Here is a 41,399-nt window from a genome sequence, read left to right as displayed (position 1 = left end):
CACGAACAATCCCGCCGTTTTGTGTGCGGTGTGCCGGGTTGTCAGTTTCATAGTGTTTCGGTGGTCATAGCGTGAGGGAAACGCCCGGTTACATTTCGAACCCGGAAGCTAAGCCTCACAGCGCCGATGGTACTGCAGGGGGGACCCTGTGGGAGAGTAGGACGCCGCCGAACAAATTTTGAGAAATCCCCTGTGCCATTCGGCACGGGGGCTTTTTGCGTTCAGGAACTTGCATTCAGTGGGCGGTCCTCCGAGGAGGACCCACTCACCCTTCGTCCCTACCTCAGAGACGGCCCGCTGCCTTCAAGGCCAGATACGCATCCGCCAGAGCCGGCGCCAGGTCCTCCGGTGCCGCGTCCACGACCGTGACACCGTGACGACGCAGTTGTTCCGCCGTGCGGGTGCGTTCCGCCTGGGCCCGTGCCGCCGCGGCGGCCTCGTAGACCGCGTCGACGTCCCCACGAGCTGTCGCCATACGGGCGACGTGCGGATCGGAGACCGAGGCGAGCAGCACCGTGTGACGCCGGGTGAGGCGGGAGATGACGGGCAGCAGCTCCTCCTCGACGGGTGCCGTGTCGAGGGTGGTCAGCAGGACGACCAAGGAGCGGCGCGAGGCCGTGCGGAGCGCGGTGGCCGTCAGCCCTCGGGCGTCCGTCTCGATGAGTTCCGGTTCCAACGTGGCCATGGCGTTGACCAGCGCCGGCAGGAGTTCACGGGCGGCGCGGCTCTGGATCAGGGCGCGTACCCGGCGGTCGTAGGCGAGCAGGTCCACCCGGTCACCGGCCCGGGAGGCCAGAGCGGCCAGCAGCAGCGCGGCGTCCATGGAGGCGTCCAGGCGTGGTGCGTCACCGACGCGGCCGGCGGAAGTCCGGCCGGTGTCCAGGACCAGGAGGATGTGGCGGTCGCGTTCGGGCCGCCAGGTGCGTACCGCGACGGTGGTCTGACGGGCCGTCGCGCGCCAGTCGATGGAGCGGGTGTCGTCGCCGGGGACGTAGTCGCGCAGGCTGTCGAACTCCGTGCCCTCGCCACGGGTCAACACGCTGGTCCGGCCGTCCAGTTCACGGAGGCGGGCCAGCCGGGAGGGAAGGTGCTTGCGGCTGGCGAAGGGGGGCAGGACTCGCACCGTCCAGGGGACCTTGTGGGTGCCCTGGCGGGAGAAGAGACCGAGGGGGCCGTAGGAGCGGATCGTGACGCGGTCCGCGTGGCGGTCGCCGCGACGGGTCGGCGTGAGACGGGTCGTGATCCGGCGGCGCTCGCCCGGAGGGACCGTCAGACGGTGCCGGGACGCGGCTACTTCGGTGCCCGGCTGCCAGCTGCTGGGCGGCCAGGCGTCGCGGAGGCGGGCGCGCAGCGGCCGGCCGGACGGGTTGGTGACGGTGAGCGTCACGTCGGCCGCCTCGCCCAGGCGGACGGAGGTGTCACCGGACCGGGTCAGACGGAGGCGGCGTACGGGTGCGGCCAGTGCGAAGTCGCATGCGCAGGCCAGGGCGAGTGAGCCGTTGACGGCGAGGACGCCCGTCCAGTCAGGCGCCCAGAAGCCGACCGGGAGGGCGCCGAGTGCCGCGAGGAGCGCGGCTCGTCCGGTGAGCGCCATCAGCGGGGCACGGGGACGTGGGCGAGGATCGCGTTGATGACCGAGTCCGCGGTCACGCCCTCCATCTCCGCCTCGGGGCGGAGTTGGACCCGGTGACGGAGTGTCGGGAGGGCGAGGGCCTTCACATCGTCGGGGATGACGTAGTCACGGCCCGTCAGCCAGGCCCATGCGCGGGCCGTGGCCAGGAGTGCCGTCGCGCCACGGGGTGAGACACCCAGGGTGAGTGACGGGGACTCACGGGTGGCGCGGCAGATGTCCACGACGTAGGCGGTGATCTCGCGGGACACCGTCGTCTTGGCGACGGCGGCGCGCGCCGACTCGAGGTCGGCGGCGCTCGCCACCGGGCGTATGCCGGCGGCGCGCAGGTCGCGCGGGTTGAAACCGGCCGCATGGCGGGCGAGGACGTCGATCTCGTCCTGACGGGACGGGAGAGGGATCGTCAGCTTGAGCAGGAAGCGGTCCAGTTGGGCTTCCGGGAGCGGGTACGTGCCCTCGTACTCGACCGGGTTCTGGGTCGCGGCGACCAGGAACGGCTCGGGGAGCGGGCGCGGGTCGCCGTCGACCGTGACCTGGCGCTCCTCCATGGCCTCGAGGAGGGACGACTGCGTCTTCGGCGGGGTTCGGTTGATCTCGTCCGCGAGGAGCAGGTTGGTGAAGACCGGCCCGGGCTGGAAGGAGAACTCGGCGGTGCGCGCGTCGTAGACGAGGGAGCCGGTGATGTCGCTGGGCATCAGGTCCGGCGTGAACTGGACGCGCTTGGTGTCGAGTTCGAGGGCCGCCGAAAGGGCGCGGACGAGCAGGGTCTTGGCGACCCCGGGGACTCCTTCGAGGAGGACGTGGCCGCGGCACAGAAGGGCGACGACAAGGCCGGTGACTGCGGGGTCCTGGCCGACCACGGCTTTGGCGATCTCGGCGCGCAGGGCCTCCAGGGAGGCCCGGACGGCGCCCGGGTCCCCGGTGTTCCCGGCGTTGTCAGTGGTCGGGTCCATCATGGACGGCGTACCTCTCTTTCGAGGGCGTCGAGTTGGTCGGCGAGTGCGATCAGGGCCGCGTCGTCACCGGGCGGCGGGCCGAAGAGGAGCGGGTGCAGGGGCTGTCCGTCGTCGCGCAGATGGGCGGACAGCGCGGGGAGCAGGGCCTCGGGCGCGTGCGCCTGGGCGAGGGGGACGCCTACGAGGGGGGCGAGGCGGGTGCGGGCGGTGGAGCGCAGAGCGGCGGCCGCGCGGTCGCGGGCGCGCGCCTTGCGGTAGAGGCGGGCGCGGCCTTCGACGGTTTCGGAGGCGCGGATCGCGACGGGGAGTTTCTCGTGGACGAGCGGGCCCAGTCGGCGTGCCCGCCACAGGGCGGCCACGGCCGCGGCGATGAAGAGCTGCAGTGTGCCCCACAGCCAGCCCGAGGGGAGCAGGTCGATGAAGCTTCGTTGGCCCGAGTCGGTCGCCGAGGTGTCGGAGAGCGAGGGGAGGTACCAGACCAAATGGGAGCGGGAACCGAGCAGTTGGAGGGCGAGGGAGGCGTTGCCCTGCTCGTCGAGACGGCTGTTGTAGAGGATGTCGGGCGCGCCGAGGACGACGGTGTCGCCGCTTCCGGATGCGGCCGGGAGTCGCAGCAGGGTGGGCAGGCCGTCGCTGAGGTAGCAGCGGTCGGCGTCGGCGACGGTCGTGAGGTAGCGGAGCCCGCCCATGTCGGCGCTGCCCGCACGCCGGGCGGCGGGCAGTGCGCAGCCGGGGTCCAGCTGCGACTCGAAGCTGGGTGCGGGGTCCGCCGAGACTCCCGGGGCGAGGCCGTCGAGGGAGGTCCGGGGGGCGACCAGGACCGTTCGGCCGCCGGAGTCGCGCGTCGTCTGCTGCAGACGCTCCTGCTGGTGGTGCGTCAGAAGGTCAGGTGCGGCGAGCAGCAGGGTGGTGTCGGGCGCGGTGGCGGCGCGTGCCTCGTCGAGCGTGGTGACGACCCGGGTGGAGACGCCGCGTTCGGCGAGGAGCGTGGCGACGGCGTGGCTGCCGTAGGGGTCGGCCGAGCGCGGGTCGAGTCGGCCGTGATGAGCGCTGGAGCGGACGACGGCGATCACGACGGCGCCGACCAGGAGGAGCACGACGGCGAGCAGGACGCCGCGCGACCGGGTCCACAGCTGGCGGGCGGTGGGCGAGGCGGAGGTGGCGGGGAGCGTGGCCTCGGCGGTCATCCGGCGGCTCCGTGGGCGTCGGGCGCTGTGCCGAGGGTGCTGTCGGCGAGCTGGGGCTTGGTGCGCTCCAGGTCGTCGTCGAGGGAGGCGAGTCGGCGGTATGTTCCTTCGCCCGCGGCCCGGCCGCCGTATGTGACGTCGTCGAAGTCCCGGGCGGCGGTGTGGAGCCGGTCCGCGTGGTCGGGGAGGGCGCGGCCGGCCTCGGTGGCGGCCTCGTCGGCGGTGCGGCCGGGGCGGACGTCGAGCAGCGCGCGTTCCTCCAGGGAGCGGACGACGGCACGCATGCGTTCCTGGACGGCCTGGTTCCAGTGGCCCTGGGCGGCATGCGCCTCGGCGGCCGCGCGGTGTTCGGCGGCGCTCTTGGGGCGGTCCTCGAAGAGGGTGGCGGACGAGGTGGGCAGGCGGCGCGGGGTGCCGAGGCGCCACCACAGGGCTCCGACGAGCGCCAGGACCGCCAGCACGATGACGAGCAGGCCCACGGAGCCGCCCGGCGTCGCGGTGGACGCGGCGTCCAGGAGGCCGCTGACCCAGTCCCAGAACGCGTTCAGGGCGCGCTGCAGCAGGCTGGGGTCGTTCTCGTGGTACATCCGCTTGGCCAGCTCACGCCGGGCCGCCTCCCGCGCCGGATCGCGCGGGATCGTGACCGGTGGCTGGTCGCCCGAGCGCCACAGCACCGGGGCGACCGCCCACACTCCCCCCGTCGGACTCACCCCGTCAGCTCCCCGGGGTGGCGGTGGTGTCGGCGCCGTAGCCCTGGACGCCTGCGGCACGGGCCAGGTCGAGGTCGAGGGCCTCGCGGCGGATGCGCTGGTCGATGTAGAGCAGCACGGTCACACCGGCACTGATCGGGAAGGTGAGCGTGCGCCCGATCACCGAGCCGATGCCGGTGACGATCAGGAACGTCCAGCCGGGACTGGCGCCGGCGCTGCCCATGAGGTTGCTGATGCCGTCACCGCTGAAGACCGCCGCGATGGCGGCGAAGGGGATGACGACGAGCGACCCCACGATGCTCGCGATGATCTGGGCGAGCACCTGGATGCTGGCGACCCGCCACCACGAGCCGCGGATCAGCTTGGCGGAGCGGCTCATCGACGTGCGGATGCTCTGCTTCTCGAGCATCAGCGCGGGCGAGGCGAGCGAGAAACGCATCATGACCCATATGTCGACCACCAGGGCGCCGAGGCCGCCGATGACGGCCAGCGCGACGCCCGCGACGGTCGGACCGGACACCGCGATGAGGATGCCGGGTGCCATGCCGACGGCGAGGATCGCCAGGGCCATGAGCGGCAACAGGAGCGTCAGACCGGACAGCCTCAGCAGCTGCGGGCGGGCGTCGCGCCAGGCCTCCGCGACGGTCACCGGCCTGCCGAGCACCGCCCGGCTGGTGACGGTGGTCAGCAGCGCGGTCGCGATGATGGTGCCGAGCAGCGTCACCAGGAAGACCACGCCGGAGCTCAGCATCACCTCGCCCATGGCGCGGCCCACCTCGCTCGCCGAGGAACTGGGGTCGCGGAGGGTGGCCGTGGTGGCCTGGTCGTCGAGGACGAACTTCTGGAACAGGATGGTGACGATCTCCGTCAGGACGGAGACGCCGAGCGAGATGCCGAGGACCGCGCGCCAGTGGGTGCGCATGGTGGAGACCGCGCCGTCGAGGATCTCGCCGACGCCGAGCGGGCGCAGCGGGATCACACCGGGTTTGGCGGCGGGCGGCGGGCCCCAGGCTCCGCCCCAGCCTCCAGGACCGCGGCCTGGGCCGCCCCAGCCGCCGCCAGGGGCCCCGTAGCCGGGGGGAGGCCCGTAACCGGGACCTGCGGGCGAGCCGCCCCAGCCGGCGCCGGGCGGGGGCGGCGGGGCCTGGCCGGGAATCCGGGGGTGCGGAGCGCTCCACTGTCCCGACGGGGGCTGCTCCTTGGACCACTGCGTCGGCGGCTGCGGCTGATCGCCGCCGCTCTGGTCCGAGGGCTGCTCCGCGGGCGGCGCGCCGGTGGCGTCCGGCTGTTCCCCGTCGGAGGGTGCGGATCCGGGCGATGCCCAGCCCGGAGTGTCATTCATCGTCGCTCCTTCACGGTGCCCGCTCCGCGGACGCGGCGGCGAGTTGGCAGACATCGTGCCACGCTGTGTCCGGCGAGGGACCAGGGGCGGTGTGGGCTGTACACCTTCAATTGTCGGCGGGATACGGGGCAGACTGACCGCATGGCTGATCAGTACGCGCGACCAGGCGAGGACAACCAGTCGACGGACATACCCGTGATCCGCTGGGAGGAGCCGCCCGAAGGGCCTGTACTGGTCCTTCTCGACCAGAGGAGACTGCCGGCCGAGGAGGTCGAGCTCGTCTGCACCGACCCGTCGGCTCTGGTGGACGCGATCCGCACGCTCGCCGTGCGCGGGGCGCCACTGCTCGGGATCGCCGGAGCGTACGGTGTGGCGCTGGCCGCCGCCCGGGGCTTCGACGTGGACGAGGCCGCCGCCGCGCTGGCGGGGGCCCGGCCGACCGCGGTGAACCTCGCCGTCGGTGTGCGCAGGGCCCAGGCCGCGCACCGGGCCGCGTTCGCGGGCGACGGAGACCTGCGGCAGGCCGCGGAGGCGGCGCTGGCCGCGGCGCGCGCCCTGCACCAGGAGGACGCCGAGGCCAGCGCGCGGATGGCGCGGCACGGTCTGGCCCTGCTGGACGAGTTGCTGCCCGGCGGCGGGCACCGGGTGCTCACCCACTGCAACACGGGCGCGCTGGTGTCCGGCGGCCAGGGAACGGCGTTCGCGGTGATGCTCGCGGCGCACCGGGCGGGGCGGTTGCGCAGGCTGTGGGTGGACGAGACGCGTCCGTTGCTGCAAGGTGCTCGTTTGACGGCGTACGAGGCGGCCCGCAACGGGATGGCGTACACCTTGCTCACGGACAACGCGGCAGGTTCCCTGTTCGCGGCGGGCGAGGTGGACGCCGTGCTGGTCGGGGCCGACCGGATCGCCGCCGATGGTTCGGTCGCGAACAAGGTGGGGAGCTATCCGCTCGCCGTTCTCGCCAGGTATCACCATGTGCCGTTCATCGTGGTGGCGCCGGTGACGACGGTCGATCCGGGCACGTCGGACGGGGCGTCCATCGAGGTGGAGCAGCGGCCCGGGCACGAGGTGACGGAGGTCACCGCACCTCGGGTGCCGGTGGCGGGAGCGGAAGCGGGAGGCGGGATACCGGTGGCACCCCTGGGAACCCAGGCGTACAACCCGGCGTTCGATGTGACGCCGCCCGAGCTGGTGACGGCGATCGTCACCGAGAAGGGCGTCGTCTCCCCTGTGACGGCCGATGCACTCGCTGCGCTGTGTGACAGCTCACGCCAGGTAACAATTTAGATAATGGGATGATGTGGTCCATGAAGGGACGAGTCCTTGTCGTCGACGACGACACCGCACTGGCCGAGATGCTCGGCATCGTGCTGCGTGGTGAAGGTTTTGAGCCGTCTTTCGTAGCTGACGGCGACAAGGCGCTGGCCGCTTTCCGTGAGGCCAAGCCCGATCTGGTGCTGCTCGACCTGATGCTGCCCGGACGGGACGGCATCGAGGTGTGCCGCCTGATCAGGGCGGAGTCCGGTGTGCCGATCGTGATGCTCACGGCCAAGAGCGACACCGTGGATGTGGTGGTCGGCCTCGAGTCGGGTGCGGACGACTACATCGTGAAGCCGTTCAAGCCGAAGGAGCTGGTGGCCCGGATCCGGGCGCGGCTGCGGAGGTCCGAGGAGCCGGCGCCCGAGCAGCTCGCGATCGGTGACCTCGTCATCGACGTGGCCGGTCACTCGGTGAAGCGGGACGGGCAGTCGATCGCCCTGACGCCGTTGGAGTTCGACCTGCTGGTGGCGCTGGCGCGCAAGCCGTGGCAGGTGTTCACGCGCGAGGTCCTGCTCGAGCAGGTATGGGGCTACCGCCACGCGGCGGACACCCGTCTCGTCAACGTGCACGTCCAGCGGCTGCGCTCCAAGGTCGAGAAGGACCCGGAGCGGCCGGAGATCGTGGTGACGGTCCGTGGCGTCGGTTACAAGGCGGGTCCGAGCTGAACGTGTCGCGTGACAGTGCCGCTTCGGCCCCCGGCCGCCCGGGGGCCCGCCCGGAGCGGCCTGTCGGACGGCGCACGGCGGGCTCCGGATGGGAACGGTTGATGGAGGGCGGGCTGCTGCAGGGCGGAGTCCAGGGCAGCCCGGTCCTCCGGCTCGTCATGCGCTGGGTGCGCCGTCCGCTGCTGCCCGTGATGCGGCTGTGGCGGCGCAACATCCAGCTCAAGATCGTCGTCACGACGCTGCTGATGTCCCTGGGTGTCGTGCTGCTGCTGGGCTTCGTCGTCATCGGACAGGTGCGCAACGGTCTGCTCGACGCCAAGGTGAAGGCGTCCCAGAGCCAGGCAGTCGGCGGCTTCACGGTCGCCGGGCAGAAGGCCGACAGCGCGGTCAGCGCCAGCGGCGGCGACGACAACTCGGGCACGGGCACCTACCCGGTGCAGAACGTCAGCGGATGGATGAGCGACCTCGTCGAGTCGCTCTCCAGTGGTGGCCAGGGCGCCTTCGACGTGGTCACTCTGAGCACCAGCGCCGTGGACAGCGGCGACAACCGGGGTCTCGGTCCGCGCGCGTCGGGTGACGTGGACCCCAGCCAGAGCGTGCCGGAGGACCTGCGCCGGCGCGTCGGTTCCGGTATGGGCGTGGCCCAGAGCTACACCCGCATCGTCTACACCGACAGCGACCGCGATCCGCAGCCCGCGCTCATCATCGGCAAGCAGATCAACGACCCCAACGGACACCCGTACCAGCTGTACTACCTCTTCCCGCTCACCCAGGAGGAGAAGTCGCTCAGCCTGGTCAAGGGGACCCTGGCGACCGCCGGGCTGTTCGTCGTGGTGCTCCTCGGGGCCATCGCCTGGCTCGTGGTGCGCCAGGTCGTCACCCCTGTGCGGATGGCTGCGGGCATCGCCGAACGGCTGTCCGCCGGGCGGCTGCAGGAACGTATGAAGGTCACCGGCGAGGACGACATCGCGCGCCTGGGCGAGGCCTTCAACAAGATGGCGCAGAACCTCCAGTTGAAGATCCAGCAGCTGGAGGACCTGTCGAGGATGCAGCGCCGGTTCGTGTCGGACGTGTCGCACGAGCTGCGCACGCCGCTGACGACCGTGCGGATGGCGGCCGACGTCATCCATGAGGCGCGGGTCGACTTCGACCCGGTGACCGCGCGGTCGGCGGAGCTGCTCGCGGACCAGCTGGACCGTTTCGAGTCGCTGCTCGCGGACCTGCTGGAGATCAGCCGCTTCGACGCGGGCGCGGCGGCCCTGGAGGCCGAGCCGATCGACCTGCGCGAGGTCGTGCGACGGGTGGTGAGCGGGGCGGAGCCGCTCGCCGAGCGCAAGGGCACGCGGATACGGATCGTCGGCGACCAGCAGCCCGTCGTCGCGGAGGCCGACGCCCGGCGGGTGGAGCGAGTACTGCGCAACCTGGTCGTCAACGCGGTCGAGCACGGCGAGGGCAAGGACGTCGTCGTCAAGCTCGCCGCGGCTGGCGGCGCGGTCGCGATCGCGGTACGGGACTACGGCGTGGGCCTCAAGCCGGGCGAGGCGACCCGGGTGTTCAGCCGGTTCTGGCGGGCGGACCCGGCACGCGCGCGTACCACCGGTGGTACGGGCCTGGGCCTGTCGATCGCCCTGGAGGACGCCCGGCTGCACGGCGGCTGGCTGCAGGCGTGGGGCGAGCCGGGCGGAGGTTCGCAGTTCCGGCTGACGCTGCCGCGGACCGCGGACGAGCCGCTGCGGGGCTCCCCGATACCTCTGGAGCCCATGGACTCGCGGCGCAACCGCGGGCTGAACGAGGCCGGGCAGCCCCAGGGCGGCTCGGGCAAGCTCGCCACGGTGCCCGCACAGTCCACGGGCGAACGGGCCTCGATCGCGCCGAGAATGGCCGCCGTGACGCCTACGGCCGACCCGACCGCGCTGCCGGGCAACGGCGCGCGGGTGGTGCCGCGGCCCACCGGGGCCGTGCGGCACCGGGAGGACAGCACACAGGACCCGTCGCGGGGCGACGGACCGCACGAGTGAGTGAGCAAGGGGAGGCAGTTCGTGGGCGCTGAGGGGGGCAGGCGGTGGCGTGCGCCGCACACCGGCGTGTTCGTCGGCTGTGGTGCCGTACTGCTGGCCGGGTGTGCCTCGATGCCGGACAGCGGGGACCTGCGCGGGGTGGAGTCGACGCCCCGGCAGGACGCCCAGGTACGGGTGTTCGCGATGCCGCCGCGGGAGAACGCCGGGCCCGGTGAGATCGTGCAGGGCTTCCTGGAGGCGCTGACCAGTGACGACCCGCAGTACGAGACGGCCCGCAAATATCTGACCGCGGGTGCCTCGCGCACGTGGCACCCCGACCAGTCCACCACCGTGCTGTCCGACGGGCCGAACCCCGTGTCCGAGCACAGCAGGAACCGCGAGGCGGAGGAGGAGTACTCGTACACGCTGACGGGCAGCAAGTTCGCCGTCGTGGACGCCCAGCACGCGTACGCGCCGGACTCGGGGACCTACAGCCGGACGGTGCACCTCACGCTGCAGAAGAAGACCAACCAGTGGCGCATCGACGCGCTGCCGCAGGGCGTGGTGATGGGCAGGTCCGACTTCCAGCGCAACTATGTGTCGGTCAACAAGTACTACTACGCGGCGAACGTGCCCGCCGCGGAGGGCGGACAACTGAGCACCGTCGCCGACCCGGTGTACGTGCGCAGCAAGGTGGACGCCGTCACCTCGACGGTCCGTGCGCTGCTGAAGGGGCCCACGCGCTGGCTGGACCCGGTCGCGACGTCGAGTTTCCCCCCGGGGACGGCGCTCAGGAAGGACGTCACCTCGCTGTCGCCCGACGACCAGAACAAGCTGACGGTGCCGTTGAACGACAACGCGGACCGGGTCGGGCGGACACAGTGCTCGCGGATGGCGGCGCAGCTGCTGTTCACGCTGCAGGATCTGACGCCGACGGGTGTGAACCAGGTCGAGCTGGAGCGCTCCGACGGCAGAAGGCTGTGCGAGCTGAACGAGAGCCGGGCGGAGACCATCGCCTCGCACGGCACGGCCAAGCAGCCCGAGTACGAGTACTTCATCGACGGCAAGCAGCGGCTGGTCCAGCTGCCGAGCCGCAGCAGTTCCAACCAGTTCGACCCGGTGCCGGGGGCCCTCGGCGAGGGGGAGAGGAAGCTGCGCGCGGCCGCCGTGTCGCGTGACGAGGACCGGGCGGCCGGGGTCTCGGCCGACGGGCATTATCTGTACGTCGGGGCGCTGGAGCCGAGCACCCCGCTCGGGAATCCGGTACTGGCCAGCGAGGGCCTGTCTCAGGACGACCGGCTGACGACGCCGAGCTGGGACGGCGGCGGCGACCTGTGGGTGGCCGACCGCGATCCGAAGCACCCTCGGCTCGTGGTGCTGGTGAAGGGCGTGGGCCAGCCGATCGAGGTCAGCACACCGGAACTCGACGGACGCATCGAGGCGGTGCGGGTCGCGGCCGACGGTGTGCGGATCGCGCTCATCGTGCAGAAGGCCGGCAAGACGTCCCTGCAGATCGGGCGGGTCGAGCGGCAGAGCGGGGCCGACGGCCACAGTGCCGTGTCGATCCTCGGACTGCGGTCCGTCACCCCGCAGTTGGAGGAGGTCACCGCCATGTCCTGGGCCGGGGACAGCCGGCTCGTGGTGGTCGGACGGGAGTCCGGCGGGGTGCAGCAGATGCGCTACGTGCAGGTCGACGGCTCCGTGCCGGCGGGCAACGCGCCGCCCTCGCTGACCGGGGTGAAGCAGATCGCGGCGTCCGAGGACGAGCGACTGCCGCTGGTGGCCTACTCGGAGGACGGCATCGTGCGGCTCTCGGCCGGGGCGCAGTGGCAGAAGGTAGTCAAGTTGGGGGCGGCACCGGTCTATCCGGGCTGAACCGCTGCATCGCCGCCGGTACGGCGGGCCCCGGCCGACCCGGGCCCCGGCCGACCCGGGCCCCGGCCGACCCGGGCCCCGGCCGACCCGGGCCCCGGCCGACCCGGGCCCCGGTTGTCCACAGGGTGTTTTCCACAGACCTGGCAGGCCGCTGCTCGCCTTGGCACAGTGGTGGCCATGCGGGGGTGGTGGCAGGACCTCACCGACCTGGTGCTGCCCGCCGAGTGCGGAGGCTGCGGAAGGCCGCGCACGGTGCTCTGCCCGGAGTGCCGAGCGGCCCTGCACGGGAGCGCACCACGGCGGGTGCGACCGGTGCCGGAGCCGGCGGGGCTGCCCGTGGTGCACGCGGCGGCTGCCTATGAGGGCGCGGTGCGCGCCGTGCTGCTGGCGCACAAGGAGCGCGGCGTCCTGACGCTGGCGAGGCCCCTCGGCAGGGCGCTCGCCGGGTGCGTACGGGCGGGGCTGGGCGAGACCGGGGACCGGGCCGGTCGTGCGCGGCCGACCGTGCTGCTGGTGCCCGTGCCCTCCGCGCGCCGGGCGGTGCGGGCGCGGGGGCACGACCCCATGCGGCGGATCGCGCTGGCTGCCGCGGGGGAGCTGCGCCGGGCGGGGACGGCGGCCCGGGTGGCGGCCGTGCTGCGCCAGCGCCGGGTGGTGGCCGACCAGTCGGGACTCGGTTCCCGGCAGCGGCTGGCCAATCTCGCCGGCGCGCTGGAAGTGGCCGAAGGCGGCGTCGGGCTGCTGACCGGCGGTCCGGTGGTCCTCGTCGACGATCTGATGACCACGGGAGCGTCGCTGGCGGAGGCGGCGCGCGCGGTACGGGCGGCGGTCCGGCACCCTCGAATGAGGGACCCGGAGGTGTATGCGCGCGTGACAGGGGAAGCAAGGGGGGAACGAAGAGCACGGGAGGCGACGGAAGTGCCCGCCCGGGTGCGGTGGTCAGCGGGAAAGACGGCCGCTCACGGTGCCACGGAGGAGATCCACGCGGCCGTGATCGCAGCGCCGCCGGATTCTTTCGAATTCAACCGGAACTGACCGGGGACTTGCGTCGTTGCAGGTAATGAGAAGGTCAATTCACCGGAATGGAGGTACGCGGCAGTAGAGGGTGACGACATCCGTCCGAGCGAGATATGTTCGGTGGTGAGAGAAAGGCGCAGGCCATCCCTCGCTTATCCGAATGTGTGCTGCGGGCTTTCTGCAATCACCCGCAGCCGTGGGATGGAGATCTCGCCCACGGGGGAGGAGGAGGTGGAAGTCACCGAGTCCGCGGCTCCGGAGCTGACCGGAGCCTGGTGCACAAGGGAGATGCTCCGCCAAAAATGCGGAGCGATCCGGGAACGGAGTTCTGCGTGGACATCGTCGTCAAGGGCCGCAAGACCGAGGTGCCCGAGCGGTTCCGGAAGCACGTGGCCGAGAAGCTGAAGCTGGACAAGATCCAGAAGCTGGATGCCAAGGTGATCAGCCTGGACGTCGAGGTGTCCAAGGAGCCCAACCCCCGACAGGCCGACCGTTCCGACCGAGTGGAGATCACCCTCCGCTCCCGCGGTCCGGTGATCAGGGCGGAGGCGGCGGCCAGCGATCCGTACGCGGCACTCGACCTGGCGTCGGAGAAGCTCGAGGCGCGGCTGCGCAAAGAGCACGACAAGCGCCACACCCGCCGCGGAGTCCGCAGGATCACGGCGGCCGAGGTGCCCGACCACGTCCCGGGCGCCGCGACCCTGAACGGCAACGGCACCGTCGTGTCGGAGGAGGACACGGACGGCGTGCCGACCAAGAAGATCGGGTCGCTCGAGGTGAAGGGCGAAGGCCCCCTCATCGTCCGTGAGAAGACACATGTCGCGTCCCCGATGTCACTCGACCAGGCCCTCTACGAGATGGAGCTGGTCGGGCACGACTTCTATCTGTTCGTCGACTCCGAGACCAAGCAACCCAGCGTCGTCTACCGTCGGCACGCCTATGACTACGGCGTCATTCACCTGAGCACCGACCAGATGGTGACTCAGACGCAGGCGGCTGCGGCAGGCGGAGTGGTCGGCGGCTGATTTCCGCCGGGTGACGGCTGTACCGGTGTGCCCCTGGGAGAGCCCGTGCGCCCCCAGGGGCTCCCGTGTGCGGCCATTTCTCGCCGCGCTCTGTCACCTGGCGGCCGCCCGGACATGGAATCATGGCCCGTAACGGCTCAACCGGTGGGTCGTTGCCTTGGGTTGGCGATGGCACAGGACCACAGGCCACAGCCTTCAGGGGGAGGAACGATGGCGGACAGCTTCGGACCGATGCATGAGGAGGATGCCGACGACGGCGTCGTCGGCATGGGCCCGGAGGAGGGCTCAGCCGGTGGCGAGCCCATCCGCGTCCTCGTGGTGGACGACCACGCGCTCTTCCGCCGCGGCCTGGAGATCGTGCTGGCCGCCGAGGAGGACATCCAGGTCGTCGGCGAGGCGGGAGACGGCGCGGAGGCGGTCGACAAGGCGGCCGACCTGCTGCCCGACATCGTGCTCATGGACGTCCGGATGCCCAAGCGGGGCGGGATCGAGGCCTGCACCTCCATCAAGGAGGTGGCGCCCAGCGCCAAGATCATCATGCTGACGATCAGCGATGAGGAAGCCGATCTCTACGACGCGATCAAGGCGGGCGCGACCGGGTACCTGCTCAAGGAGATCTCCACGGACGAGGTGGCCACGGCCATCCGCGCGGTCGCCGACGGACAGTCACAGATCAGCCCCTCCATGGCGTCGAAGCTCCTCACCGAGTTCAAGTCGATGATCCAGCGGACCGACGAGCGCCGGCTGGTGCCGGCGCCACGGCTCACCGACCGTGAGCTGGAGGTCCTCAAGCTCGTCGCCACCGGGATGAACAACCGGGACATCGCCAAGGAACTGTTCATCTCCGAGAACACCGTGAAGAACCACGTGCGCAACATCCTGGAGAAGCTGCAGCTGCACTCCAGGATGGAGGCCGTGGTCTACGCGATGCGGGAGAAGATCCTCGAGATCCGCTGACCGGCGGGCGGGACACCCCCGGCAGCGAGCTGCCGGGGACGCTGCGGCGTGGATCAGTCCAGGGCGCGGGCCAGCTCGCGGATCAGCGGCTCCCGCAGGGCCGGGGCGTCCACCCGCTCCACGCGTACGTTCGTGCAGTCCACCCAGGACGCCGCCTCCAGCAGGGCTTGGGCCACCGACGGGACCGCCCGGGAATCCTCCAGCGTGACCTGCTTGGCGACCAGGGTGCTGCCCTCGCGCGCCGGGTCCACCCGGCCGACCAGCCGGCCGCCGGCGAGCACCGGCATCGCGAAGTAGCCGTAGACCCGCTTCGGCTTGGGGACGTAGGCCTCCAGGCGGTGTGTGAAGCCGAAGATCCGCTCCGTGCGCGCCCGCTCCCAGATCAGGGAGTCGAAGGGCGACAGCAGCGTCGTACGGTGGCGGCCGCGCGGCGGGGTCGCGAGTGCCGCCGGATCCGCCCACGCCGGTTTGCCCCAGCCCTCGACCGTCACCGGGACCAGGCCCGAGTCCGCGATCACCGCGTCGACCTGCTCGCCCTTGAGACGGTGGTAGTCGGCGATGTCCGCGCGGGTGCCGACGCCGAGGGACCGGCCGGCGAGACCCACCAGCCTGCGCAGGCACTCGGTGTCGTCCAGCTCGTCGTGGAGGAGGGCCCCGGGGACGGCGCGCTCGGCGAGGTCGTAGACCCGCTTCCAGCCGCGGCGCTCGACGCACACCACCTCGCCGTACATCAGCGCGCGCTCCACCGCGACCTTCGTGCCGGACCAGTCCCACCACTCGCTGGTCCTCTTGGCACCGCCCAGGTCGGTGGCGGTGAGCGGGCCCTCGGCGCGCAGCTGCTTGATCACCTGGTCGTAGGCACCGTCCGGCAGCGTGTGGTTCCAGTGCGGGCGGGAGCGGTAGGCGCGGCGGCGGAAGGCGAAGTGGGGCCACTCCTCGACGGGGAGGATGCAGGCGGCGTGCGACCAGTACTCGAAGGCGTGGGGGTGGGGCGCGGAGCTGCCGGCCCCCGACGGCCTCCAGTACGCCGCGTCGACCGAGCCGCGCCCTGTCGCGCCGAGACGGGCGTACGCGATGAGCTCGTGGGAGCGGGCGAGGACCGAGATGGTGTCGAGCTGGACCGCTCCGAGGTGCCGCAGGACCCCGCGGACGCCTGCCCTGCGGTCGGGGGCCCCGAGGAAGCCCTGCGCCCGCAGGGCGATGCGGCGGGCTTCGTCGGCGGTCAGTTCGGCGGTGGGACGCGGCAGACTCGGCATGGTCACACCGTAGAGCCCCCCACTGACAACGCCGGGTGGGCCGGGGCCCCGGCCCCTGCCTACGCGCGCCGGGACGGTGCCGGCAGATAGGGCGCCGACGACGGCAGGCCCAGGTCGGAGGGCAGAAGCGAGCCCACCCAGCAGTCCCGCCGGACCCCTTTGTTGTTGATCGCGGAGCGCAGAGTGCCCTCGACGGTGAAGCCCACGCGTTCCGCGACGGCGCGCGAGCCCGCGTTGCCCACCTCGGCACGCCACTCCAGGCGGTCGATCGACACCTGGGTGAAGGCCCAGCGCGCCGCGGCGAGCGTCGCCTCCGTGAGGTAGCCGTTGCCCCGGTGTTCCTTCGCCGTCCAGAAGCCCACCTCGGCGACGCCCAGGGAGCGCATCGTCAGACCGAGCATGCTGACCAGCCCCGCGGAGGGCAGGAAGACACCGAAGGTGAACATCGAGCCGTCGGCCCAGCCGTCGGGAGCTATCTGGCCGACGAACCCCTCCGCGTGCTCACGCAGATACGGCGACGGGATCGTGGTCCAGCGCTGGATGTCGGGGTCCTGGGCGGCCGCGAACACAGCGTCGGCGTCCTGCGGGCCCACGGTGCGCAACAGGAGACGCTCAGTGGTCAGAGTGACGGGGTCCATCGCCCGATTCTGCTCGGGCCCCCGCCCCGCCGCCACGACATTTCGCGCCGCCCCGCCGGACGGGGCGTGTCCGCCACGCCGTCGGGTCTCCTCCCGTGTCATCGGGTCAGGCGACGGTTACTTTTCGTGGCACGGACGCGGCACCTTCCGTCATCCCCGTCCGTTGTCCTAGTGGCTGTCGACGACAGACCTCCCGGCGTGGCGGGGTCCTCGCTTACGATGGCCGTTGCTCAAGCTGTCATACAGAACCGACCGTCCATATCCGACCGTCCCAGGCCCGACCGGCAAGGAGACAAACCCCCGTGTCCGTCCTCTCGAAGATCATGCGTGCAGGCGAAGGCAAGATCCTGCGCAAGCTGCACCGCATCGCGGACCAGGTCAACTCCATCGAAGAGGACTTCGTCGACCTCTCCGACGCCGAGCTGCGGGCCCTCACCGATGAATACAAGCAGCGGTACGCCGACGGCGAGAGCCTCGACGACCTGCTGCCCGAGGCGTTCGCCACCGTGCGTGAGGCCGCCAAGCGCGTCCTCGGCCAGCGGCACTACGACGTGCAGATGATGGGCGGCGCCGCGCTCCACCTCGGCTATGTCGCCGAGATGAAGACCGGTGAGGGCAAGACCCTGGTCGGCACGCTGCCCGCCTATCTGAACGCCATCTCCGGAGACGGCGTCCACATCGTCACGGTCAACGACTACCTGGCCGAGCGCGACTCCGAGATGATGGGCCGCGTCCACCGGTTCCTGGGTCTGACCGTCGGCTGCATCCTGGCGAACATGACTCCGGCCCAGCGCCGCGAGCAGTACGCGTGCGACATCACCTACGGCACGAACAACGAGTTCGGCTTCGACTACCTCCGCGACAACATGGCGTGGTCGCAGGAGGAGCTGGTCCAGCGGGGCCACAACTTCGCCGTCGTCGACGAGGTCGACTCCATCCTCATCGACGAGGCCCGTACGCCGCTGATCATCTCCGGCCCGGCCGACCAGGCCACCAAGTGGTACGGCGACTTCGCCAAGCTGGTCACGCGCCTGAAGCGCGGGGAGGCGGGCAACCCGCTGAAGGGCGTCGAGGAGACCGGCGACTACGACGTCGACGAGAAGAAGCGCACCGTCGCCATCCACGAGTCCGGTGTCACCAAGGTCGAGGACTGGCTGGGCATCGACAACCTCTACGAGTCGGTGAACACCCCGCTGGTGGGCTACCTGAACAACGCCATCAAGGCCAAGGAGCTCTTCAAGCGCGACAAGGACTACGTCGTCATCGACGGCGAGGTCATGATCGTCGACGAGCACACCGGCCGTATCCTCGCCGGCCGCCGCTACAACGAGGGCATGCACCAGGCGATCGAGGCGAAGGAAGGGGTGGACATCAAGGACGAGAACCAGACGCTCGCCACGATCACCCTGCAGAACTTCTTCCGCCTCTACAACAAGCTCTCCGGCATGACCGGTACGGCGATGACCGAGGCCGCCGAGTTCCACCAGATCTACAAGCTCGGCGTGGTCCCGATCCCGACCAACAGGCCGATGGTCCGCAAGGACCAGTCGGACCTGATCTACCGCACCGAGGTCGCGAAGTTCGAGGCGGTCGTCGACGACATCGCCGAGAAGCACGAGAAGGGTCAGCCGATCCTGGTCGGCACCACCTCGGTCGAGAAGTCCGAGTACCTCTCGCAGCAGCTCAGCAAGCGCGGCATCCAGCACGAGGTGCTGAACGCCAAGCACCACGAGCGCGAAGCGGTGATCGTCGCCCAGGCCGGCCGCAAGGGCGCCGTTACCGTGGCCACCAACATGGCCGGCCGTGGTACGGACATCAAGCTCGGCGGCAACCCCGAGGACCTCGCCGAGGCCGAGCTGCGCCAGCGCGGCCTCGACCCCGAGGAGCACATCGAGGAGTGGGCGCAGGCCCTGCCCGCCGCCCTGGAGCGCGCCGAGCACGCGGTCAAGGCCGAGAAGGACGAGGTCGAGGACCTCGGCGGCCTGTATGTGCTGGGCACCGAGCGCCACGAGTCCCGCCGTATCGACAACCAGCTGCGCGGTCGTAGCGGCCGCCAGGGCGACCCGGGCGAGTCCCGGTTCTACCTCTCGCTGGGCGACGACCTGATGCGTCTGTTCAAGGCCCAGATGGTCGAGCGCGTGATGGCGATGGCGAACGTCCCGGACGACGTGCCGATCGAGAACAAGATGGTCACGCGCGCGATCGCGTCCGCCCAGTCGCAGGTCGAGACGCAGAACTTCGAGACCCGGAAGAACGTCCTCAAGTACGACGAGGTCCTCAACCGGCAGCGTGAGGTCATCTACGGCGAGCGGCGCCGCGTCCTGGAGGGCGAGGACCTGCACGAGCAGATCCAGCACTTCATGAACGACACGATCGACGCCTACGTCGGCGCCGAGACCTCCGAGGGCTTCGCCGAGGAGTGGGACCTGGACCGGCTGTGGGGCGCCTTCAAGCAGCTCTACCCGGTGAAGGTCACCATCGAGGAGCTGGAGGAGGCGGCCGGCGACCGTGCCGGGCTGACCGCCGAGTTCATCTCCGAGTCCATCAAGGACGACATCCGCGAGCAGTACGAGCAGCGTGAGGAGCAGCTCGGCTCCGAGATCATGCGTGAGCTGGAGCGCCGGGTCGTGCTGTCGGTCCTGGACCGCAAGTGGCGCGAGCACCTCTACGAGATGGACTACCTCCAGGAGGGCATCGGCCTGCGCGCGATGGCGCAGAAGGACCCGCTGGTCGAGTACCAGCGCGAGGGCTTCGACATGTTCACCGCGATGATGGAGGGCATCAAGGAGGAGTCCGTCGGCTATCTGTTCAACCTGGAGGTCCAGGTCGAGCAGCAGGTCGAGGAGGTACCGGTCGAGGACGCCAAGCCTTCCCTGGAGAAGGAGGAGGCGGTGGCGGCCCAGGCGGCCCGCCCCGAGATCCGTGCCAAGGGCCTGGAGGCCCCGCAGCGCCGCGAGCGGCTGCACTTCTCCGCGCCGACCGTGGACGGTGAGGGCGGCATCGTCGAGGGCGACTTCGCCGGCGACGACGGTGAGACGGTGCGCTCGGAGGCGGACGGCCTCACCCGGGCGGAGCGCCGCAAGCAGGCCAAGGGCGGACGCCGCCGCAAGAAGTGACGCTGCCCCGGCGACGGAGCGGCGGCAGCACGGCTGAGTGAGGGGCCGGGCACCTTGACGGGTGCCCGGCCCCTCGGTCGTCACCGTCAGTCGTCGTCCGCCCGGGGCGGCCGGGGCCCGCCCAATTCCACCGCCGCGCAGCGCCAGCGGTGGTCGGGGCCGCACTCCAGGCGGAACGCCATGGCGCGCAGCTGGTCGCCCGCACCGATCCGGGCGAAGGCCTCGATGGCCCCCGGACGCGGCACGAAGTAGCCGATGTCGCGGACCACGGGACGGGTGCCCCGGGTGCGCAGCGGGCCGCGTGCGGCGAGCCGGGCCAGCTCGTCGTAGGCCCGGCCGACGGTGTGGCCGAGCATGCTGTGCACCGGGCGCTGACCACTGAGCACCGACAGCAGGCGGTCGGCGAAGAGGTCCGTCGGGCGGGGCTGCGGGACGGTCGCCGCCCTGCCGGCAGCGTCGGATGGCGTCGTGACGCCGGTCCTGCCCGGGCCGTGGGCCGTCCGGCGCGGGGTGCCGCCGGGGCGGCGGGTGTCGTGGCGCACCGGTGGGCGTTCGCCCGGCCGGGACGGCGCGGGGCGTGTCGTGCTGTTCCTGGTCATCACCTTGTTCATGCGGGATCCCCGTTTCGCGGGACCGGCGGATACCGGTCGGTAACTTCTCGGTGGGGATCCTGTCCGAGACGGACGGGGCTCGCGAGGAGACGGCGGCGGCGCGGGGGCGGCCGGGAGAATCACCCATCAGGGTGAGGAGGCGGGCGAGAGCCCTTGGCGTGGCCGGGCCGGGCGGGGTGATCCCCGGGTGTCCCGGCTGACGGCGGGGAACGGCGCACGCTGGACCCGAAGGGGGACGCCCGCACGTATCCTGGGGTGACTCGCCGGAGTCGCGGAACGATCTTCGCGGGGCCCCACCAGGGCCCGTCCGGTGCCCCTGACCGACTACGAAAGCGGCTCGTCATGCGCGTCTACGTCCCTCTGACCCTCTCCGGTCTCGCCGAGGCGTACAAGACGGGCGAGCTGGGCGAGGGGCCGGTCGTCGCCTACGCCGTCACGCCCGCCCTGCGCGAGTGGTACCTCTCCGACGACATCGAGGAGCTGGAGTACGCGGCGCTGAGCCGGTCCGCGCTGGCCTCCCTGCGGCTGCTGGCGGCGGACCCGGGGGCGCCGCGGCGCCGGGTCGTCGTGGCGGTCGACGTGCCGGACGGCACGGCGGTGGCCGACCCGGACCGTGGGCTGGACCCGGCCGCGCTCGGCGAGGTGCGGGTCGCGGGACCCGTGCCGCTGGCCAAGGCCGCCGCGGTGCATGTCGACGCGGCCGACGCGGAGGCGGACGTGACCGAGGCGGCCCGCGCGGTTCCGGCGGCGGAGAACGGGGACGACGACGCGCAGTTCGTCGTGGACGGCGCCGAGGACCACGAACTGCTCTGGTACGCGACGCAGGAGATCCCGAATCTCCTGGGGCTCGCCCGCTGAGCCGGCCTCTCGGGCCCCCGCGAGCAGGACGGCGGTGATTGTCAGTGGCACCGGGTACGTTTTCCGGCATGGGGACGCAAGGAAACGCGCACATCGTCTGGGACTGGAACGGGACGCTGTTCCACGACAATGACGCGATCATCGGGGCGACGAACGCGGCCTTCGCGGAGCTGGGTCTGGAGCCCATCACGCTGGAGCGATACCGGGCGCTGTACTGCGTGCCGGTGCCGAAGTTCTACGAGCGGCTGATGGGACGGCTGCCCACCGACACCGAGTGGGAGGTCATGGACGCGATCTTCCACCGCTACTACGCGGAGCACCGGGTCCGGTGCGGGCTCACCGAGGGTGCGACGGAGCTGCTCGCGGGATGGCGTTCGGCCGGTCGCAGCCAGTCCATCCTGAGCATGTATGTGCACGAGGAACTCGTGCCGCTCGTGCGGGGGTTCGGGATCGAGACGCACTTCATCCGGGTGGAGGGGCGGGTCGGGCCCTCCGGGGGCAGCAAGGCCGAGCACATGGTCCGCCATATACGGGCCCTCGGCGGCGTCGACCCCGCGCGCACGGTGGTGATCGGTGACGCGGCCGACGACGCGATCGCCGCCCGGCACGTCGGAGCGCGGGCCGTGCTGTACACCGGGGGCTCGCACGGCCGCGCCAGCCTGGAGGAGGTCGGCGTGCCCGTGGTCGACACGCTGGAGGAAGCGGTCACCGAGGCCGAGCGCCTGGCGGCGTGAGGGGGACGCGGCGCCCGCCGGGGCGTCGCACCGCCGCCCGCCCGACTCAGCTCACCGGCGCCTTCGCCCGCAGCACGGTCAGGAACTCACGCATCCAGCCGGAGTGGTCCGGCCAGGCGCGGGACGACACGAGGGTGCCGTCGACGACCGCCTCGGCGTCCTGGAAGCTGGCACCGGCCGCCTGCATGTCCATCTCCAGCGCCGGATAGGACGTGACGCGCCGGCCGCGCAGGGCGTCGACGGCGGCGGTGAGCAGCGGCCCGTGACAGATCTGGGCGACCGGCTTGTCGGTGTCGAAGAACGACTTGACGATCTTGCGGAGTTCGGGGTCGTTGCGGAGGTACTCCGGGGCGCGTCCCCCGGGGATGACCAGGGCGATGTAGGCACCGGGGTCGACATCGGAGAAGGCGAGGTCGGCGGGCCAGGTGTAGCCGGGCTTCTCGGTGTACGTGTCGAAACCGGGTTCGAAGTCGTGGACGACGAAACGGAGGGTCTTCTGGGTGGGCGCGGCGATGTGGACCTCGTAGCCCTCCTCGCGAAGGCGCTGATAGGGGTAGAGGACCTCGAGTGATTCCGCCGCGTCCCCGGTGACGATCAGGATCTTCTGCGTCATGTCCGCTGTGCTCCCCTCGTTCATGCGGGCGGCCCGTCCAGTGCCTTCGTGCAACGTGCCTCAAGCCGGGGGCGCTGCCAAGGGGGCCCGTACGGTTCGTACCGCCATGCTCGCACCGAAGGCCGCGTATGGCGCGTATCGAAGGCCCTGCACGGCCGCGCCCCCTTCGCTCCTGTGCAGAACGTCAAACTTCGCGCCCCTCTTTTGTACACATACGGCTCATGACGTGCCCCCCGTGAAGAGCGATAGCCTGGTGGCGTGATCAGCGCGATACCTCGCGGGGACGTTGTCGTCCCTGCCTTGCGCCCGGTGAGCACGGACGGTGTCCGTGACCGGGCGGCGGTCGCTGGTCTTCGCAGGCGGGGCCGGTCGAGCAGGGCGCCGAAGGCGCCCGGCGCGGCAGCCGGGGCGCCGAGGACGCGAGGGGCGCGGAACGCGCCGAGAGCAGCGTCACAGTCGCCGAGGGTGCCGGAAATGGCCGATAACCCCCCGCCCATCTCTCCAAGCGGCATAGCGTCGAACCAGACCGGACACCCCGCGTCACGGCGTCATGTCGGAGAAGAGACCGTACTTCCTTCTACGTCACGCAACGGCGCGCGACAGGAGCCAGAGGACAATGCAGACCAAGCTGGACGAAGCCAAGGCCGAGCTGCTCGAGAGGGCCGCCCGGGTAGCTGAGAACAGCCCGGTCGGGGGGCACCTACCGACTGGGACGACGGGCGCGGGAACCCCGGACCGGGACACCGTGCTCGCGTTCCTCCAGCGCTACTACCTGCACACCGCCCCGGAGGACCTGGCCGACCGTGACCCGGTCGACGTCCTGGGAGCCGCGTTCTCGCACTACAGACTGGCCGAAACGCGTCCCCAGGGCACGGCGAACGTGCGGGTGCACACCCCCACCGTCGAGGAGAACGGCTGGACCTGCAGCCACTCCGTGGTGGAGGTCGTGACCGACGACATGCCCTTCCTGGTCGACTCCGTGACCAACGAGCTGTCCCGGCAGGGCCGCGGCATCCACGCCGTGATCCACCCGCAGTTCGTCGTCCGTCGTGATCTGACCGGCAAGCTGCTGGAGGTCCTGCCCGAACAGCCCGGCGCCGAGCTGCCGCACGACGCGCATGTCGAGTCCTGGATCCATGTCGAGATCGACCGGGAGAGCGACCGCTCCGACCTGAAGCAGATCACCGCCGATCTGCTGCGTGTCCTGTCCGACGTCCGCGAGGCCGTCGAGGACTGGGAGAAGATGCGCGAGTGCGCGCTGCGCGTCGCCGAGGGGCTCCAGAAGGAGTCCGTGCCCGGGGACCTGCCCGCCCCCGAGGTCGAGGAGGCCGGCGAGCTGCTGCGCTGGCTGGCCGCCGACCACTTCACCTTCCTCGGCTTCCGCGAGTACGAGCTGCGTGAGGACGACTCGCTGGCCGCCGTGCCCGGCACCGGACTCGGCATACTGCGATCGGACCCGCACCACTCGGGCGAGGAGAGCCACCCGGTCAGCCCGTCCTTCGAGCGGCTGCCCGCCGACGCCCGCGCCAAGGCCCGCGAGCACAAGCTGCTGGTCCTCACCAAGGCCAACAGCCGCGCCACCGTGCACCGGCCGTCGTACCTCGACTACGTCGGGGTGAAGAAGTTCGACGAGAACGGCAACGTCATCGGCGAGCGCCGGTTCCTCGGCCTGTTCTCGTCCGCCGCGTACACCGAGTCCGTGCGCCGTGTGCCGGTCATCCGGCGCAAGGTCGCCCAGGTCCTCAAGGGCGCCGGGTTCTCGCCCAACAGCCACGACGGCCGCGACCTGCTCCAGATCCTGGAGACCTACCCGCGCGACGAGCTGTTCCAGACGCCGGTGGACGAGCTGCGCTCGATCGTCACCTCGGTCCTCTACCTCCAGGAACGCCGCCGGCTGCGGCTCTACCTGCGCCAGGACGAGTACGGGCGCTACTACTCGGCCCTCGTCTACCTGCCGCGCGACCGCTACACCACGGGCGTCCGGCTGCGCATCATCGACATCCTCAAGGAGGAACTGGGCGGCACCAGCGTCGACTTCACGGCCTGGAACACCGAGTCGATCCTCTCCCGGCTGCACTTCGTCGTGCGCGTCCCGCAGGGTACCGAGCTGCCCCAGATGTCCGACGCCGACCGGGAGCGCATCGAGGCGCGCCTCGTGGAGGCCGCCCGCTCCTGGGCCGACGGCTTCGCCGAGGCGCTGAACGCCGAGTGCGGTGAGGAGCGCGCCGCCGAGCTGCTGCGCCGCTACGGAAGCAGCTTCCCCGAGGGCTACAAGGCCGACCACACCCCCCGCGCCGCGGTCGCCGACCTGGTCCACCTGGAGCAGCTCACCGCCGAGGAGGGCGGCCGCAACTTCGCGCTCAGCCTGTACGAGCCGGTGGGCGTGGGCCCCGGCGAGCGCCGCTTCAAGATCTACCGCAAGGGCGAGGCCGTCTCCCTGTCCGCTGTGCTGCCGGTGCTCCAGCGGCTCGGCGTCGAGGTCATCGACGAGCGTCCGTACGAGCTGCGCTGCGCGGACCGTACGACCGCGTGGATCTACGACTTCGGCCTGCGCCTGCCGAAGTCCCTGGTCGACAACGGCGACCACCTCGGCGACGACGCCCGTGAGCGCTTCCAGGACGCCTTCGCCGCGACCTGGACCGGGCAGGCCGAGAACGACGGCTTCAACGCCCTGGTGCTGAGCGCCGGGCTCACCTGGCGGCAGGCCATGGTGCTGCGCGCGTACGCCAAGTACCTGCGGCAGGCCGGTTCCACCTTCAGCCAGGACTACATGGAGGACACCCTCCGAAACAATGTCCACACCACCCGGCTGCTGGTCTCGCTGTTCGAGGCGCGGATGTCGCCGGAGCGGCAGCGAGCCGGTCTGGAGCTGACCGACGCCCTGCTGGAGGAGCTGGACGCCGCGCTCGACCAGGTCGCCTCTCTGGACGAGGACCGCATCCTGCGCTCCTTCCTCACCCTGATCAAGGCGACCCTGCGCACCAACTTCTTCCAGGACGGGCGTGACGGCAGGCCGCACGACTACGTCTCCATGAAGTTCGACCCGCAGGCCATCCCGGACCTGCCGGCGCCGCGCCCGGCGTACGAGATCTGGGTGTACTCGCCGAAGGTCGAGGGCGTGCACCTGCGCTTCGGCAAGGTCGCGCGCGGTGGTCTGCGCTGGTCCGACCGGCGTGAGGACTTCCGCACCGAGATCCTCGGCCTGGTCAAGGCGCAGATGGTGAAGAACACCGTCATCGTGCCGGTGGGTGCCAAGGGCGGCTTCGTCGCCAAGCAGCTGCCGGACCCGGCCGCGGACCGTGACGCCTGGCTCGCGGAGGGCATCCGCAGCTACCGCACCTTCATCTCGGCGCTGCTCGACATCACCGACAACCTGGTGGCCGGCGAGGTCGTGCCGCCCGCGGACGTGGTCCGGCACGACTCCGACGACACCTATCTCGTGGTCGCCGCGGACAAGGGCACGGCGACGTTCTCGGACATCGCCAACGAGGTCGCCGAGAGCTACGGCTTCTGGCTCGGCGACGCCTTCGCCTCCGGCGGCTCGGCGGGCTACGACCACAAGAAGATGGGCATCACCGCCCGCGGCGCCTGGGAGTCGGTGAAGCGGCACTTCCGGGAGGTGGGTGTCGACACCCAGGCCGAGGACTTCACCGTGGTGGGTGTCGGTGACATGTCCGGTGACGTGTTCGGCAACGGCATGCTGCTGTCCGAGCACATCCGCCTGGTCGCGGCCTTCGACCACCGGCACATCTTCATCGACCCGAACCCGGACGCGGCGACCTCGTACGCGGAGCGCCGCCGTCTGTTCGAGCTGCCGCGCTCCTCGTGGGCCGACTACAACGCCGAACTGCTGTCGGCGGGCGGCGGTGTGTTCCCGCGGTCGGCGAAGTCGATCCCGGTCAACGCGCACATCCGTGAGGCGCTCGGCATCGAGGGCACGGTCATGAAGATGACCCCGGCCGACCTGATGAAGACGATCCTCGCGGCGCCGGTGGACCTGCTGTGGAACGGCGGCATCGGCACGTACGTCAAGTCCTCGGCGGAGTCGAACGCGGACGTCGGCGACAAGGCCAACGACGCGATCCGCGTCGACGGCAAGGACCTGCGGGTCAAGGTCGTGGGCGAGGGCGGCAACCTGGGTCTGACCCAGCTCGGCCGGATCGAGTTCGCCCAGCACGGCGGCAAGATCAACACGGATGCCATCGACAACAGCGCGGGCGTGGACACCTCCGACCACGAGGTGAACATCAAGATCCTGCTCAACGCGGTCGTGGCCAACGGGGATCTGACGGTCAAGCAGCGCAACCAGGTGCTCGCCGAGATGACCGACGAGGTCGGCGCCCTGGTGCTGCGCAACAACTATGCGCAGAACGTGGCGATCGCCAACGCTCTGTTCCAGTCGAAGGACATGCTGCACGCACAGCAGCGGTTCCTGCGCCACCTGGTGCGCGAGGGCCACCTCGACCGGGCGCTGGAGTTCCTGCCCACCGACCGGCAGATCCGTGAGCGGCTGAACGCCGGTCAGGGTCTGACCGGCCCGGAGACGGCCGTCCTGCTGGCGTACACCAAGATCACGGTCTCCCGGGAGCTGCTGGAGACGGAGCTGCCCGACGACCCGTATCTGCGCCGCCTGCTGCACGCCTACTTCCCGACGGCGCTGCGCGACAGGTTCTCCGAGCAGATCGACAGCCACGCGCTGCGGCGTGAGATCGTGACGACCCTGCTGGTCAACGACACGGTCAACACGGGCGGTACGAGCTTCCTGCACCGTATGCGCGAGGAGACGGGCGCGTCGCTGGAGGAGATCGTCAGGGCGCAGACCGCGTCCCGCGCGATCTTCCACTCCGGCGCGGTGTGGGACGCGGTCGAGGACCTGGACAACAAGGTCGACGCCGACGTCCAGACCCGTATCCGGCTGCACTCCCGCCGGCTGGTGGAGCGCGGCACGCGCTGGCTGCTCAACAACCGGCCGCAGCCGCTCCAGCTCACCGAGACCATCGCGTTCTTCGGTGACCGCGTGGAGCAGGTCTGGAGCGAGCTGCCGAAGCTGCTGCGCGGCGCGGACCTGGAGTGGTGGCAGAAGATCTACGACGAGCTGACGAGCGCTGGCGTCCCGGACGAACTCGCCACGCGCGTGGCCGGGTTCTCCTCCGCCTTCCCGGCGCTCGACATCGTCTCGGTGGCCGACCGCACCAACAAGGACCCGATGGACGTCGCCGAGGTCTACTACGACCTCGCCGACCGCCTCAGCATCACGCAGCTGATGGACCGCATCATCGAACTGCCGCGCACCGACCGGTGGCAGTCGATGGCCCGGGCGGCGATCCGCGAGGATCTGTACGCGGCCCACGCGGGTCTGACGGCCGAGATCCTGGCCGTGGGCAACGGCGCCTCCACGCCGGAGCAGCGGTTCGAGGCCTGGCGGGAGAAGAACGGAGCGATCCTGAGCCGGGCCCGGACGACCCTCGACGAGATCTCGGGCTCGGACTCGTTCGACCTCGCGAACCTCTCGGTCGCGATGCGCACGATGCGGACGCTGCTGCGGTCGCACGGCTAGTCCCGCACGAAGGCGGGGGCGCCCCCTGGGTGGGGCGCCCCCGTCTGCGCATCGAAAGAGCATTCCCCGTTCGACGGTCACGTACCGCTTTCTTGCCAAGGCCTAGGGGAATTCCGGCGGTCGCTTTACTCTCCCTCGCTAAACACGACATTTGGACCAGTGCCCCTGGCGGGTGACGTTGCGCGACGGTGCGAACGCCGCCTGTGCGGGCACTAGGTTTGGCGTGATCGTCCGACGAGTGTGGAGGACCCCTACCCGTGACTGTGAACCTCTCCGAGCAGCGACCCCAGGTCGCTCGCCCGGTTGCCGAGCCCGTCGTCCCCGCTCCCGTCTCCGCCCCCGTCCCGGCCCGTGCCCGGGTCCGGCGGATCGCGGTCGAGGTCGCCAAGTTCGGGGTCGTCGGCGGCAGCGGTGTCGCGGTCAACTTCGTCGTCTTCAACGCCCTGCTGCACGGTCTGAAGTGGGCCCCCATGACGGCGACGGTGCTCGCCAGCGTCATCGCCATGGGCACCAACTACATCGGCTTCCGCTTCTTCGCCTATCGGGACCGTGCCTCGCGCACGCGGCAGCAGATCGTGCTGTTCTTCGTGTTCAGCGGGATCGGCGTGGTGATGGAGAGCGTGCTGTTCTACGCCGGTTACCACGGCCTCGGTATGAACGGGCCGTTCGGCTCCAACGTGGCCAAGGCGCTGTCGATCGTGCTGGCGTCGGCGTTCCGCTTCCTCGTGTACCGCACCTGGGTCTTCCAGCACGAGGCGAAGCAGGGCCACGGAGCACGATGAGCGTCACCGCTGAGGACACCGGCGGAGCACGGGGAGCCGCACGGCGGCTCACGGGCCCCGGAGGGCCGCTCTCGGCCGCCAGGACGCCGCGCGGCGCCGCGGGCATGGCGCTGTGGGCGGTCATGGCGCTGTTCGTCGTCCTGATGCTGCTCGTGATCGTGCGGCTGCCCTGGGCGGGCGACCTCGGGATGCACGCGGCGACCGTGGAACGCCTGCGGCACCGGCTCACGGATCCCGGCAACCCGCTGGTCGACGAGAACACCCCGAGCCCGTACTACTCGCCGTGGACCGTCTTCCTCGGTGTGCTGGCCCGCCTCACCGGGCTGTCCGTCTGGGTCGTGCTGCGCATCGGCGCGCTGATCAGCCTGACGCTGCTGGTGACGGGCGTGTGGCGGTACGTCCGGGCGCTGACCGCCCACCGTCTCGCGCCGCCGCTCGCCCTGCTGTGCGTGGTGCTGCTGTGGGGCACCGAGGTGTTCAACTGGAGTGGCTTCCTCGGGCTCAACTCCCTGGCGCTGACGGTTGCCTACCCGAGCGTCTTCGCGCTGGGGCTCGCCTTCCACTTCTGGGCCCTGGTGACCCGGACGCTGAAGGGGGAGCCCGCGGGGTGGACCGCCTTCCTGGGGCTCGGTGTGCTGTGGGCGGTGATACTGCTCAGCCACCAGTTCACCGGCGTGGTGGCGACACTGGGGGCGCTCGCAACGGTGATCGGCGCGCGCGCCGGCCACCGGACCTGGCTGCGGCTCGGGGCGGGGATCCTGCTCGGCGTGGCGATCCTCGCGCTCTGGCCCTACTACGACTTCTTCGCACTGTTCCAGGTGGGCGGCCTGGAAGCCATTCACCGGCCGCTGTACCAGCATCTGTTCGCCCGGTTCTGCCTGGTGCTGGTCGGGGTGGCGGCGCTCGCCCTGCGGGCCAGGCGCGATCTGCGGGACCCACTCGTGGTGTTCTTCCTGCTCGGTGTGCTGATGTTCGCGGCGGGCGGGCTGAGCGGGCACTACTCCTGGGGGCGGGCACTGCCGTCCGTACTGATCCCCGCGCAGCTCGCGGCGGCCGTGGAGGTGGCCGGTGCGGCGCGCGGCACCCTGCGGACCGTGGGGGCGTGGGTGCTGACCGCGGCGCTCGCGATCGGCGCGTGGACACAGGTGCAGACCGTCGGCTACGTCGTCGGGCGCGGCGCCCTGCCCGCGGCGGTCGCCGAGAAGTACCGGACGCCGTGGGTCGGATACCACTGGATCACCCCGTGGGTGCGGTACGGGGACGTGGTGATGGTGCCGATGTATCCCGCGCGGCAGATCCCGGCGTACGGGGCGTACACCGTGGCGCCCGGGTATCCCGACTTCTTCCTGCCGGACGAGGCGAAGCGGGAGGCCGCGGTGCGGACGTACTTCGCGAAGGGCTCGTCGCGCGGCGCGCGGCTGGATGTCCTGCGGTCGTACGGCGTGCGCTGGGTGGTGCAGCGGCCGAAGGACGGCGGACTGCCGTCCGGGGACGGCGCGTTGAGGCGGGTGGCCTCGGGGCCGGGCGGCCAGGTGCTGTACCAGGTGGTGCGCTGACGAGGCCGGAACAGAGAAGAAACGATGGGGCGGACCGTTCGGTCCGCCCCATCGCCGTCAGCGCAGAACGCTGCGGACCAGCCGTGCCGCCTCGCGCACCCGCGGCCCCGCCACCCGGCGGACCAACGGGCCCACCCGGGCGGTGAGCCCCACCGGGCGCCACCGGATCTGGAGCCGGCCCGCTCCGCGGCCCTCCGGCTCCACCGTCATCTCGTGCGGCAGCGTGCCCACCTGGCTTGCCGTCAGGGCCCGGAAGGACAGCGGGGCGAGCAGCACGCCCGAGTTGGACAGGCCCTGCTGGTTCAGCCGCAACACCGGGTGGCGGACGCCCTCGAAGCCCTGCACGGGCAGCTGCGCCGCCCCGAGGTCCACGCGGACCTGCCCCTCGAAGACGCCGGGACGGACCGGGTCCAGACGGAACGCCGTCGCCAGCTGGCGACGGCCGGGGGTGACCACGACGCTCGCCCGCTGCGGACCCACGGGCAGTCGCAGACCGGGATCGTAGGTTCGGATCGCCAGGTCCACCGAGGCACCCGGTCCCGGCGTCACGGACGTGATCTCATGGCGGAACTGTGCGCTGGAGAAGGGCCGGTACTCCAGCTCCAGATCGGTGATGTCGAGTTCCCGGCGCGCCCAGGAGGAGGACGGGACCTGCCCGCCCCAGTAGGTGGCGCCCGAGTCGTCCGTCACCGTCTCCCGGGGGGCGACCCCGTGGCCCAGTCCCCGCGCCGCCAGCTGCGCCTCCGCCGGACGGCGGTCGCGCACCAGCTGGATCACCACCCGCTCCAGGCGCGGCAGCCGCGCGTACGCGGCGGGGTCCAGCGTCTCCAGATACGGCGTGACCAGGTCCGCGAACCCGGCCAGCCACTCCTCGTCGCGGTACGGGAGGTCACCCGCGTACATCCGGAAGTCGTGCTTGAGGAACTTGTAGTCCTTGTCCGCCCGGAGGGACTCATGGCCGCTCTCGGTCAGGAACGCGTCGATCAGCGTCTGCACATGGATGCGGTCGCGGACGTTGGAGAGCTTGTGCCGCTGGTTGGAGATCGACGCCGCCTCCGCCGCCACGAAGGGGGCTATGTACCAGCGGTAGACCGTCTGCGGGATGATCGTGAACGCGCGTGCCAGGCAGTACGACTGCGCCGAGAACAGCTGGTCCTCGTAGTGGATCCCCTCGGGGAAGCGCAGATCGTGCCGGTCCAGGAACTCCCGCCGGTACATCTTGCTCGTCGACAGGTGCTCGAAGAGCAGACCGGGTTCGGACTCGATGCCCTCGACCGTGCGCCGCTCGGCGACCAGGTGCGGCATCCAGGCCGAGCGCTGGCCGGTGTCGACGCGGATCCGCTCGACCGCGCCCATGGCGAAGTCGATGTCGCGCTCCCGGTGCGCGTTCAACAGCAACTCGACCGCGTCCTCGGGCAGTTCGTCGTCGCTGTCCAGGAACATCAGGAACGGTGCCCGGGCGATGTCGATGGCCCGGTTGCGGGGGGCGCTGCAGCCGCCGCTGTTCTCGGGCAGGCGCAGATAGCGCACCCGCTCGTCCTGGGCCTCCAGGCGGCGCGCCACCGACGGGGTGTCGTCCGTCGAGTGGTCGTCGCTGATGATCACCTCGATGTTGGTGTACGTCTGCCGCAGCAGCGAGGCCACGGCGCGAGGCAGGCGTTCCGCGTCGTTGTAGACGATGACCGTGATCGTCACATCGGGGGTACGGGTCGTCGTCACGCCGTCGCCTCCTCGGGGGTCGGGGCCGGGGTCCGTTCGTCCACCGGGACCACGGGCGGCAGCGACTCCTCGCGCTCGCCCAGGAAGACCCGGCGCACCACCCGCTCGGCGGCCCGGCCGTCGTCGAACTCGCAGAACCTGCGCCGGAAGGCGGTCAGCGCCTTGCTCGCGGCCTCGTCGCGCCATGCGTCCGTCTCGAAGACGGCCGCCAGCTCGTCCTGGGTGCGGGCCACCTGGCCCGGCGCCTCCGCCATCAGGTCGAAGTAGACGCCGCGGGTCTTCGCGTACGTCTCCCAGTCGTCGGCGTAGATCACGATCGGGCGGCCCAGATTGGCGTAGTCGAACATGATGGACGAGTAGTCCGTGACCAGGGCGTCCGCCGCCAGGCAGAGGTCCTCGACCGGGTCGTACGACGAGACGTCGATCACCCGGCCCGAGCGGCGCAGTCCGGCCAGCGGGGAGGCCGCGCCGCCGTAGAAGTAGTGGCCGCGGACCAGCAGGACCGTGTCCTGGCCGAGCCGCTCGGCGAGCGAGGCGAGGTCCAGGCGCGGCGTCCAGCCCGCCTCGTAGTCGCGGTGCGTGGGGGCGTACAGGATGGCCCGGCGGCCCGGGGCTATGCCCAGGCGCTCGCGTATCGCGCGGACGTCCTCGGCCGTGGCCGAGTAGAAGACGTCGTTACGGGGATAGCCGTAGTCCAGCGAGGTGTAGCGCGAGGGGTAGGCGCGCTCCCACATCCGGGTGGAGTGGCCGTTCGCGGAGACGCTGTAGTCCCACTTGTCTATGCGGGCCAGCAGCGCGTCGAAGTCCAGCCCCTTGGCGGCGGCCGGGTAGTCCACCTGGTCCAGGCCCATGCGCTTGAGCGGGGTGCCGTGGTGGGTCTGCACATGGACGGCGTCCGCGCGCTTGACCACCGCGTTGGGGAAGTTGACGTTGTTGACCAGGTACTTTGCCCTCGCCATGACGTCCCAGTAGCGGCGCGTGCCCGGGATGACGTGGTCGGTGCCCGGCGGCAGCAGCGCCGCCTTGCCCCGGGCGACCACCCACACCGGGTGGATGTGCGGGGCGAGTTCGGCGAGCTTCGCGGCGATGGCGGCCGGGTTGCAGGCCACGCCCCGGTCCCAGTACGCCGAGAACACGGCCAGCTGGGGGTCGACGGGCCCGCTCAGGGCGCGGCGGTAGCGGTGGTCGCGCAGTTTCGCGCCGACCTGCCGCTTGCCCGTGACGACCGCCGAGCGCACCTCGCGGCGCTTCTGGTTGGCGGCCTGGAAGACGCGGTACTTCGTGTACGCGTTCTCCTCCAGGAAGGCGTGGCGGACCCCCTCGAAGCCGGCCGGGCGCTGGTGGTGCTCCGGCCGCCACCGCACGGCGGCCTGGGAGGCACGGGCGAAGAACTCCCGCGCCTCGGCCTCCGGCATCCCGCTGCGGCTGAAGACACGCAGCAGATCGCGGACCATCAGGTCGTACAGGACCGCCCGGGGGCCCTCGGGCGCGCCGCGCCCGGCGAGCAGCCGGTGCAGCCGCTCGTACCGCTCCAGCGCCTGGTAGCGCTGTGCGGTGGTCACCGGCGGCAGGCTCTGCTCGCGCAGCTCCCGTACCTCGTAGGCCACCTCGTCGAGCGCGGCGATCTGCTCGGCGTGCAGCAGCACGGCGAGAGCGGTGTACGTCTCGTCGTCGCCGAACTCGGGGTCGGCCAGGTCGTCCCGGACGGCCTGGGAGCGCCAGAAGTCCGCGCGGATCATGCGGTTGCCCAGGACCGGGGCCGGCCAGAGCAGCTGCGGGAAGTCGGCGAGGGGGGCGGCGTGGCGGCCTGTTCGGGCCAGGAACCTGCCGTCCCCGCTGGAGGCGGCGGTGGTCTGCCAGGTGGAGCGGACGTGGTTGACGACCAGGATGTCCGCCGAGTCCGCCAGTTCGGCGGTGCGGTCGGCGACCGCCCGCAGGGCGCCGGCGGGCAGTCCGTCCTTGGCGTGCACGAAGTGCAGCCAGCGGCCGGTGGCCCGGTCGGCGCCCGCCGCCCGGGCGGCGCCGTCACTCGTGCCTTCCGGCAGCGGCAGCACCACCATCCTGGGGTCGTGGGCCGCGCGCTGCTCGGCCTGCTGCTTGGCCCACTCGCCCACGGTCGCGATGATCACCTCGGCCCCGGTGAAGGGCTGGGCGGTGAGGGAGTCCAGGAGTTCTCCCAGATGGCCCTGGGGATCCGGACCGTGGACGATGACGCTCAGCCCTGGTTGCACGTGGTCTCCTCGCTCTTCAGGCGCCCACGGCGGCACTGCTGCTGGTGGAACAACATGCACAAGGCGTATACGAGTCAGGTAAGAGGCATGTACGAGACATGAACAACCGCTGTCGTGTGCGCGCCCCATAGGGGAAGGATGCTATTTGGCGGCCGCCGGTTCCTTCTGCTGCGGCTTCGGGGCGTCCTTCGCCTTGTCGGCGCCGCCCGTGAACGCCTCGTAGGCCTCCAGGACTTCTCCGGTGGGGCCGTCCATCCGCAGCACGCCGCGCTCCAGCCACAGCACCCGGTCGCAGGTGTCACGGATCGACTTGTTGTTGTGGCTGACCAGGAAGACCGTACCGGCGTGCTGGCGCAGCTCCCGGATGCGTTCCTCGGAGCGCTTCTGGAAGGAGCGGTCACCGGTGGCGAGGGCCTCGTCGATCAGGAGCACGTCGTGGTCCTTGGCGGCGGCGATGGAGAAGCGCAGCCGGGCGGCCATGCCGGAGGAGTAGGTCCGCATCGGCAGGGTGATGAAGTCGCCCTTCTCGTTGATGCCGGAGAAGTCGACGATGTCCTGGTAGCGCTCCTTGACCTGCTCCCGGGACATGCCCATGGCGAGGCCACCGAGGTAGACGTTCCGCTCGCCGGTGAGGTCGTTCATCAGGGCCGCGTTCACACCGAGGAGGGAGGGCTGGCCGTTGGTGTAGATCCGGCCGTTCTCGACGGGCAGCAGTCCGGCGACGGCCTTGAGCAGGGTCGACTTGCCGGAGCCGTTGGTGCCGATGAGGCCGATGGCCTCGCCCTTGTACGCGGTGAAGGACACGTTCTTGACCGCGTGCACCCGGCGCACGCCCGCGGCCTGCTCCGTCTGCTTGCGGCGCACGATGCGGTTGAGCGCGGCGGTCGCGCTGCCGCGGCCGGCCCCCGTGCCGTTGACGCGGTAGACGATGTCGACGCCGTCGCAGACGACGGTCGGGACGAGCTGGTCGCTGATCGGGTTAGCCACGGCCGTAGGTCTCCTCAGCCTTCCAGAAGTAGATGAAGCCGCCGACACCGGCGAGCAGGGCCCAGCCCGTCGCCGCCGCCCACACGTGCGGGGGCAGCTGGTGCGCCTGGAAGCTGTCGATCAGCGCGTAGCGCATGAGGTCGATGTAGACGGCGGCCGGGTTGGTCTCCAGCGCGATCGTGACCGCGTGCGGCAGGTGGTCGCCCTGGGTCAGCTTGGAGATGCTCCACATCACGCCCGACACGTACATCCAGGTACGCAGGATGAACGGCATCAGCTGCGCGATGTCCGGCGTCTTCGCGCCCATCCGAGCCATGATCATCGAGACGCCGGCGTTGAACACGAACTGCAGCACCAGCGCCGGGATCGCCAGCAGCCACGAGGCCGCGACCGGCACGCCGAAGCAGAGCAGGATGACGATCAGGGCCGCCATCGAGAACAGCAGCTGCTGGAGCTGCTGGATGCAGAAGGCGATGGGCAGCGCGGCGCGCGGGAAGTGCAGGGCGCGCACCAGGCCCAGGTTGCCGGCGATCGCCCGGGTGCCCGTCATGATCGAGCTCTGCGTGAACGTCCAGATGAACACGCCTGTGACCAGGAACGGGATGTAGTCGGGCACACCGCGCTTGGTGCCGAGCAGCACGCCGAAGATGAAGTAGTAGACCGCCGCGTTCAGCAGCGGCGTCATGACCTGCCACATCTGGCCGAGCTTCGCCTCGCTGTACTGGGCGGTGAGCTTGGCCGTGGCGAAGGCCGTGATGAAGTGGCGGCGTGCCCACAGCTGGCGGACGTACTCGGGCAGGGAGGGACGGGCACCGCTGACCGAGAGGCCGTACCGGGCGGCGAGCTGCGCCGGCGTCTCGGCCGCTTCGGCTGCCGTGGGGGGCGGTGTGTGGAGAACCTGGCTCACATCCGCTGCTTTCGCTCGGGGGGTCGGTTGCGCGAACCGGTCGCAGTCTTCCGCCGTCTTGCCCCTTCTGGTAGCAATGCCCGGCTCTTCTCACTTTTCTTGCCGGGGTCTTGCTTTGTCCTTAGGACTCTTTTGCTTGTCTTGGGCCTTTGGACTGCTGGGCTTTACGTCGGGACGGGACCGTATCGTCGCAACGCGAGAGTAAGCCGTTGTGACGTCGGAACGCAACCGTTTCGTCGTCACGCCCTATGCTGGTCCGTATGACCACGAACGCCGACACTCCCCAGGTGCAACGGCGCCGCAGGGCGCCCGCGGGTGCGGCCGTGCTGCGCGAGGACGTGACGGAGGCCATTCGCCTGGCCGTCTTCGAGGAGCTGGCGGCCGCCGGCTACGCCCGGATGTCCATCGAGGGCATCGCGCGCCGGGCGGGTGTCGGCAAGACGGCGGTGTACCGCCGATGGCGCTCCAAGCTGCATCTGGTCCTCGACCTGGTCTCGGCGGTCGCGGTCCAGGGCCTGCCGGCTCCCGACACCGGATCCCTGGAGGGGGATCTGCGTCTGCTCTACGAGGTGACGTCACGCGCCCTGCGCCACCCGGTGGCCGGGCAGATCATCCCGGACCTCCAGGCGGAGGCGGCCCGTAACCCCGAGATCGCGGACGCCATGCAGAAGGCGCTGCGGGAGGGCCAGCAGAGCGTGGCGAGCGGCATCGTCGCGGCGGCCGTCGCCCGCGGCGAGATCAGCGAGGGCATCGACGAGGACCTCGCCCTGGACCTGATCTCGGGACCGCTGTACTGGCGAGCGGTGGTGGTACGGGGTCCGAAGCTGCCGAAGGGCTATCTGGCGGGGCTGGCCCGGGCCACCGCGGGGGCGCTGAAGGCGTTGTGAGCAGAGCCTGAAGCGCGGGGGCGCTCGGGTGGACCTGGCCGGCCCGGAGGCGCGGGCGGCGCTCGCGGACGCAGCCGAGGCGGCCGTGGTGGCGTACGCCGCGCACCCTGGCGCTGCTCGACACCCTGGAAGCCCACCGGGACCACCGCGGCTTCCGGCGGCGGAGTCGTTCCGGCCGAGCCGGCCGGACGCCGCCGCGCTGCCGCCCGGATCAGGACGGGTCGGCCTCCGGGGGGTCCGGGGACGCCAGCCGCCGGGCCAGGTCGCCGAGTTGGGGCGCGCGCAGGGTGCGGTCGCCGAAGCCCGGCAGGGGTACGTGCAGCGAGTCCGTCCATCGCTCGGGGAGGGCGTCCGGGCCGTACACCGCGCCGGCCAGGCCGCCGGTCACCGCGGCGACCGTGTCCGTGTCGCCGCCGAGGTCGATGGCGGCGCGTAGGGCGTCCTCGTACGACGTCGTGGTCCGCAGCGCCCAGACGGCGGAGCCGAGACACGGCCAGACCGCCCCGTTGAACTCCGTCGCCTGGTCCGGATGCCAGTGGGGGGCCAGGACGGCCGCGAAGCGGTCGCGATGGCCGGGGTGCACGGCCGCGAGGGTCTCCGGGAGCGCGGCGAGGGGGTCCTCGCCGGTGAGCGCCACCCGGATCAGCTCGTGGAAGACCGCCGTGCCCTCCCAGGCCGCCCGGTCCCCGTGGGTCAGTGCGGCGATCCGGCGGGCGGCGTCCATGGTGGCCTCGCGGCCCCGGGGCGCGAAGTGGACCGCCGAGGTGGTCGCGCGCATCAACGCGCCGTTGCCCGCCGCCCGTTGGTTCACCTGGAAGTGCATCGGCGCGGCGAGGTCCCAGGGGTCGCCGCTGGTGAGGACGGCCTCGGTCGCCAGTCCGATGTCCTTGGGGCCGCCCGCCGCCCAGCGCCGGAAGCGCTCGAAGACGTCCGGGAGCCGCAGGCCGCCGCACTCCAGCAGTGACTCCCCGAGGAGTACCGCCATCTGTGTGTCGTCGGTCGCCTCGCCCGGATCCCAGCCGCCGCCCCCGCACATCTCGCCGCCATGGCCCGGCCGGGGAAAGCGGGCCGAGAACGCGCCCTCGGGTCCGAACTCGAAGGGCGCGCCCAGCGCGTCACCCACGGCGGAGCCGAGGACGGCGGCGACCGCCCGCATGGTGGGGCTCGGGTGCGTCATGCGCTCTTCTCCGGAGCGCAGCCTCGGAGGATGTACGCGACCAGTTCGTCCAGGTCCTGGGTGCACACGTCGGGCGGCAGGGAGTCGCTCGCCGCAAGGGTGGCGTAGCCGTGCAGAGTGGAGAAGACCCCGATGCCCACGCGCTCCGGGGAGCCCTCGCGCACCTCGCCGCGACGCTGGGCGTCGACGATGAGGCCCATCATCTCCTCGGTCCACCGATGGGCCGCGGCACTCAGCTCCTCGGACGCCTCGGGGGTGTGCTTGATCGAGTACATCAGGTCGAGCAGCTCGGCGTTGGCGGTGGCGAAGTCCACGTACGCACGCGCCCCCGCCCTCAGGCGTTCGGCGAACGACTCGCCCGTCTCCCGCTGTGCCGTCGTCATCGCCTCGGCGAGCCGCCCGAAGCCGACCAGCGCGAGTGCGTCCAGCAGTGCCTGTTTGTCCTTGAAGTGGCGGCTCGGCGCCGCGTGGCTCACGCCGAGGTCGCGCGCGAGTTCGCGGAGGGACAGCGCGGCCGGTCCCTTCTCTCGGAGTGTCTCCTCGGCCCCGGTCAGCAGCGCGGCGCGGAGGTCTCCGTGGTGGTAACGGCGTCGAGTGTGCATGCCGTCAGTGTAGCCAGGATGTGGGCGTCGCCTACTTTGTTGTCGGCGTCACCATTGTTGTCGTTGACATCATTGTTGGCGGCGCCTACTTTGCCTGTATGCCCACGACTCAGAGCAAGAAGCAGACCAAATGGAACGCCGGTGACATCGCCGACCAGACCGGCCGCACCGTCGTCGTCACCGGCGCCAACAGCGGCATAGGCCTCGCCGCCGTCGACGCCCTCGCCCGGGCCGGCGCCCGTGTGGTGCTCGCCGTACGCGACCCGAAGCGCGGCGAGGCGGCGGTCGCCACCGTACGCGGCGCGAAGGGACATCTCGAGGTGCGCCGTCTCGATCTGGCCGACCTGGCGTCCGTGCGCGAGTTCGCCGACGGGTGGCAGGGTGACATCGACGTGCTCGTCAACAACGCCGGTGTCATGAACGTCCCGGAGGGCAGCACCAAAGACGGCTTCGAGACCCAGTTCGGCACCAACCATCTGGGTCACTTCGCCCTGACGAACCTGCTGCTGCCGTACGTCCGGGACCGCGTGGTCACCGTGTCATCGGGCATGCACCGGTATCCCGGCGCGCGCATCCACTTCGAGAACCTGAACCTGACCGGTGAGTACACCCCGATGGCGGCCTACGCGCAGTCCAAGCTGGCCAATCTGCTGTTCACCCTGGAGCTGCAGCGCCGTCTCACCGAGGCCGGCTCGCGCGTACGGGCCCTGGCCGCGCACCCGGGCTGGGCCTCGACCAACCTCCAGGGCCATGACGCCAACGCCCTGCGGCGGGTCGCGATGCAGATCGGCAACCGGCTGCTCGCCCAGGACGACAAGGGGGGCGCGCTGCCGACCCTGTACGCCGCGACCCGGGACCTGCCCGGCGCGAGCTATGTCGGCCCCGACGGCATGAGCGAGATGCGCGGCGCCCCGACCCTGGTCGGCCGCTCGCACGCGGCCAGTGACCCGGACGTGGCCCGGCGCCTGTGGACGGTGTCCGAGGAGCTGACCGGCGTCACGTTTCCGCAGCTCCCCGAACTGTCGCCGACCGTGGAGGCCTGAGCCTCCTACCGCCGCGCCGCCCCGGGATGCCTGCGGACCCAGCCCTCCCAGGCGGACGCGATCATGTCCTCCACGTCGTGCTTCGCCGTCCAGCCCAGCCGCTCGGCCGCGCGGTCGGCCGAGGCGACGACGCGGGCGGGGTCGCCGGGGCGGCGGGCGGTGACGGTCGGCGGGGTGTCGTAGCCCGTGATCGCGTTGATGCGGTCGATCATGTCGCGCACCGACACGCCCTCCCCGCGGCCGATGTTGAGGGTGAGGTCCGCGCCGGGGGCGGCCCGCAGCGCGCGAGCCGCCGCCACATGGGCCTCCGCGAGGTCGACCACATGGATGTAGTCGCGGACGCAGGTGCCGTCGGGGGTCGCGTAGTCGTCACCGAAGATGCGCGGTGCCGCGCTCTGCGTCAGCCGCTCGAAGACCATGGGGACGAGGTTGAAGACGCCGACGTCGGCGAGTTCGGGGGCCGCCGCGCCCGCCACGTTGAAGTAGCGCAGGGACGCCGTCGCAAGGCCCGTGGCGCGGTTCGTCGCGCGGACCAGCCACTCGCCCGCCAGCTTGGTCTCGCCGTACGGCGACATCGGGACGCACGGCGTGTCCTCCGTCACCAGATCGACGTCCGGCATGCCGTACACCGCGGCGGAGGAGGAGAACACGAAAGAGGGAACGCCGAACTCCGTCACCGCCTCCAGCAGGACGCGCAGGCCCTCCACGTTCTCGCGGTAGTAGTGCAGCGGCAGCTCGACCGACTCGCCCACCTGTTTCTTCGCCGCGAGGTGCACCACCCCGCTCACCATGTGCTCCGCCAGCGTGCGGCGCAGCAGTTCGCCGTCCAGCGTGGAGCCCACGACCAGCGGCACCTCCGCGGGCAGGCGCTCGGCGATACCCGTGGACAGGTCGTCGTACACCACGGCGCGTTCGCCCGCCGCGGTCATCGCGCGGACGACGTGCGCCCCGATGTAACCGGCGCCGCCGGTGATCAGCCAAGTCATGTCCGGCCGTCTCCTCGTCAGTTGGCCCAGCGTCTGTCTGCGGTCATTTCCAGTGAAGCAGGCGGCGGAACCTGCGGCCCACGACCGACGTCACTCCTCGTACGCCCGGCGCCACCCGCAGGGCGAGCGCCCCGGAGTGCGTCGCGTACGGCTGCACCAGCAGCACCCCGTGCCGCAGGCTCGGCACCGCCCGGCGGCCCAGCCGGCCGGCGCCGTCCAGGGCGTGGGCCGTGGTGTCGCGGCTGGTGCCGTCGTCGAAGCGGAGCGTCAGGTTCACGTCCCAGGTCCCGGTGCCGAGCGCCGCGAGGTCGACCGGGGTCTCGGCCGTCCAGCCGCCGCGGTCCGGGTCCCGCCGGAGCGCGGCCGTCGTGGTGAGGCCCACCCGGGTCTCGTCCTCCCGCCGGACGAACTCCACGTCCACCCGGTACGGGCGCGCGTTCTCCACCCGCCCGTACAGC

General features: G+C 71.2%; 32 protein-coding genes and 1 rRNA gene (1 of these 33 running past the window's edge). 16 read left to right on the top strand and 17 right to left on the bottom strand.

Going from position 1 to position 41,399, the window contains the following annotated elements; translation table 11 throughout:
* Positions 1–56: 56 nt before the first annotated feature.
* Positions 57–173, top strand: a 5S ribosomal RNA gene (gene rrf, locus ACFY2Z_RS34070).
* Between the two features lie 110 nt (positions 174–283).
* Here the strand turns inward: rrf and ACFY2Z_RS34065 are convergent.
* From ACFY2Z_RS34065 to ACFY2Z_RS34045, 5 genes are read right to left on the bottom strand one after another with little or no spacing between them, the layout of a single operon-like run.
* Entirely contained in the window at positions 284–1,594 is a 1,311-nt protein-coding gene (locus tag ACFY2Z_RS34065) for a DUF58 domain-containing protein (RefSeq protein WP_390747908.1), read from the bottom strand.
* Positions 1,594–2,583 carry an AAA family ATPase gene (locus tag ACFY2Z_RS34060; protein ID WP_390747907.1) on the bottom strand — a complete coding sequence of 330 codons (990 nt, stop codon included), beginning with the start codon at positions 2,581–2,583 and terminating at the stop codon, positions 1,594–1,596. The genes ACFY2Z_RS34065 and ACFY2Z_RS34060 overlap by 1 nt, the downstream gene beginning before the upstream one ends.
* Positions 2,583–3,773: a DUF4350 domain-containing protein gene (locus ACFY2Z_RS34055; protein WP_390747906.1), complete on the bottom strand. Its 1,191-nt coding sequence runs from the start codon at positions 3,771–3,773 to the stop codon at positions 2,583–2,585. The genes ACFY2Z_RS34060 and ACFY2Z_RS34055 overlap by 1 nt, the downstream gene beginning before the upstream one ends.
* Entirely contained in the window at positions 3,770–4,483 is a 714-nt protein-coding gene (locus ACFY2Z_RS34050; protein ID WP_390747905.1) for a DUF4129 domain-containing protein, read from the bottom strand. Before ACFY2Z_RS34050 ends, ACFY2Z_RS34055 begins: the two co-directional genes overlap by 4 nt.
* Positions 4,484–4,487: 4 nt before the next feature.
* A complete protein-coding gene (locus ACFY2Z_RS34045) occupies positions 4,488–5,825 on the bottom strand; it encodes a hypothetical protein (RefSeq protein WP_390747904.1) in 1,338 nt (445 codons plus the stop codon).
* A 141-nt stretch (positions 5,826–5,966) separates the two neighbouring features.
* Between ACFY2Z_RS34045 and mtnA the strand changes: the two genes are divergently transcribed.
* The 7 genes from mtnA to ACFY2Z_RS34010 all read left to right on the top strand — a co-directional run bounded on the left by mtnA (position 5,967) and on the right by ACFY2Z_RS34010 (position 14,681).
* Positions 5,967–7,112 carry an S-methyl-5-thioribose-1-phosphate isomerase gene (gene mtnA / locus ACFY2Z_RS34040; RefSeq protein ID WP_390747903.1) on the top strand — a complete coding sequence of 382 codons (1,146 nt, stop codon included), beginning with the start codon at positions 5,967–5,969 and terminating at the stop codon, positions 7,110–7,112.
* 8 nt (positions 7,113–7,120) lie between these two features.
* Positions 7,121–7,810, top strand: coding sequence for a two-component system response regulator MtrA (mtrA, locus tag ACFY2Z_RS34035; RefSeq protein ID WP_311692199.1), 690 nt, complete (start codon positions 7,121–7,123; stop codon positions 7,808–7,810).
* Positions 7,811–7,812: 2 nt separating this feature from the next.
* Entirely contained in the window at positions 7,813–9,828 is a 2,016-nt protein-coding gene (gene mtrB / locus ACFY2Z_RS34030; protein ID WP_390747902.1) for an MtrAB system histidine kinase MtrB, read from the top strand.
* Positions 9,829–9,849: 21 nt separating this feature from the next.
* Positions 9,850–11,682 (top strand): LpqB family beta-propeller domain-containing protein, encoded by a 1,833-nt coding sequence (locus ACFY2Z_RS34025; RefSeq protein ID WP_390747901.1) that lies wholly within the window; start codon positions 9,850–9,852, stop codon positions 11,680–11,682.
* 177 nt (positions 11,683–11,859) lie between these two features.
* The gene (locus ACFY2Z_RS34020) at positions 11,860–12,717 is read left to right on the top strand and encodes a ComF family protein (RefSeq protein WP_390747900.1); all 858 of its coding nucleotides are present in this window, start codon (positions 11,860–11,862) and stop codon (positions 12,715–12,717) included.
* A 314-nt stretch (positions 12,718–13,031) separates the two neighbouring features.
* Positions 13,032–13,724, top strand: coding sequence for a ribosome hibernation-promoting factor, HPF/YfiA family (gene hpf / locus ACFY2Z_RS34015; RefSeq protein WP_390747899.1), 693 nt, complete (start codon positions 13,032–13,034; stop codon positions 13,722–13,724).
* A gap of 210 nt (positions 13,725–13,934) precedes the next feature.
* Positions 13,935–14,681, top strand: a complete 747-nt coding sequence (locus ACFY2Z_RS34010; RefSeq protein ID WP_355904567.1) for a response regulator transcription factor — start codon at positions 13,935–13,937, stop codon at positions 14,679–14,681.
* A gap of 53 nt (positions 14,682–14,734) precedes the next feature.
* On the opposite strand, the gene ACFY2Z_RS34005 is transcribed toward ACFY2Z_RS34010, so the two are convergent.
* On the bottom strand, positions 14,735–15,937 hold the full coding sequence (locus ACFY2Z_RS34005) for a winged helix-turn-helix domain-containing protein (RefSeq protein WP_390747898.1): 1,203 nt from the start codon (positions 15,935–15,937) through the stop codon (positions 14,735–14,737).
* A gap of 59 nt (positions 15,938–15,996) precedes the next feature.
* Positions 15,997–16,575: a GNAT family N-acetyltransferase gene (locus ACFY2Z_RS34000; protein WP_390747897.1), complete on the bottom strand. Its 579-nt coding sequence runs from the start codon at positions 16,573–16,575 to the stop codon at positions 15,997–15,999.
* Between the two features lie 302 nt (positions 16,576–16,877).
* On the opposite strand from ACFY2Z_RS34000, the gene secA reads away from it, so the two are divergent.
* Entirely contained in the window at positions 16,878–19,691 is a 2,814-nt protein-coding gene (secA, locus tag ACFY2Z_RS33995) for a preprotein translocase subunit SecA (RefSeq protein WP_390747896.1), read from the top strand.
* 86 nt (positions 19,692–19,777) lie between these two features.
* Here secA and ACFY2Z_RS33990 read toward each other — a convergent pair whose 3' ends face one another.
* Complete coding sequence (locus tag ACFY2Z_RS33990) at positions 19,778–20,302, bottom strand: Rv3235 family protein (RefSeq protein ID WP_390747895.1); 525 nt, start codon at positions 20,300–20,302, stop codon at positions 19,778–19,780.
* Between the two features lie 342 nt (positions 20,303–20,644).
* On the opposite strand from ACFY2Z_RS33990, the gene ACFY2Z_RS33985 reads away from it, so the two are divergent.
* Positions 20,645–21,160: a DUF6912 family protein gene (locus ACFY2Z_RS33985; RefSeq protein ID WP_390747894.1), complete on the top strand. Its 516-nt coding sequence runs from the start codon at positions 20,645–20,647 to the stop codon at positions 21,158–21,160.
* 68 nt (positions 21,161–21,228) lie between these two features.
* Positions 21,229–21,894 (top strand): HAD family hydrolase, encoded by a 666-nt coding sequence (locus ACFY2Z_RS33980; protein WP_390747893.1) that lies wholly within the window; start codon positions 21,229–21,231, stop codon positions 21,892–21,894.
* 46 nt (positions 21,895–21,940) lie between these two features.
* Here ACFY2Z_RS33980 and ACFY2Z_RS33975 read toward each other — a convergent pair whose 3' ends face one another.
* Positions 21,941–22,507, bottom strand: coding sequence for a DJ-1/PfpI family protein (locus tag ACFY2Z_RS33975; RefSeq protein ID WP_355904548.1), 567 nt, complete (start codon positions 22,505–22,507; stop codon positions 21,941–21,943).
* Between the two features lie 616 nt (positions 22,508–23,123).
* Here ACFY2Z_RS33975 and ACFY2Z_RS33970 point away from each other — a divergent pair.
* The 3 genes from ACFY2Z_RS33970 to ACFY2Z_RS33960 all read left to right on the top strand — a co-directional run bounded on the left by ACFY2Z_RS33970 (position 23,124) and on the right by ACFY2Z_RS33960 (position 30,402).
* The gene (locus tag ACFY2Z_RS33970) at positions 23,124–28,064 is read left to right on the top strand and encodes an NAD-glutamate dehydrogenase (RefSeq protein ID WP_390747892.1); all 4,941 of its coding nucleotides are present in this window, start codon (positions 23,124–23,126) and stop codon (positions 28,062–28,064) included.
* A gap of 257 nt (positions 28,065–28,321) precedes the next feature.
* Positions 28,322–28,846 (top strand): GtrA family protein, encoded by a 525-nt coding sequence (locus ACFY2Z_RS33965; RefSeq protein WP_390747891.1) that lies wholly within the window; start codon positions 28,322–28,324, stop codon positions 28,844–28,846.
* Between the two features lie 104 nt (positions 28,847–28,950).
* The gene (locus tag ACFY2Z_RS33960) at positions 28,951–30,402 is read left to right on the top strand and encodes a hypothetical protein (protein ID WP_390747912.1); all 1,452 of its coding nucleotides are present in this window, start codon (positions 28,951–28,953) and stop codon (positions 30,400–30,402) included.
* A gap of 57 nt (positions 30,403–30,459) precedes the next feature.
* On the opposite strand, the gene ACFY2Z_RS33955 is transcribed toward ACFY2Z_RS33960, so the two are convergent.
* The 4 genes from ACFY2Z_RS33955 to ACFY2Z_RS33940 all read right to left on the bottom strand — a co-directional run bounded on the left by ACFY2Z_RS33955 (position 30,460) and on the right by ACFY2Z_RS33940 (position 36,246).
* Complete coding sequence (locus tag ACFY2Z_RS33955) at positions 30,460–32,121, bottom strand: glycosyltransferase family 2 protein (protein ID WP_390747890.1); 1,662 nt, start codon at positions 32,119–32,121, stop codon at positions 30,460–30,462.
* Entirely contained in the window at positions 32,118–34,352 is a 2,235-nt protein-coding gene (locus ACFY2Z_RS33950; protein WP_390747889.1) for a CDP-glycerol glycerophosphotransferase family protein, read from the bottom strand. Before ACFY2Z_RS33950 ends, ACFY2Z_RS33955 begins: the two co-directional genes overlap by 4 nt.
* 141 nt (positions 34,353–34,493) lie before the next feature.
* Positions 34,494–35,339: an ABC transporter ATP-binding protein gene (locus tag ACFY2Z_RS33945; RefSeq protein WP_390747888.1), complete on the bottom strand. Its 846-nt coding sequence runs from the start codon at positions 35,337–35,339 to the stop codon at positions 34,494–34,496.
* Positions 35,332–36,246 carry an ABC transporter permease gene (locus ACFY2Z_RS33940; protein WP_390747887.1) on the bottom strand — a complete coding sequence of 305 codons (915 nt, stop codon included), beginning with the start codon at positions 36,244–36,246 and terminating at the stop codon, positions 35,332–35,334. The genes ACFY2Z_RS33945 and ACFY2Z_RS33940 overlap by 8 nt, the downstream gene beginning before the upstream one ends.
* Before the next feature lie 260 nt (positions 36,247–36,506).
* Between ACFY2Z_RS33940 and ACFY2Z_RS33935 the strand changes: the two genes are divergently transcribed.
* On the top strand, positions 36,507–37,133 hold the full coding sequence (locus ACFY2Z_RS33935; protein ID WP_388969480.1) for a TetR/AcrR family transcriptional regulator: 627 nt from the start codon (positions 36,507–36,509) through the stop codon (positions 37,131–37,133).
* Positions 37,134–37,344: 211 nt separating this feature from the next.
* On the opposite strand, the gene ACFY2Z_RS33930 is transcribed toward ACFY2Z_RS33935, so the two are convergent.
* Positions 37,345–38,310 carry an ADP-ribosylglycohydrolase family protein gene (locus ACFY2Z_RS33930; protein WP_390747886.1) on the bottom strand — a complete coding sequence of 322 codons (966 nt, stop codon included), beginning with the start codon at positions 38,308–38,310 and terminating at the stop codon, positions 37,345–37,347.
* A complete protein-coding gene (locus ACFY2Z_RS33925; RefSeq protein WP_390747885.1) occupies positions 38,307–38,912 on the bottom strand; it encodes a TetR/AcrR family transcriptional regulator in 606 nt (201 codons plus the stop codon). The genes ACFY2Z_RS33930 and ACFY2Z_RS33925 overlap by 4 nt, the downstream gene beginning before the upstream one ends.
* A 98-nt stretch (positions 38,913–39,010) precedes the next feature.
* On the opposite strand from ACFY2Z_RS33925, the gene ACFY2Z_RS33920 reads away from it, so the two are divergent.
* Positions 39,011–39,955, top strand: a complete 945-nt coding sequence (locus ACFY2Z_RS33920) for an oxidoreductase (RefSeq protein WP_390747884.1) — start codon at positions 39,011–39,013, stop codon at positions 39,953–39,955.
* A 5-nt stretch (positions 39,956–39,960) separates the two neighbouring features.
* Here the strand turns inward: ACFY2Z_RS33920 and galE are convergent, their stop codons facing one another.
* Both galE and ACFY2Z_RS33910 read right to left on the bottom strand, forming a co-directional pair.
* Positions 39,961–40,941 carry a UDP-glucose 4-epimerase GalE gene (gene galE / locus ACFY2Z_RS33915; RefSeq protein ID WP_390747883.1) on the bottom strand — a complete coding sequence of 327 codons (981 nt, stop codon included), beginning with the start codon at positions 40,939–40,941 and terminating at the stop codon, positions 39,961–39,963.
* A gap of 43 nt (positions 40,942–40,984) precedes the next feature.
* Positions 40,985–41,399: the 3' end of a glycosyltransferase family 2 protein gene (locus ACFY2Z_RS33910; protein WP_390747911.1), read on the bottom strand. 1,187 nt of this gene lie beyond the right edge of the window; the window shows 415 of its 1,602 coding nt (coding positions 1,188–1,602); the start codon falls outside the window, past its right edge; it ends in the stop codon at positions 40,985–40,987.

The organism is Streptomyces sp. NPDC001222 (assembly GCF_042896945.1).
Taxonomy (GTDB): domain Bacteria; phylum Actinomycetota; class Actinomycetes; order Streptomycetales; family Streptomycetaceae; genus Streptomyces; species Streptomyces gibsoniae.
The sequence above is the reverse complement of the archived record's forward strand: the minus strand, read 5'-3'. Positions and strand labels throughout refer to the sequence as shown.

Bases quoted from the DNA above. Each gene is read 5' to 3' on its own strand.
- ACFY2Z_RS34065 (WP_390747908.1), bottom strand. From the start codon at position 1,594: ATGGCGCTCACCGGACGAGCCGCGCTCCTCGCGGCACTCGGCGCCCTC.
- ACFY2Z_RS34060 (WP_390747907.1), bottom strand. From the start codon at position 2,583: ATGGACCCGACCACTGACAACGCCGGGAACACCGGGGACCCGGGCGCC.
- ACFY2Z_RS34055 (WP_390747906.1), bottom strand. From the start codon at position 3,773: ATGACCGCCGAGGCCACGCTCCCCGCCACCTCCGCCTCGCCCACCGCC.
- ACFY2Z_RS34045 (WP_390747904.1), bottom strand. From the start codon at position 5,825: ATGAATGACACTCCGGGCTGGGCATCGCCCGGATCCGCACCCTCCGAC.
- mtnA (WP_390747903.1), top strand. From the start codon at position 5,967: ATGGCTGATCAGTACGCGCGACCAGGCGAGGACAACCAGTCGACGGAC.
- mtrA (WP_311692199.1), top strand. From the start codon at position 7,121: ATGATGTGGTCCATGAAGGGACGAGTCCTTGTCGTCGACGACGACACC.
- ACFY2Z_RS34020 (WP_390747900.1), top strand. From the start codon at position 11,860: ATGCGGGGGTGGTGGCAGGACCTCACCGACCTGGTGCTGCCCGCCGAG.
- ACFY2Z_RS34010 (WP_355904567.1), top strand. From the start codon at position 13,935: ATGGCGGACAGCTTCGGACCGATGCATGAGGAGGATGCCGACGACGGC.
- ACFY2Z_RS34005 (WP_390747898.1), bottom strand. From the start codon at position 15,937: ATGCCGAGTCTGCCGCGTCCCACCGCCGAACTGACCGCCGACGAAGCC.
- ACFY2Z_RS34000 (WP_390747897.1), bottom strand. From the start codon at position 16,575: ATGGACCCCGTCACTCTGACCACTGAGCGTCTCCTGTTGCGCACCGTG.
- ACFY2Z_RS33990 (WP_390747895.1), bottom strand. From the start codon at position 20,302: ATGAACAAGGTGATGACCAGGAACAGCACGACACGCCCCGCGCCGTCC.
- ACFY2Z_RS33985 (WP_390747894.1), top strand. From the start codon at position 20,645: ATGCGCGTCTACGTCCCTCTGACCCTCTCCGGTCTCGCCGAGGCGTAC.
- ACFY2Z_RS33980 (WP_390747893.1), top strand. From the start codon at position 21,229: ATGGGGACGCAAGGAAACGCGCACATCGTCTGGGACTGGAACGGGACG.
- ACFY2Z_RS33975 (WP_355904548.1), bottom strand. From the start codon at position 22,507: ATGACGCAGAAGATCCTGATCGTCACCGGGGACGCGGCGGAATCACTC.
- ACFY2Z_RS33970 (WP_390747892.1), top strand. From the start codon at position 23,124: ATGCAGACCAAGCTGGACGAAGCCAAGGCCGAGCTGCTCGAGAGGGCC.
- ACFY2Z_RS33960 (WP_390747912.1), top strand. From the start codon at position 28,951: ATGGCGCTGTGGGCGGTCATGGCGCTGTTCGTCGTCCTGATGCTGCTC.
- ACFY2Z_RS33935 (WP_388969480.1), top strand. From the start codon at position 36,507: ATGACCACGAACGCCGACACTCCCCAGGTGCAACGGCGCCGCAGGGCG.
- ACFY2Z_RS33930 (WP_390747886.1), bottom strand. From the start codon at position 38,310: ATGACGCACCCGAGCCCCACCATGCGGGCGGTCGCCGCCGTCCTCGGC.
- ACFY2Z_RS33925 (WP_390747885.1), bottom strand. From the start codon at position 38,912: ATGCACACTCGACGCCGTTACCACCACGGAGACCTCCGCGCCGCGCTG.
- ACFY2Z_RS33920 (WP_390747884.1), top strand. From the start codon at position 39,011: ATGCCCACGACTCAGAGCAAGAAGCAGACCAAATGGAACGCCGGTGAC.
- galE (WP_390747883.1), bottom strand. From the start codon at position 40,941: ATGACTTGGCTGATCACCGGCGGCGCCGGTTACATCGGGGCGCACGTC.